At 64.0% G+C, this 57,671-nt stretch carries 44 protein-coding genes (1 of these 44 running past the window's edge); 12 read left to right on the top strand and 32 right to left on the bottom strand.

Translation table 11 applies throughout. The features are described 5' to 3' along the window. Positions 1-983: 983 nt before the first annotated feature. The 10 genes from ASG28_RS13170 to ASG28_RS13125 all read right to left on the bottom strand — a co-directional run bounded on the left by ASG28_RS13170 (position 984) and on the right by ASG28_RS13125 (position 17,809). Positions 984-2,009, bottom strand: coding sequence for an alpha/beta hydrolase (locus tag ASG28_RS13170; protein WP_158612890.1), 1,026 nt, complete (start codon positions 2,007-2,009; stop codon positions 984-986). A gap of 44 nt (positions 2,010-2,053) precedes the next feature. Further along, a complete protein-coding gene (locus tag ASG28_RS13165; protein ID WP_055975900.1) occupies positions 2,054-5,089 on the bottom strand; it encodes a glycoside hydrolase family 2 TIM barrel-domain containing protein in 3,036 nt (1,011 codons plus the stop codon). A 53-nt stretch (positions 5,090-5,142) separates the two neighbouring features. Continuing rightward, positions 5,143-7,260 carry an alpha-L-arabinofuranosidase C-terminal domain-containing protein gene (locus ASG28_RS13160; RefSeq protein WP_055975896.1) on the bottom strand — a complete coding sequence of 706 codons (2,118 nt, stop codon included), beginning with the start codon at positions 7,258-7,260 and terminating at the stop codon, positions 5,143-5,145. A 92-nt stretch (positions 7,261-7,352) separates the two neighbouring features. Then, the gene (locus ASG28_RS13155) at positions 7,353-9,710 is read right to left on the bottom strand and encodes a glycoside hydrolase family 3 N-terminal domain-containing protein (protein WP_235477791.1); all 2,358 of its coding nucleotides are present in this window, start codon (positions 9,708-9,710) and stop codon (positions 7,353-7,355) included. Between the two features lie 91 nt (positions 9,711-9,801). After that, entirely contained in the window at positions 9,802-10,041 is a 240-nt protein-coding gene (locus ASG28_RS17115) for a helix-turn-helix domain-containing protein (RefSeq protein ID WP_055975893.1), read from the bottom strand. Positions 10,042-10,115: 74 nt separating this feature from the next. Continuing rightward, complete coding sequence (locus ASG28_RS13145) at positions 10,116-10,934, bottom strand: SDR family NAD(P)-dependent oxidoreductase (RefSeq protein WP_082454656.1); 819 nt, start codon at positions 10,932-10,934, stop codon at positions 10,116-10,118. A gap of 96 nt (positions 10,935-11,030) precedes the next feature. Beyond that, positions 11,031-12,554, bottom strand: coding sequence for an MDR family MFS transporter (locus ASG28_RS13140; RefSeq protein WP_082454655.1), 1,524 nt, complete (start codon positions 12,552-12,554; stop codon positions 11,031-11,033). After that, on the bottom strand, positions 12,544-13,767 hold the full coding sequence (locus ASG28_RS13135) for a family 1 glycosylhydrolase (RefSeq protein ID WP_055977621.1): 1,224 nt from the start codon (positions 13,765-13,767) through the stop codon (positions 12,544-12,546). The genes ASG28_RS13140 and ASG28_RS13135 overlap by 11 nt, the downstream gene beginning before the upstream one ends. Before the next feature lie 17 nt (positions 13,768-13,784). Further along, positions 13,785-16,256, bottom strand: coding sequence for a glycoside hydrolase family 2 TIM barrel-domain containing protein (locus ASG28_RS13130; RefSeq protein ID WP_055975890.1), 2,472 nt, complete (start codon positions 16,254-16,256; stop codon positions 13,785-13,787). 152 nt (positions 16,257-16,408) lie between these two features. Beyond that, the gene (locus tag ASG28_RS13125) at positions 16,409-17,809 is read right to left on the bottom strand and encodes an MFS transporter (RefSeq protein WP_055975887.1); all 1,401 of its coding nucleotides are present in this window, start codon (positions 17,807-17,809) and stop codon (positions 16,409-16,411) included. A gap of 188 nt (positions 17,810-17,997) precedes the next feature. Between ASG28_RS13125 and ASG28_RS13120 the strand changes: the two genes are divergently transcribed. Continuing rightward, positions 17,998-18,957: a LacI family DNA-binding transcriptional regulator gene (locus tag ASG28_RS13120; protein ID WP_162235710.1), complete on the top strand. Its 960-nt coding sequence runs from the start codon at positions 17,998-18,000 to the stop codon at positions 18,955-18,957. A gap of 26 nt (positions 18,958-18,983) precedes the next feature. Here ASG28_RS13120 and ASG28_RS16175 read toward each other — a convergent pair whose 3' ends face one another. The 4 genes from ASG28_RS16175 to ASG28_RS16170 form a co-directional block, all read right to left on the bottom strand. Then, positions 18,984-20,990, bottom strand: a complete 2,007-nt coding sequence (locus ASG28_RS16175) for a TniQ family protein (protein ID WP_082454653.1) — start codon at positions 20,988-20,990, stop codon at positions 18,984-18,986. Beyond that, positions 20,983-21,951, bottom strand: a complete 969-nt coding sequence (locus tag ASG28_RS13115; protein ID WP_055975881.1) for an AAA family ATPase — start codon at positions 21,949-21,951, stop codon at positions 20,983-20,985. Before ASG28_RS13115 ends, ASG28_RS16175 begins: the two co-directional genes overlap by 8 nt. A 131-nt stretch (positions 21,952-22,082) precedes the next feature. Next, on the bottom strand, positions 22,083-24,128 hold the full coding sequence (locus ASG28_RS13110) for a Mu transposase C-terminal domain-containing protein (protein ID WP_082454651.1): 2,046 nt from the start codon (positions 24,126-24,128) through the stop codon (positions 22,083-22,085). After that, positions 24,121-24,954 carry a TnsA-like heteromeric transposase endonuclease subunit gene (locus ASG28_RS16170; protein WP_082454650.1) on the bottom strand — a complete coding sequence of 278 codons (834 nt, stop codon included), beginning with the start codon at positions 24,952-24,954 and terminating at the stop codon, positions 24,121-24,123. The genes ASG28_RS13110 and ASG28_RS16170 overlap by 8 nt, the downstream gene beginning before the upstream one ends. Positions 24,955-25,767: 813 nt before the next feature. Here ASG28_RS16170 and ASG28_RS13105 point away from each other — a divergent pair. Together ASG28_RS13105 and ASG28_RS13100 are read left to right on the top strand one after the other, a co-directional pair. Beyond that, a complete protein-coding gene (locus tag ASG28_RS13105) occupies positions 25,768-26,334 on the top strand; it encodes a helix-turn-helix domain-containing protein (protein ID WP_157485734.1) in 567 nt (188 codons plus the stop codon). Between the two features lie 385 nt (positions 26,335-26,719). Further along, on the top strand, positions 26,720-27,397 hold the full coding sequence (locus ASG28_RS13100) for a hypothetical protein (protein WP_055975872.1): 678 nt from the start codon (positions 26,720-26,722) through the stop codon (positions 27,395-27,397). Positions 27,398-27,580: 183 nt separating this feature from the next. Here the strand turns inward: ASG28_RS13100 and ASG28_RS13095 are convergent, their stop codons facing one another. The 4 genes from ASG28_RS13095 to ASG28_RS16520 all read right to left on the bottom strand — a co-directional run bounded on the left by ASG28_RS13095 (position 27,581) and on the right by ASG28_RS16520 (position 29,759). Then, positions 27,581-28,216, bottom strand: coding sequence for a hypothetical protein (locus ASG28_RS13095; RefSeq protein ID WP_055975868.1), 636 nt, complete (start codon positions 28,214-28,216; stop codon positions 27,581-27,583). After that, a complete protein-coding gene (locus ASG28_RS13090) occupies positions 28,213-28,800 on the bottom strand; it encodes a SigE family RNA polymerase sigma factor (protein WP_082454649.1) in 588 nt (195 codons plus the stop codon). The genes ASG28_RS13095 and ASG28_RS13090 overlap by 4 nt, the downstream gene beginning before the upstream one ends. A gap of 178 nt (positions 28,801-28,978) precedes the next feature. Continuing rightward, positions 28,979-29,341, bottom strand: coding sequence for a transcriptional regulator (locus tag ASG28_RS16165; RefSeq protein WP_082454648.1), 363 nt, complete (start codon positions 29,339-29,341; stop codon positions 28,979-28,981). Beyond that, entirely contained in the window at positions 29,301-29,759 is a 459-nt protein-coding gene (locus ASG28_RS16520; protein WP_157485733.1) for a hypothetical protein, read from the bottom strand. Before ASG28_RS16520 ends, ASG28_RS16165 begins: the two co-directional genes overlap by 41 nt. 141 nt (positions 29,760-29,900) lie before the next feature. Between ASG28_RS16520 and ASG28_RS13080 the strand changes: the two genes are divergently transcribed. Together ASG28_RS13080 and ASG28_RS13075 are read left to right on the top strand one after the other, a co-directional pair. After that, a complete protein-coding gene (locus ASG28_RS13080) occupies positions 29,901-30,086 on the top strand; it encodes a hypothetical protein (RefSeq protein ID WP_055975862.1) in 186 nt (61 codons plus the stop codon). Between the two features lie 300 nt (positions 30,087-30,386). Next, on the top strand, positions 30,387-32,705 hold the full coding sequence (locus ASG28_RS13075) for an AAA family ATPase (protein ID WP_082454647.1): 2,319 nt from the start codon (positions 30,387-30,389) through the stop codon (positions 32,703-32,705). Positions 32,706-32,920: 215 nt separating this feature from the next. Here ASG28_RS13075 and ASG28_RS13070 read toward each other — a convergent pair whose 3' ends face one another. After that, positions 32,921-34,333: a HEPN domain-containing protein gene (locus ASG28_RS13070; RefSeq protein WP_157485732.1), complete on the bottom strand. Its 1,413-nt coding sequence runs from the start codon at positions 34,331-34,333 to the stop codon at positions 32,921-32,923. Between the two features lie 152 nt (positions 34,334-34,485). Between ASG28_RS13070 and ASG28_RS13065 the strand changes: the two genes are divergently transcribed. After that, the gene (locus ASG28_RS13065; protein ID WP_055975853.1) at positions 34,486-34,749 is read left to right on the top strand and encodes a hypothetical protein; all 264 of its coding nucleotides are present in this window, start codon (positions 34,486-34,488) and stop codon (positions 34,747-34,749) included. Between the two features lie 667 nt (positions 34,750-35,416). On the opposite strand, the gene ASG28_RS16515 is transcribed toward ASG28_RS13065, so the two are convergent. Then, on the bottom strand, positions 35,417-36,220 hold the full coding sequence (locus tag ASG28_RS16515; RefSeq protein ID WP_157485731.1) for a hypothetical protein: 804 nt from the start codon (positions 36,218-36,220) through the stop codon (positions 35,417-35,419). A 1,115-nt stretch (positions 36,221-37,335) separates the two neighbouring features. Here ASG28_RS16515 and ASG28_RS16510 point away from each other — a divergent pair. From ASG28_RS16510 to ASG28_RS13055, 3 genes are all read left to right on the top strand, one after another. After that, positions 37,336-40,608: an N-6 DNA methylase gene (locus tag ASG28_RS16510; RefSeq protein WP_157485730.1), complete on the top strand. Its 3,273-nt coding sequence runs from the start codon at positions 37,336-37,338 to the stop codon at positions 40,606-40,608. A gap of 358 nt (positions 40,609-40,966) precedes the next feature. Beyond that, complete coding sequence (locus ASG28_RS16505; protein WP_157485729.1) at positions 40,967-41,683, top strand: primase 1D-like protein; 717 nt, start codon at positions 40,967-40,969, stop codon at positions 41,681-41,683. Between the two features lie 27 nt (positions 41,684-41,710). Next, positions 41,711-43,078 carry an SIR2 family protein gene (locus ASG28_RS13055; protein WP_082454646.1) on the top strand — a complete coding sequence of 456 codons (1,368 nt, stop codon included), beginning with the start codon at positions 41,711-41,713 and terminating at the stop codon, positions 43,076-43,078. On the opposite strand, the gene ASG28_RS16500 is transcribed toward ASG28_RS13055, so the two are convergent. Beyond that, positions 43,064-43,813: a hypothetical protein gene (locus tag ASG28_RS16500; RefSeq protein ID WP_157485728.1), complete on the bottom strand. Its 750-nt coding sequence runs from the start codon at positions 43,811-43,813 to the stop codon at positions 43,064-43,066. The genes ASG28_RS13055 and ASG28_RS16500 overlap by 15 nt on opposite strands. Positions 43,814-44,799: 986 nt before the next feature. Between ASG28_RS16500 and ASG28_RS13050 the strand changes: the two genes are divergently transcribed. Together ASG28_RS13050 and ASG28_RS13045 are read left to right on the top strand one after the other, a co-directional pair. Continuing rightward, positions 44,800-45,477 (top strand): hypothetical protein, encoded by a 678-nt coding sequence (locus ASG28_RS13050; RefSeq protein WP_157485727.1) that lies wholly within the window; start codon positions 44,800-44,802, stop codon positions 45,475-45,477. Positions 45,478-45,597: 120 nt separating this feature from the next. Beyond that, the gene (locus ASG28_RS13045) at positions 45,598-46,182 is read left to right on the top strand and encodes a GntR family transcriptional regulator (protein ID WP_055975842.1); all 585 of its coding nucleotides are present in this window, start codon (positions 45,598-45,600) and stop codon (positions 46,180-46,182) included. 213 nt (positions 46,183-46,395) lie between these two features. On the opposite strand, the gene ASG28_RS13040 is transcribed toward ASG28_RS13045, so the two are convergent. From ASG28_RS13040 to ASG28_RS16155, 3 genes are read right to left on the bottom strand one after another with little or no spacing between them, the layout of a single operon-like run. Further along, complete coding sequence (locus ASG28_RS13040; protein WP_157485726.1) at positions 46,396-46,854, bottom strand: hypothetical protein; 459 nt, start codon at positions 46,852-46,854, stop codon at positions 46,396-46,398. A gap of 7 nt (positions 46,855-46,861) precedes the next feature. Continuing rightward, on the bottom strand, positions 46,862-47,302 hold the full coding sequence (locus tag ASG28_RS16160) for a helix-turn-helix domain-containing protein (RefSeq protein ID WP_235477790.1): 441 nt from the start codon (positions 47,300-47,302) through the stop codon (positions 46,862-46,864). Positions 47,303-47,336: 34 nt separating this feature from the next. Next, on the bottom strand, positions 47,337-47,780 hold the full coding sequence (locus ASG28_RS16155; RefSeq protein ID WP_082454645.1) for a hypothetical protein: 444 nt from the start codon (positions 47,778-47,780) through the stop codon (positions 47,337-47,339). 364 nt (positions 47,781-48,144) lie between these two features. Here ASG28_RS16155 and ASG28_RS16960 point away from each other — a divergent pair, with 364 nt between their 5' ends. Continuing rightward, on the top strand, positions 48,145-48,318 hold the full coding sequence (locus ASG28_RS16960) for a hypothetical protein (RefSeq protein WP_235477789.1): 174 nt from the start codon (positions 48,145-48,147) through the stop codon (positions 48,316-48,318). A 542-nt stretch (positions 48,319-48,860) separates the two neighbouring features. Here the strand turns inward: ASG28_RS16960 and dnaB are convergent. From dnaB to rplI, 8 genes are all read right to left on the bottom strand, one after another. Then, the gene (gene dnaB / locus ASG28_RS13025; RefSeq protein WP_043595340.1) at positions 48,861-50,249 is read right to left on the bottom strand and encodes a replicative DNA helicase; all 1,389 of its coding nucleotides are present in this window, start codon (positions 50,247-50,249) and stop codon (positions 48,861-48,863) included. Between the two features lie 580 nt (positions 50,250-50,829). Further along, a complete protein-coding gene (gene rbsD, locus ASG28_RS13020) occupies positions 50,830-51,213 on the bottom strand; it encodes a D-ribose pyranase (RefSeq protein ID WP_055975833.1) in 384 nt (127 codons plus the stop codon). After that, positions 51,210-52,280: a ribokinase gene (locus ASG28_RS13015; protein ID WP_082454644.1), complete on the bottom strand. Its 1,071-nt coding sequence runs from the start codon at positions 52,278-52,280 to the stop codon at positions 51,210-51,212. The genes rbsD and ASG28_RS13015 overlap by 4 nt, the downstream gene beginning before the upstream one ends. Continuing rightward, positions 52,277-53,227: a substrate-binding domain-containing protein gene (locus tag ASG28_RS13010; RefSeq protein WP_055975825.1), complete on the bottom strand. Its 951-nt coding sequence runs from the start codon at positions 53,225-53,227 to the stop codon at positions 52,277-52,279. Before ASG28_RS13010 ends, ASG28_RS13015 begins: the two co-directional genes overlap by 4 nt. A 211-nt stretch (positions 53,228-53,438) precedes the next feature. Next, entirely contained in the window at positions 53,439-54,410 is a 972-nt protein-coding gene (locus tag ASG28_RS13005; RefSeq protein ID WP_055975823.1) for an ABC transporter permease, read from the bottom strand. Positions 54,411-54,441: 31 nt separating this feature from the next. Continuing rightward, positions 54,442-55,959: a sugar ABC transporter ATP-binding protein gene (locus tag ASG28_RS13000; RefSeq protein WP_055975820.1), complete on the bottom strand. Its 1,518-nt coding sequence runs from the start codon at positions 55,957-55,959 to the stop codon at positions 54,442-54,444. Positions 55,960-55,962: 3 nt separating this feature from the next. Further along, positions 55,963-57,018: a LacI family DNA-binding transcriptional regulator gene (locus ASG28_RS12995; RefSeq protein ID WP_055975814.1), complete on the bottom strand. Its 1,056-nt coding sequence runs from the start codon at positions 57,016-57,018 to the stop codon at positions 55,963-55,965. A gap of 480 nt (positions 57,019-57,498) precedes the next feature. Continuing rightward, on the bottom strand, positions 57,499-57,671 hold the end of the coding sequence (gene rplI / locus ASG28_RS12990) for a 50S ribosomal protein L9 (RefSeq protein ID WP_055975811.1). Its footprint extends 280 nt past the window's final position; the window shows 173 of its 453 coding nt (coding positions 281-453); its start codon lies off the right edge, out of view; its stop codon occupies positions 57,499-57,501.

Genomic DNA, 57,671 nt, shown 5'->3' with positions numbered 1-57,671 from the left:
TGAATCGCTACCTTGGATGGAGACTTCGTATTGGCAGCATACTTCTTACTACCTATCCAAATCACCGATGGGGACCGCTACTGGTTCGGTTGACTCCTTTGCATGCCAAGGTAGAGGATGGGGTTGGCATGTGAGCAGTCATCGTCGCGTTCATATGCCTCCAGCGCCACGCTGCTGAGGTGGTCTGTCTGAAGCTTGACGGCCCGGTACGCATGCCCAGCGGCGAGGGATTCAGTGATGAACCCTGAACGCAGGGAGGGAGCGACGAACTTGGTTGGGTCCATACCTGCTGCCCCGAGCCGCAGCTTGACAACGTCGTTCACAACCTCGTCGCTGATCCTATTGTCCTGTACGTGGCCGCCCCTTCGTAGAGAGCGTATGAGGGGAGATCTCTGGTCGAAGGTCTGCAATTCGAGTTGAGGCTCTCGGCATATGTGCTTGGAAAAACTGACTCCCAGAAGGGAACACTTCGACTTCAATGAGCTTCCGGTCTCGGATGTAGTGCAGGAGGCGCGTCCACCGCAGGAGGGCGCAGGCGGGACAGGTATCGGGTGATTTGCCGAACGGCAGCCGGTGCCTCCTAGCTGTGTGGAGTGACTACCCTCCGCCGGTGGTCAACGACCGACTGTTCATGGGGCACCGGAGGTCGAAGACTTTGCCCGCTCAACTGCAGGTCAGAGTGTCGCCTTTTGTCGAAAGCGACAATCTAGGCGGCATTTCGCCAAACTAAGTCGCAGACGACACAAGAGATGATTAGTGTGACTTCTCATGTGAACCTGCCACACGGCTCCCGTAAGTACGGTCTCTTCTCATGTGAGCTGCCACTCGCCTTCTCACCGAGTTGTGGCCACTCGAGGTGGGACCCATGACGCGAGCAGGCGGTTCGGTCGAAGCGTCTTGTCGCTCCGAGCATCGCCGTTGCTCGCGACCTCCTCGAAGTCCGTGCCGATGGCAGGCAGTGCCCCTGCCACATCACGATGCGTCTATAGACCGACAGGCCCTCCTGACCGGAGTTGAGCGTGGAGGAATGAACGCACCTGTCCCACGTGCTCGCGGTCCTCAGGTGCCAGCCCCATGAAGAAGCCATGTGGCGCCCCTTCCCAGACGTGCAGCTCAGTCGTCACGCCGGCGTTCACGAGCTTCCGATGGAAACGAACGGCGTCCGAGAGGAGCATGTCGCGGGTGCCGGAGGTGATGATCGTCGGAGGAAAGCTGGCGTCGTACTCACCGAAGAGCGGAGAGATGTACCGGTGCTCCGCCGGGTAGTCGCCCTGGTACAACGCGAGCATGCGGGCGAAGCCGTCTGGTGTCGTTCCTTCATCGTTGGTGTACCAGGTCTCGCCCTGGAACGTGAAGTCCGTGGGCGGCGAGACCAGCCCGAGCCCCGCGGGCAGGGCAAGCCCCTCCTCCCTCGCGCGCAGCATCAGGGCAGCGGCGAGATTCGCACCACCGGACTGCCCCATGACGACAACGTCCTCAGGTGCATGGCTCTCCAGGAGCGCACGATAGACAGCCAGGCAGTCGTCGAGCCCGGCCGGGAAAGGGTGGTGCGGCAGCTGCCGGTAGTCCATACCCCAGGTGCGGAGGCCCATGTTCGCTGCTACGAGCTGGGTCGACCGTCGAGCAGTCGCACCGCCGCCGAAGGTGAAACCTCCTCCGTGGATGTTCAGCAGGACTCGCGAGTCGTCTGACGCCAAGGACACTGGCGTGGCGACGATGAACGTCGCCTCGTCGATGGTGCGATCGACGAGGTCGACCTGCTCGTCGGATGGAACGGCTCCGACGGTGGACATGGCCATCGTCTCCAGCACCTCAGGGTCCGTGAGAGCAGCCGCAGCCTCGAGCACGGCCCAGCCTTCCGCGTCAGTCGGGCCAGGGGTCGGCAGCGCAGGACGCTCGTGGACCGATCTGAGGATCGCTTGTGCTTCAGGCGAGATGGTGGTCGGGATTCGGCGTTGTGCTGACACGATGCGCTCCTGGCTCAGTTGATTCGTCGGATTGGCGGCCACCGGGTGGTGGTCGTGTCGGGATGCTCCCGAGTGCCGGAGTGGCTTCAGGAACTCGCTGCCGCCCGCAGGTGGAGGCGCCATGACCAGCGGTACTCGAGCTCGGACAGTCGGAACTCCCGGGGGGTGTCCGGGCCCAACTGCGCCGTTCCCAGTCCCCGGTGCGCGATGTCGAGCTGCACGATCGTCTTTCGGCTCGCGGGCAGCTTCCACCAATGTGTGGCCGCTTCGAGTTCCTGGGTGGTGTGACGGGACACGGTGAGCTGCAGGGGTGAATCGTGTGTCGTGGTCACCTCTCCAGCGGGCCCGGTGAGACGCATTGTTCGGACGTCGCCCCGCCCGCCGTTCTCCTGCGGGAGCACGTAGGGCACCGCTGCGTCGTCGATCGTGGAGGTCCACCGGCCGAGCAACGCCGAGGACTGGCGATCGGGATAGTTCTCCCACGGTCCGAGGCCGACCCACTCGAGGTCGTCGAAGGTGCCGGCTAGTTCGAACTCGACGCCCACCCGTAGTCCGTCTGCCGTGCCCTCGGGCAGCTGGACGCTCTCGACGAAGTCGAATTCATCGGCAGCTACCTGGGTGATCCGCTGGGCATGGACCACCTCCTCGCTGAAAGCGGTGCGGTAGCGGGTGCGGATGAGGACCGCGCCACTCGGCACGTCCTCGACCGACACCGACTCCTCCGTCAGCTCGAAGAAGCCCGTCCGGACGAATCGCTGGTCCAGGAAGAAGGACGTGTCGTTGTCGACCAAGGCGCGCCAGAGGTTTAGCCGCGGGGCTGCCGCCAGCAGGGAGTGCACGAATCGACCGTCGGCTCCGACGGGACGGCCGACCGAGGACGGCGTGGCAGGGCTCGGCGTGTCTCGTGTGAGGGTCAGCTGGTGTTGTGCGAGGACGTTTCCGGCCTCGGCCCACACGGTGTCGTGTGCTGTCGAGACGTCGAGGGTGAGGGCGAGCGCGTCGTCGTCACCGAGTGCTGCGCGCACAGCCTGTGGCACCTCGATGGTCGCTGTTTCTCCGGCATCGGCCTCCGCGTGCACCGCGAAGCGTTCGGTCGGGCCGTCCGTCGTCTCGACGACGAGAGCGAATCGGAGGGAGGACAGGTCGGCGAAGGTCTGGCGGTTCAGGACCTGCAGGCTCCCGCCGAGCGCGTCCTGGATGTGGGAGACGATGCGCACGGGGCTGAAGAGTCCTCGGGCCTCGTAGAGCGCCGGTTTGGGTGTGCCGTCGGCGAAGACGATTCCGTTCAGCACGATGGGGCCGTCGTTCGGTTCGTCGCCGAAGTCGCCCCCGTATCGGTAATGGCGGTCTCCGTCGATGTCGAGCGCGTGGTCTTTGAACTCCCAGATGAAGCCGCCTTGCACGCCGGGGAGGGACTCGATGGAGCGCCAGTAGTCCGCGAGACCTCCGGTGGAGTTGCCCTGGGAGTATGCGTACTCGCACATGATGAGCGGTCGGTCTGCTTCTGGATGCGCGGAGAAAGCCTCGAGGGCCGAGATCGGCGGATACATGGGGCAGACGATGTCGGTGGCGGCACGTCCCCCGTGCCAGTCGGCTGCGATCGCTCCTTCGTAGTGCAGCGGCCGGGTGGGGTCGTAGCCGCGGACCCAGGCGGCCGCCGCATCGTGGTTGACCCCGTAGCCGGTCTCGTTTCCCAGGGACCAGGCGATCACTGAGGGGTGGTTCTTGTCGCGGATCACCATGCGGGACACGCGGTCGACGAACGCCTCGAGGTAGCGGTGGTCGTTGCTGAGCAGATCCATGAAGGCGTGACCTTCGATGTCGGCCTCGTCGAAGACGTAGAAGCCGAGCTCGTCACAGAGATCCAGGAACACCGGGTCGTTGGGATAGTGCGACGTGCGCACGGCGTTGAAGTTGAAGCGCTTGAGCAGCGACAGGTCAGCGAGGTAGTCCTCGCGACGGAGCACACGGCCGGTCTCCGGTTCGAAATCGTGGCGGTTGACTCCCTGGATCCAGATTCGGCGGCCGTTCACGAGCAGATCCCGTCCGACGATCTCGACTCGCCGGAAGCCCGTCCGGATCTCGGTGCTGTCCACGATGCGGCCGTCCAGGTCGAGGAGCTCGACGAGGATGGTCTCCAAGTGGGGCGTCTCGGCCGACCAGGGCTCGATGTCGAGTTCGGTCAGCTCGAAGATCGCAGCTCCGGGGCGTTCGGCGGGATGCATCGCCGCGTGCGACGCGGCAGCGGCAGCGGCCGCTGCGGGCGCCATGGGAGCCTTCGCTGCGTGCAGGCTCATCAAGTCCATGACCCCGTCAGGGATGAAGGCCTCCGGGCGTCGGCTGCGGTCAGGAGAGCTGACGGGGATTGTCTGAGCCGTCCGACGTGAACCGACGGGGCCTTCGTGGGCGCTTCCCGCCAGGGTCACTCGGACCGAGTGCGTCTTCTCGAAGCTCTCTTCCGCGCCGCTGACCGTGGCGACGATCCGGGCGGCGCTGAGCTGGGTGTCGAAGTCGTAGTCGGCGACGACCGTGACGTCCTGGAGTCGCACGCGTGCCGTCCGGTGGAGCTTCACCGCCCGGCTCAGACCCGACTGCCACCACTGGTCCTGATCTTCGAGGTAGGTGAACATGGACCACTTCGCGACGCGGAGCTCGATGTCGTTCGTGCCGTCGCGCACGTCGTCCGTGATGTCGAACTCTGCTTCGAGGTGCGAGTCGGTGCTCTCACCGGCGAGCTTTCCGTTCACGCGCACCTGGAGGTAGCCTTCCGCCGCGCCGACGTGGAGGACGATCCGGTCCTCCCCGACTTCGCCGAGATCGAACGACCGGCGGTAGACCCCTGTTGGGTTCGCACTCGGGACGTGCGGGGGAACCAGATCGAACGGCATCGTGATGTTGGTGTAGTGCGGGCGGTCGATCGCCTCGCGCATGGTCCACAGCTCGGGCACCGTCACCTCGTCCCAGGAACTGGACAGCTCTGCGTCCCAGGACGGGAGGAGCTGGAAGGACCAGCGCCCGTCGAGGTCGAGATCGGGCGCGCGTCGGATCGCAGTCATCGGGAGGCGGCGGTACGAGACCACACCGGCCTCGGGACCGATCAGGCCGGAGTCGGGATTCGTCATGGGTGTTTTCCTCACTGGTCGTGCGGGGTGTGCAGTTCGAGGTTCGTCAGGGTTCATACGGCGGGGGCGGGGGCGGGGGCCGCGGTGGCGATCGAGACGGCGAGCACGCTGGTGGGCTCGAGCACCACGTCGACTGAACCGTTGCGGACCTGCAGCTCGACTGTCCGCGGCTCCACCTCCATCCGTGGCTCACCGTCGAAGGAGAGCCTGTTGACGGCGTCGAGGCGGCCGCCGATCACGGTGCCGGCAGCTGCCCCGTCCTGCGCTCCGTCGACCTCGAGTGCGATCGTGACCGGGGTCGCTCCGATCGAGACCAGTTTCAGGTGCAGGACCCCGTCTCCGAGGGTGGCGGAGGCGAAGACACCGTCCGGCAATTCGCCGTCGAGCGGCACGACGTGCTCGCCGACGCGGGTGGCGAACAGCTGCTGCACGAAGTAGTTCGCGGTCTGCACGACGTGGCTCGGGCTGAAGTCGATGAGGCAGTGCGGCCACTGCCCGTTCTCGACGAGGTTGAGCAGCGGGGCGTAGCAGCTGAAGGCGACGACGTCGGCGTTGCGCTCGACGCCGGTGAGGAACGCAGCTTCGGCGAGTGCGCTGAGCCATGTGTTCGGCTCGGGCGCGAGCATGTCCTCCGGGACGGCGGGGTGCCTGTCGCCGAGGTCGTAGCCGAGGTAGGCGGCGTATTCGCCGAGGAAGAGACGGGCACCACCGCGCGGGTAGGAGTCGTAGCGGTCGGTCGCGTTGAACAGCCATGCCGGTGAGTTGTAGAAGTGCTCGTCGACCAGGACCTTCTCGTCCTCGCCGTAGATCTCCCATGCAGGGTCGGCCGTCTCGTCCGGCCGGATCACCCCGCCGTTGACGATGACGGTCAGCCCGGGGTGAGCTCTGTCGACGGCGTCCTTGATCCGCTGGAAGTGGGCCAGGTATTCCGGCCCGAAGTTCTCGTTCCCGATGCCGAGGTGGTCGAGCGGGAACGGCTCGGGGTGGCCGGCCGCAGCACGCAGAGCTGCCCAGTGGTTCGTCGTGGCGTCACCGGTCGCCCACTCGATCAGGTCGAGGGCGTCCTGGATCACTGCTGCGAACTCGGCGCTCTCGAGGGGCAGGTGCTCGTCCTGCCGCGTCTGGCAGCTGTCGCCGGCCCAGACGACCGGTATCGGTGCCAGGCCGAGGTCCTCGCACAGCAGGAAGTACTCGTAGAAGCCGATCTGGTTGCTCTGGCTGTAGTCGCCGTCCTCGCGTGCCTGACCCCAGAGGTTGTACTCGGCCCGGCGGGTGACGAGGGGGCCGACGGTCTTCTTCCAGTCGAAGTGGCTGCCGTCGCCGCAGCCCTCGACGATGCAGCCGCCGGGGAATCGCAGGAAGCTCGGTTTGAGCGCACCGAGCGCCTCGACGAGGTCGCGGCGGAGCAGGCCCTGGCTCCAGCGCGGGTCGCCTGCACCCCAGTGGTCCTCGTGGACGAGTCGGACCTCGTCCACGTCGACGGTGCCTGAGCCGGTGAGGACGAGCTGCAGCGAGCCGAGCGTGGTGGTGGCGGGGGTGAGCCGGACCTGGCACTGATGCCATCCTGGGGCGTCCTGGTGAAGGGCTCCGGAGGCCACGACGGTCCCGGCGGTGTCGACGAGGCGGGCCTCGAGTGTTCCGTCGAAGGCGTCGGTGCGGAGGAGCAGGCTCAGCAGCATCGGCCTCTCGGTGTCGAAGGCCATGCCGGGGCGTCCGCCGGGGTAGCCGTGGTTCTCGAGCGTCGCCTGGCCGCCGTCGAGCTGCAGCCGTGCGAACGAGGCCCCCGGCGTGGCGGCTCCGAGCCGGGAGGACTCGAGGCGTCCGCCCTCGAGGCGCCAGTGGCGAAGCTGGTCCCGGTGCCGTCCGGCGGGGGTGGTGGCCTCGAGGGGCAGGTCCTCCGGGGCCATGGCCGCGAAGCGCTCGCGTGCTCCGTCGGGAATGAGCTCCAGTGGAGCGTAGGGCAGTGTGCCGTTGGTGAGGTAGACGCCCTCGAAGCTGTAGTTGTTCACGAGGTTGGCGGACAGGCCGCCGTCGCAGCCGAAGTTGATGTCCTCGAGGAACAGGCCGTAGAGGGTCGGACTGATCGGGGTCGTGGGCTGACCGGTGCGCAGGCGCAGGCGGGCGCTCCCGTGGCTCGGGTCGGTCTCGCTGGGCGTGGTGGTGTCGGTCATGGGGGTCGATCTCCTGTTCGGGTGAGGCTGTCGAGTCGTCGTGGTCAGTGCCGGGGAGGTCGCGACGCTTCCTTCCCGCCCCTGACGCGATGTCAGAGGGAGGTGGAAGAACTGAGGATCTCGACCTCGGAAGTCGCGCGGATGTCGTCCGAGGCGAAGCCGACGCTCAGGGTCACCCGCCCGGCCTCGATCACTCGCTTGTCGTCGAGTCCGGTGAAAGCGAGTCGCGCGACCGGTGCCGAGAGCTCGATCGTCTTCTCCTGTCCGACGTCGAGTCCGACTCGTTCGAAGGCGACGAGCTGGCGCACGGGGCGCACGACTGAGGCCTCCTCGTCGCGGGCATAGAGCTGGACGACGGTGTCGCCAGCGCGGGCCCCGGTGTTGCGGACCGTGATCGACAGCGCCAGCTGGCCGTCGGGCGTCACGGTCGGCTCGGACCCTCCTGGGGTCAGGTCGAACTCGGTGTAGGACAGCCCGTGGCCGAAGGCGAACAGGGGGCTCTGCGAGGCGAGGTCGTTGTAGCCGTGGCGGATGCCGGTCGGGTGGTCGTAACCGCTGCCGAAGTGGTGCCCGTGGTAGGTCGGGATCTGCCCGATCGATCGCGGGAAGGTGCTGGGGAGCTTGCCGCTCGGGTTCACTTCGCCGAACAGCGCCCGAGCGATGGCCTCCCCGCCTTCCTCGCCGAGAAGGGGTGCGATGAGCACTGCGCTCGACTGCTCCACGACGTCGGAGAGCAGCAGGGGCCTTCCGGTGACGATGACGCTCACGATGGGAACACCGGTGCCGGCCAGGAGAGCGACGAGCTGCTCCTGGTTCCCGGGCAGGCGGGGTTCACTGGTGGACTGTCCCTCGCCCGCCGTGTTGTTGCCTACCCACCCGGTGCGCTCGCCCAGCGCTGCGATCACGAGATCTGCACCGCGGACGGCACTGGCGACCGCCGCCTCCTCGAGGACAGCAGCGTCGGGCATCAGGTCGCCGAGTTCGACGAACGTGACGTCGGGACGCCGGGCCTGGAGGGCTCCGAGCAGGGTGGATGCGTCCGGGTGGAGTCTCTTCGCAGCCTCCTCGAACGTCGGCTCGATCCCCGGCAGCCGTGCCTGGAAGATGTCGGTGAAGATCGCCTCCTCGGCCGTGATCCCCGGAATCTCCCCGGCCCGGAGGGCCATGGATCCGCGCATCATCTCGATGTTCGAAACGGACGTGTATGCCCCGAAGTGGATGCGGAGCTCATCCGTGGCCGGTCCGATGACCACGATCTTCGTGCGGTCGTCCGAACCCTCGTCAGCAGAGAGGGGCAGCACGCCGTCATTGCTGAGGAGCACGAGGGACTGATCGGCGATGGAGCGCCGAGTCTGGGCGGCGTCTTCGAGGTCGACGTGGGGCTCGTTGCTCGCCCTGCGGAACTCCGGGATGAGCCCGGCTCGCGCCTTCGCCAGCAGAGTGCGCTCGACTGCGAGGTCGACGACTCGCTCGTCCAGGCGTCCGGACTGGACCTCCTCGACGAGCATGGCGTACTCCTCGCCGCCCGGAAGGTCCGCGTCGAGGCCGGCTTCTAGCGCGCGACGTGCTGCATCGCCGGGTTCCGGAGCGGTGTGGTAGACGGTTCGCAGCATCGCGATCGACGAGTAGTCACTGACGACAGGTCCTGTGAACCCGAGCTCGCCGCGAAGGAGGTCCGTCAACATCCACCTGTTGGCAGCTGCTGGCACGCCGTCGACTTCGTTGTACGAGTTCATCATCAGTGCGAGGTCTGCTTCGGCGATGGCTCGACGGAAGGGTTCCGCGTACTCGTCGACGAGTGCTCGACGGCCGAGTTGAGTGATTGCCTGGTTGAGACCGCCCTCAGACGCGCCGTAGCCGAGGAAGTGCTTCCCTGTGGCGAGGATGGGCCGCTCACCGGTGCTGCCTTGGATGCCTTGGACGAACGCCACGGAGCACTGCGCCACGAGTTCAGGGTCCTCGCCGTAGGTCTCGTGCACCCGGCCCCAGCGCGGATCGCGCGCCAGGTCCATGACCGGGGAGAAGACGGCGTGGCCGCCGATTTGCTCGGTGAGTGCGGAGCTGACCGAGGCCGCCCGCCGGATGAGCCCGGGGTTCCAGGACGCTGCCTGTGCCCAGGCTGTCGGGAACTGTGGTCCGGAATCGTGCACGACCCCGTTGATGGCCTCGAAATGCACCATTGCGCCGATCCCGAACGGAGAGCTTTCGCGCACGTGCTCCTGGACGGCGTCGAGCTGTGACCGCAGCTCGTTGGCTTCATCTGCGAGGAACCACGCCATGGAGATGTGTCCGACTCCGTGTGGACGGATGATCGACACGCGCGCGGGATCGATCCCTTGGATCTCGGGCGTGGAGACGAAGAGCTCAGTCGCGAACAGGCCGCGAAGCTGAGCCACCTTCTGCTCCAGGGTCATCTTTCCCACGAGGCGGGCGACGTCGAACGTACTCACGAGTTGTCCTTCTAGATAGTCATAGCGATTGAGACGGCGAAGGCGCTCGTCGGCTCGAGCCGGATATGTGCATGCACCACGAGGTCGTGGCCTAACCGCGAACTCGCGTTAGCTGATCGACGGGGAGATCAAGCTCCTCGAAGAGGCGCAGGACGACGAACACGTTGGGTCCGGCACCCTCGCCCCGTTCTATGCGACGCAAGGTGGCCGGTGCGATGCGGGCGAGCTGAGCCAGGTCCTCTTGGCGCATGCCTTGCTCGCAACGCCTGGCCCTGATCAGAAATCCGAGCTGTGCGACACGGCGTTGCTCGGTCGTGAGGCGGGGTGGCATCGATCAGTCCCGGCTCAGCGGGAACGGGTCTTGTCGACGGGCGCGTGGCGCCCGGTCCTGGGTGACGCGTGTCGTCACTGGACCGACCAGCCCCCGTCGGAGGCCAGGACCACGCCGTTCACGTTCAGGGAGTCGTCACTCAGCAGCCATGTGATGGAGGCGGCGATCGTCTCGGCGTCGACGATCGGGGGAATCATCGCGAAGAAGGGACCGAGTCGTTCCGCTCCGAACTGGGAAGCCATCGAGCCCTCGATGGCTGTCGCGGTAGGTCCGGGAGCGACAGCGTTCGTGCGGATGCCCGAGGGCCCGTAGAGGAAGGCTGAGCTCTTGGTGATGCCGACGACCGCGTGCTTGGACGCGGTGTAGGCGGTCCCGGCCGCGTTGCCGCGGAGGGCGGCCTCGGAGGCGATGTTTACGATCGATCCGCGGCCGCGTGCCAGCATCGAGGGCAGTACCGCGCGGCTCAGGGCGAAGGTGCCGTCGACGTTCACGGAGAGGACCCGGCGCCAGAGGGCATCGTCCGTCTCGTGGAGCGGGGTCATCCCGTCCATGATCCCGGCGACGTTGGCGAGGCCGTCGATGTCCGGGCCGGCTGCGTCGACGATGGACGCGACCCCGTCCGCGGAGGTGATGTCGGCGGTCACGGCGATGACCGAGCCATCCGTGACTGTGCTCGCCAGCGCGTCGATGCCTGCGGGGACGACATCGACGGCGATCACCCGACCGCCCTCGTCGATGACACGACGAGCGGTGGCCCGGCCGATGCCTGAGCCTGCTCCGGTGACGATGATCGTCCTCCCGGCGAAGCGCCTCGCATCGCTGCCTGCAGTGTCGGGCGCGGTCTGTGCGTCAGTGGCCCGTTCGCGGGTGGTGTTCTCGGACTTCGTCGTCATGTCGTTCTCCTTGTGGGGCGGGGCGTGAGGGTCTCCGCGGTGGGCGGCTGCAGTGAGCTCGCAGCCCGCCGCGGGAGTTGGGGTGGTGGGTGCCTGTCAGTGCGCGGGCATGTCGCTTCGGTCGATGCCGGTCGGACGCCGGACGAGGAGCGACAGCAGCACCGGGATGATCGAAATGCAGGCGCCCCAGATGAAGGCCGTGTGCACACCGGCTACCTGTGCGGCGGTGGCATCGGACCCACCAGCTGTCGCGGCGACGGTCCCGGTGGTCATCAGCGTGATGAACAGGGCCGTTCCGGCGGCACCGCCGACCTGTTGCAGGGTGTTCACGATGGCGGACCCGTGGGAGTAGAGGTTCTTGGGCAGTGAGCCCAGGGCCGAGGTGAGGAGGGGGGTGAGCATGAATCCGAGGCCGACGTTGAGCGCGACGTGGATTCCGATCACCAGGGCGACGTCGGTCCTCTCGTCGACGGTGGTCAGACCCCAGAGTGAGGCGCTGAGCAGGACGGCGCCGGGGGTGACGAGCGGCCTGGGGCCGAATCGGTCGAAGAGGCGCCCGACGATCGGTGCGGCGACTCCCATCGCCACTCCTCCGGGGAGAAGTGTCAGTCCTGTCTGCAGCGTGTCGAGGCCGAGGACGTCCTGGAGGTAGATCGGCAGGAGGATCAGCGACCCGAACAGGGTCGCCATGCTGACGATGACCAGGAGCGTGGAGATCGTGAACGCTCGTGTCCGGAAAGGGCGTAGGTCCATCAGGGCTCGGTCTTGCTTCTGCAGTGAGAACGACCGGAGGACGAAAGCGACGAGGGCGAGCACGCCGACAGCCACAGGTACCACCGGCGGGAGGTGGACCTCTCCGCCGGCGGCCTCGCCCAGGCTGCTGAGCCCGAAGATGAGGCCACCGAAACCGACCGCCGCGAGCAGGATCGAGAGAACGTCGAAGCGGGTCTTCCGGGTCTCGGCGATGTCCGTGATGAGGAGGGAACCGAGGACCAGCGCGACGAGGGCGATGGGGAGCACCACGATGAACAGCCATCGCCAGGACAGCGAGTTCAGGATCAGGCCGGAGATGGTGGGTCCGACCGCCGGCGCGACAGCGATGACGATCGAGATCAGGCCCATCATGCGTCCCCGGCGCGAGGCCGGGACGAAGGTCAGCACGGTGGTCATCAGCAGCGGGATCATCAGCGCCGTGCCGCTGGCCTGCACGACGCGGCCGGCCAGCAGGACCGGGAAGCCAGGCGCGACCGCGGCGATCAGCGTGCCGAGGGTGAACAGCGTCATCGCAGCGATGAAGACCGACTTGGTGCCGAAGCGTTGGAGGACCTGCCCGGTGGTGGGGATGATGATGGCCATTGTCAGGAGGTAGGCGGTGGTCAGCCACTGGGCGGTGGAGGCGGTGATCCCGAGGTCGCGGATGAGGCTCGGGAGTGCGACACCCATGATCGTCTCGTTGAGGATCACCACGAACGCGGAGGCCAGGAGCAGCCCGATGATCAGCTTCGCCCGCTTCGGGAGGCGCTCATCCCTCTCGGGGTCGGTGGTGCCGCGGGAGATCTCGGCGGTGGGCTCGAGACCGCTTGCGTCTGCGGGGGTCCCGTGTCGGGTCTCAGCCGTCATGGGGCGCCTTCTCGGCGGCTGCACGCTGACCGAGCCAGGCCAGGCTCGGCTTGGGGGTGCGCACGAAGGTGGTCCGGTCGACGGCTATGAGGCCGAAGGTGGGTCCCCAGTGGCCCCACTCGTAGTTGTCGAGGATGCTCCAGTGCAGGTAGCCGCGGACGTCGATGCCGTCGGCGACGGCCGAGGCCAGTCCTGCGAGTGCGCCGTCGATGTAGTCGATGCGGCGGGAGTCGTCCGCGGTCGCGATGCCGTTCTCCGTGATCAGGATCGGTACCCGTGCGACGTCGGCGGCATGGCGGACGGCCATGCCCAGCGCGTCGGGGCGGTAGGCCGCGCCCGTGAGGGTGTTGTCCGGGTGCGGCGGGTGGGCGACGAGGCCCTTGCTGTCGACAGCTTGCGAGGAGTATGCCTGCACGCCGAGGAAGTCGTCGTCACGGGACGCCTCGAGGTAGAGGTCCTCCCAGACGTAGCGGACCTTCTCGAGGGTCTCCTCGCCGCCGGGGGCTGCGGTCAGGGCCAGGCAGGCGATGCTCCAGCCGACCTTCGCTCCGGTGCGCTCGCGCAGCCGGTCGCGCACCGCGTGGTGCAGCTCGGCGAGACGGCGTCCGATCTCCGGGTCCGGGTCGGGGAGCATCGCCGCCCGCCCCGTGTTCTCCTGGTCCTCGACGGTGGGGCTGACCCAGTCGCCGGTGTCCGCGTCGGCATCCGCGAAGACGTTCTGCGCGTTGAGCATCATCGAGAGCATGTTCGGCTCGTTGAAGGTGATGATCCACTCGACTCCGGTGAGGATCGGGATCACGGTGTCGACGAAGCTGCCCCACCGCTCGTGGGCCGTGTCACCGGTCCAGCCGCCCTCCTCCGCGAACCACAGCGGGACCGTGAAGTGGTTCAGGGTGATGACCGGGGTGAGGCCCAGCTCGAGGGCGGTGTCGATCATCCGACGGTAGTGCGCGAGCTCGGCCCGTGACACCTGGCCGGCGCGCGGCTCGATCCGCGCCCACTCGATGCCGAAGCGGTAGGTGTCCAGGCCCGCGGCGGCGAGCAGCTGCATGTCCTCGCGGTAACGGTGGTAGCTGTCGACGGCATCACCGCTGGGCTCGAGACCGGGGATGATGCCCTCGTTGCGCCACCAGTCGCTGGCGAGGTTGTTGCCCTCGATCTGGTGGGGGGCTGAGGCGGCTCCCCAGAGGAATCCGGGACGGAATGTCGGCATGTGCTGCTCCTGGGTGCTCATCGGCCGATGGCCGGGTCGAGGACGGTCTCGTGGGCTGGCTCGGCGCCCGCCGCGGCCACGTCGAGGGAGAGGGTGGCGGCCTCGACACCGTCGGCGGTCACCTGCACGCTGACGGGTCCGACTCCGGTAGGCCGGACGATGGCGAGCAGGCGCCCCTGGAAGGTGGTGTGCGTGTCCGCGTCGTACTTCTCGGTGGGGTCTGGGCGAGCGCTTCCGAGGCCCTGGAGGACCGCGGCGCCGCTGACCTCGACCCGGACGGCGCGGTCGGCACCGGTGATGAGGGTGCCGTCGGCGTCGCGGAACTCGATCGTGACGAAGCTGAGGTCGGACGTGTCGTCGACGAGGTGGTCACGGTCGGCCAGCACCTGCAGGCGAGCACTTCCGGCGGCGGTCCGCAGACTCGCCCGGCTCACTTCTTCTCCGGCGGTGAGGGCTACGGCGGTCAGCTGGCCGGGCGCGTAGGGCACCTCGAAGGTCGTGCGGTAGCTGTGGTCGCGGCCCGTGGGGGCGCGTCCGATGCTGTCGCCGTTGAGGAGCAGTTCGATCTCGTCGGCGTCGCTGTAGACCTCGACGGTCGTGGGAGAGCCGGTCCGGACGTCCCAGGTCCAGCCAGCGACGGCTTCGGACCACGCCCAGGGGCTGGGGAACGCCTGCGCGTCGTGGTGCTGCGGCGGGCGCACCGCGATGTAGGGCTCGTGACGGAGCCCGAAGACCGTCTCCCGGTAGTAGGACATGGGACGGCGGAAGCCGGTGATGTCGAGGTCCCCGCACCAGGCAGCCAGCCACGGGTAGGGAGCTGCGAAGGCGGGCATCTCGCCCTCGGCGAGGTACTGGATGCGGCCGATCCCGACCTCGCCGAGGTAGTCCCAGCCGGTCCAGGTGAAGTCGCCGATGACGTGCGAGTTCTCCTCGACGAGGCGCCAGTTGACGTCGATGTTCCGGGGGAAGGTCTCGGTGCCGACGATGATGCGGTTGGGGAAGGCGTCGCGGTCGGCGACGTACCGGGTCTCGCCGTAGTTGATGCCGGCGACGTCGACGGCGGCGAAGGACTCGGCGGTCTTCTCCGTCACCATGTCGGAGGCGTTGATCGCGCCCATGAAATCACCCGCAGCGTTCACACCGGCAGGAGCTTCCCCTTCGCGCTGGGCGGCCATCATGCGGGCGACGTCGGTGATCGCGGCGACGAATCCGTTGATGCTGTTCGTGATGAAGCGTGTCTCGTCGAGCGACCGGATCTTCTCCGCGATCTTCCTGCCCCAGTCGGACCCGAGAGGGTTCCCCGTCTCGGGGATCTCGTTGCCGATGGAGTAGAAGATCACCGAGGGGTGGTTGAAGTCCTTGGCGACGAGCGCTTCGACGTCGCGTTCCCACCACTCCGGGAAGGACAGGGAGTAGTCGAAGGCGGACTTGCCGATGGTCCACATGTCGAAGGTCTCGTCCATCACGAGCATCCCGTGACGGTCGCAGGCGTCGAGCATCGCCTGGCTGAGCGGGTTGTGGGAGCTGCGGATCGCGTTGAACCCGGCGTCCTTCAGCAGCTGCACGCGTCGCTCCTCGGCGCGGCCGATGGTGGCGGCTCCGAGGATTCCGTTGTCGTGGTGGAGGCACGCCCCACGGAGCTTGACGGTCGTCCCGTTGATGCGCAGACCGTCGACGGGATCGAGCTGGAGCGTACGGATGCCGAACGTCGTCTCGCGCTCCTCGACCGAGGTCCCCGTGTCGGCGAGGGTGGTGGCGGCCGTGTAGAGGGAGGGACTGTCGACGTCCCAGAGCTGCGGAGTCGTGACGTAGAGCCGCTGGCGAGCGACGGAGGCGGCTCCCGCACGGAGGGTGAGGGGGGCGGTGTCGGTGGCGACGACGTGTCCCTCGGGGTCGCGCAGGACGGTGGAGATCGTGCGCTGGGCAGTCCCGGTGCTCTCGTTCTGGACCGTCGTGACGATCTCGACGACGGCGCGGCGCGAGTCGATGTCCGGCGTCGTGATCTGCACGCCGGTGGGGGTGATGTGGACGAACTCCGTGACGTGCAGCAGCGTGTCCCTGTGGATGCCGACGCCGGTGTACCAGCGGGAGTCCTCGTGGGCGCGGGCCTCGACGCGGATCGTGTTGGGGGCGCCGTAGTGCAGGAAGGCATCGAGCGGGACGAAGAAGGTGGAGTACCCGAACGGACGCTGCGCGGCGAAGACCTCGTTGACGTAGACCATCGCGTCCCGGTGGACGCCCTGCAGCTCGAGGGTCACACGCTTGTCCCGGTAGTCCTCGGGGATGTCGATGGTCTTCGTGTACTCCACCGTCGCGCTGGGGAAGTAGCCGGTGTGCGAGGTGCGTCCGGGGTCGGCAGAGCGGTCTCGGTGGATGAGCGCGTCGTGCGGCAGCGTGACTGGCGTGGTCTCGGCGGCGCCCTGGAGGCTCTCGAAGATGCTCGTCTTGTCTCGGACGCTCCAGCCGTCATTGAATGCGGTGGTCGTCATGGTTCTGCTCCTTGCTGCGGGGCCGTCGCGCCGGTGCTCAGCGGTCGCTGCAACTCTCGGTGGTGGACGTGCTCAAATTGAACGGGTCGTTCGTCAGGTGGTCGGGACGCCGTGGAGGTGGGGTGGCAGGCGTGACCGCCTGCCACCCGCGATCAATCCATGACCTGGATGCTGTGGGTAGCGAGGTCGGCCCGGCGGCCAGCCGTGATGGGGATGATGAAGAGGGCTCCGAGCACGGCGATGGCGGCGCCGGCGAAGTAGACGACCGTGTAGTTGCCGGCGCCGAGGGCGAGAACGGCGCCGGCGATGAAGGGCCCGATCGCCTGCGGCAGCGTGCTGCCGATGCCGATGATCGCCAGGAAGCGGCCGTTCTCATCGGTGTCACGCGGAAGGACGTCCAGCGCGAGCGCCTGGTCGACCGCGCCGTAGCACCCGATCGCGAGAGAGAGGATGAGGCCACCGATGACGTACTGGGGAATCGACGTCGCAGTGCCGGTCACGATCATGCTCGCACCGAGGACGATGGCGCTGAAGACCAGGAAGGGCTTGCGGGTCTTGAGCTTGTCGGAGAGGAAGCCGGCCCCGACTGCGCCGAGGATGCCGGTGACGACGCCAGGGATCCCGATGGCGGCCAGGAGGGCGCCGACCTGGGCGGGGGTCAGCTCGAGACGGCTGGTCAGGAGGTAGACGCCGTAGAGACCGGACATCGAGATGGCGAGGAAGACGAAGGCCTTGCTGATCCAGACCCAGGCGAGGTTCGGGTAGCGGCGCGGGTTGAAGTAGAAGCCCTGGAAGACCTTCGCGAGTCTCAGCGGCGGACGTTCGCCGGTGAACTGGGGGTCGCGCATCACCAGGGTGAAGAGCAGACCGCCGACGAACGCGATGCCGGCCGGCAGCAGGAACAGGCCGATCGGGTTCGCGACGAAGCCTCCGGCGACGGTGATGCCGAGGATCGGAGCGATCTGGGTGATCGCGCCGAGGATTCCCATCACACGTCCGCGCTGCAAGGCCGGCAGGGAGTCACCCAGGTGCGTGTTCAGCATCGACGAGACGACTCCGTAGCCGGTGTACGCGATGCACCAGCCGATGACGAGTCCGGCGATGCCGTCGGTGAGGGCGATCGCCGACGACCCGACGAGGCCCAGGAGGCTGCCGAAGAGGAGCCACGGACGACGACGGCCGAACCGGGAACGGGTCCGATCGCTCAGGACGCCCACGAGCGGGGTCCCGAGGACGACGAAGAGACCGGGAAGGCCCACGGCGAGAGCGAGGACCGAGTTCTGGTTGTCAGGAGCCACCTGTGCGACCCGTACCGCGAGCGAGAACGCGATAGGGACGATGAACGCGACGTAGAGGGTCAGCTGCGCGAGGTAGATCGCCACGAGGTACCTCGTGCGGAGCTTCTTCGTCGGCGCCTCAGGGGCGTCGGACATCGCGTCCGCGATGCGTTCTGCCCCGACCTGGGTGGCCGCAGGCTGGTTCAGCGGGATCTCGGTGAAACGAGGATCGGGAGCGGGGGCCGACGACGCGTCGTCAGAGAGTTTTCCGGACATAGATCAGAACTCCATTGTCGTGAACGCCGAACAGGAGGCTCGGCCAGATCTACACGCCGATGGGGGGCTCGGCGGGTGTTGTTACGCGACAATACAGATGAAGAAGCCAGTTGTCACGTAGCAAATCGCGTTGGCGGCACTCGTCGCCAGTACGCTTGGGACAGACAGAGGCCAGAGAAGGGGAGTTCGTGGTCACCACCAGTCGCGATGTGGCTCTCCACGCTGGCGTGTCTCGTTCGACGGTCAGCGAGATCCTCAATGGACGCGGCGGCAAGTTCGCAGTGGCTACGCGCGAGAAGGTTGAACAGGCCGCGCGGGAGCTGAAGTACCAGCCATCGGCTGCCGCTCGCAGCCTCGTGCGGGGAACGAGTGACCTCGTGGTCGCACTGATCCCCAACACGACCTTCGGCGTGAACCTGCAGGACATCCTCGAGAAGGCGACTGAGGAACTCGCCGAGCATGGGCTGACGCTGCTGCTGAGGTTCTCGACCCCCTCGCCTGAGATGTTCGACCGGCTCATCTCGACGGCCAACCCCAGAGGGGTTCTGTCCTTCATGCCCTTCTCGGTCAAGGAGCAGGAGATCATGCGCTCGCGCGGCGTGCAGTTCATCGCCTCGTCCCCACTCGACAGCCACAGTGGAACTAATTACGACATTGGACGGCTTCAAGTCCGATACCTCACAGAACGAGGGCACCGTCAAGTCGCTTTCGCCCGCCTCCTCGACGCCCGTCAGGACGTCTTCGGCGACGAACGTGAATCGGGCGTCCGCGACGAGTGCCAAGCTCAAGGCCTGCCCTCGCCGACCATCCTGAAGCTAGGCGTCAACAGGGATGAGGCCCTGGCCGCGCTGGACTCTCTAGCCCCGGCACCGGTCGCGATCGCCTGCTACAACGACGACATCGCGACAGCGCTGCTCTCAGCTGCCACCATCCGCGGGCGCCAGGTCCCGGAAGAGATCGCGCTGATCGGTATGGACAACACGCCCATCTCCCAAGTCGTCGTGCCCCGTCTCACCACCATCGACTACCCCGCCTCAGAGGCCGCCCACCTCACCGTGGCCGGATTCCTCTCCGCCATCACCGGTGATGCGGTCGAGGCATCCGATCTCCACCTCGCCCTCCGAGTCGTCGAGGGCGAGACGTCCTAGCGTCGCACCAAGGCCCCGCTAGTCGCTCAAATCCTGCTTCGCGACGCGCAGGGGTGTCTGACGACGTGGCTCGCGCGAATGTCCCGACGCAGTCCCGCCCAATCGGCCGTAGATGAATGCTGACTGCGGTAGTGCGGTGGACGAGCAGCGGCGACAAGCGGGACCGTCTCCGCTGAGATGCCAGCCGACCGTCCAAGTCCCACGACTGTCCGTACGCCGCGCTCGAGAAGCTCGTGAAAGGACTTCAGATTGAGCTCGTCGATTCGGCCGCCTGGTTGCAGTCGGGTGGGCAGTAGGTCTAAGGCGGGCATTTCATGGATCGGAGCTTCTAGATCGGCCTCCTCGAGGATGAGCCCGAGGTAGTGATCTATGGCTTCCTTGAGCTGTGCGCTGAGACCTAGAAGGAAGTCGGTCATGTGGGGGCGACGATAGGTCAGACCGTCGATGCGGCGCATTCTCTGTGGCATGAGGTCGAGGTAGGACCCTGTGAGGCGCTCGTAGGCATAAGCCCGGGCCTGACTGTACCGGGGAGCGACATCCACACGAGCTCCCACGCTTTTTCGCAGGGCGACCAAGTGTTCTAACGGGAAGAAGTTCGGGTCTTCCGCTCTGACCAGACTCTTACGGATGTTGTAACTCAACCGCGGGCGTGTCTTGCCAGCTGCATCGAAGAGATAAGCGATCGCCTCGATGAAGTCCCCGCTGCTTCCCGAATTGTCCGCAAGGATTAGTGAACTGATGTCGGCCGCTGTGTCTTGTTTCTCGGCGGCAGCAAAACCGCCTTCCTCTGGACGCCCCGCTTTGTAGGCGCCGCCGTACTGCTTCACCGTTGCGTCGAGGGTGCGCCGCACTTCGTTGATTCGGCGGGGGCCGCCAGGGTTGAGGGCATATAACCACTCACCCCAGAGGGTGTCGGGAAGGTCGACTCCCGCTACGGCGGTCTCGCTGCTGGCAGGGGTCGCGCTGGCGAACCAGATGCGTTGCCGTGATGTCAGATCGGCGTCAATGGCATGAGCGATTCTCCTGCGTGTGTGCTCAGATCCACCGAAAGTGTTGATGACCTCGGTCGGTCCGTTCTTCCACCACGCAGTCGCGGACCCCTTGCCTGTCTTGCTGAACACGAGTTCCCGAAGGAGGCGAAACTCGGCCTTTTCAGTCCCAGTGAGAAGTGGTTTTGCGGCGCAGATGAGAGCTCCGAAGAAGAGAGCGTCGCTTGGGACGACGGCACCAACCCTTCTGCTGTCCGGTTCAAGGCCAGCCAGTTCTCCTGAGCTCAGGTTGGCAGCTTGCTCGAGAGCAGCCCGATCGGTCACCGCGAGAACTGCAAGGCACATGGCCCTGAGATCAGAGATGTCGAGGCGTTGATCGGGCACGTTGCCCTGCTCGAAGAAGGCGCTCACGAAAATTTGAGCCTGGACGACCGGATGGTCAACCGGGAGGGGTTCTGCGTGTCCTTCTGTCAGGTCGGCGTCGCAACGCTCGCGTCGTTTGTTTTCGCCCGCTTCGAGTTCCCGGAAGCAAAATGATGATGCCGGTGAGACCAGTCCCGGAGGAGCCATCACGGATATTGGCCCCTGGCAGGACCAGCACCAGTCCTGCAGAACCGAGTGATGCCTCGTGCAGACAAAGGTCCATCCCAACTGCCACGTCAATTGAAATGCCCCACCTGACTCGCTGAGACACTGTGGGCAGTAGCGAGAGTGGGTGCCTTTTACCCAGTTTCGAAGCCTCTTCAGGCGGTTGTCTTCGTCGAATTCCAGGGACGGCATGTGGTCGAACCTGTCGAATGCCGTCGCACGAAGAACATCAGCGGGGATGGCTGTCGCCTCGCTGAGCTTCTTGAGAATGCCCGCGGTGAATTTGAACCCATGCGTGCTGGCTACAAGACGCGTTTCGTCTTGAGTGAAAGCGAAGCACTGGTAGAGCTGCAAGGCGCTGACTTTGAGTCGTGAGCTATACCGTCTGATCCAGCTTTGGAAGGACTCCCCCTCTTCCGGCCAGACAACTATTGCCAGGTGGAGCACCCTAGGCATTTGCGGGTTCGGGGAGGGACGTCCAGGTTCCGTCGCCGAGGGTGGCGAGGAGCTTTGGGGACTGGGTAGCCGAGAGGGCGTTCAGGGGGATCTTGAGAAGGAGCTCTGGGGTAAGTCGCTCTTCCCCTGTGGCGATGGCTCGAGCACAGGCCTGGTTTATGAGTTGTGCCAGGCTCCGCCAGCTTCCGGAGGTGAGGGCCCACACGACGTCTGCACACCGGTAGAAGAGGTCGCCATCCTGCTGGCGGGTGAGGCGGAGGTTGCCTTCGATAGCGGCGAGGGTGCGCATCCATTCGGGGTTGCGGTCGCCGATGGCGAATGGGCGGACGGCATGCGGCTGCACGAGGCTGAGGAACTGTTCGCCTGCAGCATCGGGTTGACCGTTCTTGCGGAAGATTTCGCTTCCCAGTACGTCGTTGCCGGCGAAGAAGAAGGTGCAGGGGGATTGGTTGAGAAGGTCTTTCAGGTAGTTGCTCATTCGGTGCCCTGCGGCCACCGAGCGGCCCATGAAGTGCAGTTCATCGATGGCGACGATCTTGACGTTGCAGGCAAACAGGGCGTCGATGACGGCATTCGTCATGGCGCGTTCGTTGGTTTTGAAGGGGGGTAGCTCGAGGAAGTCCCTGAGCCGCTCTGCCAGACCTCGCTCGTTCGTTGCTGAGCGCATAGAGATGTGCACGACGTCGATGGGGCGGCTCCCGCGCGCTGGGGCTTGAACACGCTGCCGCAGCTCGGCTTGCTCCTTGTGAAAGCTGTGCAGGTAGTGACGCATGACAGCGCTTTTTCCTTGACCGGCTCGACCGTCCAACAGGAGCGCCGGCTTCGCCTCGTCGATCGCCTGGTGGTTGGACGTCACGAGAAAATCCATGGCTTCGAGAAGCAGGTCCGCTTGCGGGGTGTGGACGAACGGCGGGTTGGCGTGAAACAAGGCGCGCTCCTTGTTCCACTTCTCGGCCTGCACGCGAGTGAGTTTGCCGAATTGCTCGGCGGTGAGCCGCTTCGGTTCGACTCGACGAATATTCGCGTGTCGAACCCAGTCAGTGTGGGTACGGGGGTCGGGAGGAAGGCTCAACCGGGCGCTTGCTAAATACGTCATCGCGTCTTAGAGCCCGTCTGGTAGCCAGAGACGTGGTCAAATCCCGGAGGAAGCGGCTGCTCCTCCTTGCCGACGCCACTGTGCTGGAGTGTCTCGACGGCGTTCTTGCCCTTTGCGATCGTGAAGTCTGCGGCGGCCTCGACGTGCCGCTTTGTTGTCGCCTTCTTGGTCTTCTTGGGCTTCGGAGACGGGTAAACGTTGTCGGTGGCGTACCGGTTGAACTTGAGGAGGTCCGTCTGGCCTTCCGTCCTGGTTTGCAGGTCGCTGAGCACGGAGCGGCGCTGCTCATCGACTATTTTGCGAGCGATGTCGGAGAACGGTGCGGGGAGGTCCACGCCCTCGGTCCAGGGCACGGGATGGAAGTTGTGGTCGTCGTCTTGGAGCCAGACGGTTTTGATGTCGTTGGTGTCCCAGTGGATGGGCCATTTACCTCCCGGGTAGGCGCTTTTCCGGCCTGCGAAGTCGCGTAAGACTGGGGCGTTGTACTTCCGGTTATTGAGACGAATGGGTCCGTGCCGGATGTCCCTCAGCTGCGAAGGAAGGATCTGGAAGCGAAGGTTGACGTCGGCGGGAGCGCGGACGAAGCCGCTGGTGGCTATGCCCACGTCATACATCTGAAAAGGCGATCGGCCGCCAAATTCGTTGTTTGGCGGGTAGAGGTCTTTCTGCGGTGTCAAGTGGTAATTGGTCGCTACCCATTGACGCAGATATCCGAGGACTTCGGTCGGGGTGAAAAAGGCTTGGGAGGCAGGGTCTCCGAGGGTGGATTCTGTCCCACCGCCCACATATCCGCGGAGGGGCGCAAGAGCTCCGCGGGTCATGGTTCCGAAGAAGCGCTCCACTTGCGCCTTTGAGAAACCGCTGGCGGGTCGGGTCGGTTCGAGGCTGAAACCGATCAGAGCGGCGAGACGTTTCAGCTCTTTCCCGGTGAAGACTTTGCCGTTGTCGACAACGATCGTCTCGGGCGTGACCACGGGCCCAAATCGCGGCTGCTGCTCATCGTGAGCTGTGTAGAGCACGGCACCTGGCACACCGTGATAGGGCCAGACAGGATTGCCCGGCCAAGCGGGGTCGAGCGGCTTCGGCTGAAGGATCTCGGCTATGAGGCTCGCGACGTGCGCCGATGTGGTGGTTCGGGCGATGACCATTGCCAGGATGCATCGGGTGTACTGGTCGATCGCGACAGTCAGCTCAGGGCGGAACGGTTGGCCACCATCGGGATCGACGCAGAAGACATCGAGAACGGTGGTGTCCAGCTGGACTACCTGGCCTGGGTAGATCAGATGTCGGTGGTTGTTCCGCTTTGACGGGCGGGCGTTGATGCTTGCCCTCGTCTTGGAGATGCCGGCTTGCATCCCGGAACCACTCTGGCACTCGTTCACGAGGCGATACATGGTCGGCATCGACGGCCTGGGAACGTCGGGAAGATTCGCGAAGGCGGCCGCGATCAACACGCTTGTCACGGGTCGCGTCTCCGTTTTTGCCTCGGCCACAATTGCTCTGACTTCGGCGATGAGACGGGGATCAACACTCGGGAATGACACTCGAGGCCGAAATCGGGATTGGCGAGTGAGAGCTGTTTCTCCGCCCTTGCGGAACTCGTCACACCAGGCGCGTACCGAGCGTTGTGAGATACCGAGTTCAGTGGCCTTTGCGGCTTGCCGTTTGCCGAGCTGCGGTACAAGAGACGGGTTGTATTCGTCGCGCGGTTCGTGGGCCAGGGCAACAGCGGCTGTTCCCGACCGGTAGCCGGTTTCGAGTTCACGGATGTGCCCGGCCCGATCGGCTGCAGCTGATTGGACGTCTGCGGGCATCATGTCGAACGTCGTGAAGCTCTGGGCGTATCTCAAGCGACGAGCTGCTGCTGTCCGGTGTTCCTGCGGCTGAGCAGCTACGAGCTCACCGAGATCCATCTCCACGGGCATCTTGCTGCGTCGAGTGATGACCGCCTTGCCTTGGCTGAGCGACTCAATCTTCCAGTTCTGGCCGCGGTGCACGACCGTGCTTCCGATCGCAATGATCAGCGCAAGCGCGTCAGGCATCGGAAAGCCTGACCATGGAGGCCCCGGACAAGGCAGTGTCGAGATCTGTCACCAGAATCTGCAGCCATAGGAGGGCTCTGACACAGGACAGTGATATTTCGGGAGCAAGGTCGGGAGCCATCGCGTTTACGAGAGCATCGATGGTCACAGGCCTTTCCGCTGCAGCGGCGACTACGTCAAGCGGGAGACCCGCGCGCCAGCGGGGATTGCGCATGTGCGACAAGAAGGCCAGATTTGTCGATCTTGGCTGCGGTAACTCCGATACGACTCGATGGCGAAGGCCAGCCTGGGTTATTGCTCTGTGCACCCAGGCGTGGAGTTCCTCGACCTTTGGATCGGTCAATAGGTGTTCGGGTTTGCAGTTCAGGACGTCGACGGCCGCGTCGATTCCTAAGAGCGCATAGTCCGGCGTGTGGGTTCTGACTTTGCCACCCACGAGTGCCGTCAGCCGAAAGGGCTGCGAAATGACGTGAAGTATCCGAGGGTCAAAGTCCGCCATCATGACGGTTTCACGCTCGAGGAGCGACTCGTAGAGAACGATGTCTTGCATCGTGGATGACCAGAAGGCGCCCGTGGTGGGCCGGCGGCCTCTGTAGTTGGCCGGCTCTCTAGCCGGGTAGACGTCCAGGAGATCGCTCGCCTGTAAGTCGGTCAGTGGCTTGCTTATCGAGGTGTCCCTCTTGGGACGAAACTGAACCCACGCTCCGGTTCGTAGCTCCTCGACCGGTAAAGCCGGCCACGACAGCGAGCGCTTGTTGCGGGGTGGAATACCGACCGGGGCCTTGAAACCCAGACCTGCAGGAGACGGCGGTGACTCCTCAGCCATCGTTCTTCAGGCCTGAGCTGGCGAAGCGATGAGCCATGCCAAGTTCACCAACAACGTGCGCCACTTCGAAGCTCGGACGATGAGGCGGGGCACCTGGAAAGCCGCGATCAGGACTGAACGCTCTCATGACGTCGTAAATGGGCTGGGTAGTCGCGACTGTTAGAGGAATCACGCAAAGAACCTAACGCGATAAGTCGCTACTGCCAACAGCTATTTTGGAGCATTTACTCCGTCTGAGCTTTCGCTGACCGTATCCACTTCGAAACCGTTGACTGACTCGTTCCGATCGTGCTGCCGATCTTCTCGACGGTCACCCCAAGCTCACTCGCTTCGACCACGAGGTTGAAACGGCGATCGGTCAGGGACCTGATCTTCACTTCCGCATCCACCAGTTCCGCCAGAAGTTCCGCTGCTCGAGCTTCGTCTTGAACGATTTTGCGAGGGCGGCCTATGCGCCGGGGAGGCAGGGGTGTCGTCATATTCCAGTCCGGTCATCGTGTTTATTGACGCCGGACCTCCTATTGCACTCCCCGGAGGCGCGTGCAATGATCCGACACGATAGACGTTCGGATTTGTGGCTTCTTTTCGATCTTCTCGAGCACTGCGCCCGACCTGCCAGTCGTGCGCTCAACGGTCAATGAAGACCGCTATTTGTTGTGCCGGAAGTCCATGGTAGCCATCAACATCATCAGCGCCTAGCTCCCCGGCGATCGGCCGAGACGAGCATCTCATTCTTACTCGAAGACGAGCAGATACGCCTAGGCCGCCGCCTGGGGAACCGGCCTCAGCAGACGACGGAAAGAGTGGAAGGCCATGAACGAAGAGGGTCTTCATGCAGACGGTTTTGACTTTGCCCCGCGGAGATCTGGAGCGGCGCCTTCCGATGCTCCCTCGATATCCGCCAAGCAGGAGCAATTCATCCTTCAGTCAGGCGCGATGACCGCTGCCGAGCTCGATGAGGTCAAGACCTCCCTGGCACGGCGCGAACTTCATGACCTCGAGATGCGAACGGAACGAGAAGGCCTCGATGCGGCGCTCACGACCGAGCAAGCGGCCGCCATGCTCGGGATCGCTCGAGGAGATCTAAGCGACTGGCGCCGTCGACACATTGCCTTCGCCTTCAAGCTGGGCGGAGAGCCTCGGTACCCCACATGGCAGTTCACGAAAGTAGCGAAGCCCGCTGTCCTGCCGGGACTGCCCTCCGTGATCCGGGCCTTCCCCGACGACATGCACCCGTCGTCCATCCTGAACTTCATGAACACCCCCCAGGAAGATCTCCTCGATGAGGATGAAGCATCCCTGACTCCGATTCAGTGGCTCGAGGAGGGTCATGATGCGCAAGACATCGTGGACATTCTCGCGAGCTTCCTCCAGTCCTAGCCGCCACGCACCTTCCGTCCAGCAGCACGCCGGCGCTTATCGGCCGACACTGGAGCTGACTCGCACAACAAGCGCGCGCCAAGAGACGATGCAGCAGCGCCCGAGCAGGCTGCACCCACAGTCCAATTGATACGCGAGGGCGGCAGACTCCCTCAATCGCTCGGAGGTGCAGCCAATTCGCAGGAACGCCTGACGCTGTCGAACGAATAAAGGTCGACAAGGCCAAATCCCGATCGTGGTGCTCGTTTATGAGCAGAATCGCGCCGGCCAAACCTGCACTGGCGACTGGCCCCCAGCCGCACAGCCAGCCACCAGAACCCGTAGCGAGTCCGGGCGCAAGACCTAGCCATTCTTATTTCTGCTGTGCCGTGCCACGATCGGGCCCATGACGGACCCAGGCGCACCGATCGCGCAGAACGCGGTGTCTAACACCGACGAGGACTTCCCTGTCGGCGCCGCCTCCGATGCCGCCGTGCGTCGACTCGCTCAGGCCATCGCGCGGCTCGGCAACGATGCGGACTACTTCATGGACGCCCTGACCGAGAAGCTGTTGTCCATCGAGCCCCTACTGAAACCCGAACCCGGTGACGACAGCGACCGGGCCTTCCTAATTGCTTCGGGTTCCTTCTCGGCCACCGAGTACGACGCCGCCCGGCGATCCGTTGCACGCGGAAGCCTGCAACTGAGGGTCGTCGAGTCGTGGTTCTCAAGCCTCGCCGGCACCCTCTCACTCAAAGCCATTGCCGGGTTCCTGCGCTGGAGTGAGGACGAGGTCACGACAGCAGTCGCCGACGGCCGGCTCTACGCGGTCGAGATCTCGGGCCGGCTCCGGTTTCCCGAATGGCAGCTCAGCCTGTCGTCGCCCGGCAAGCTCTTGCCGGGACTGGCAGAGGTAATCGCTGCCGCTAGCCCGGAGCAGAGCTGGATCGTCCTGGCCGGCCTCATGGGCACACCCCAAGAAGACCTCTACGGCGAGGGGCATAAGACCCCCGTTGCTTGGTTGCGAGATGGAGGCGACGTCATGCGGGTGACGAAAGTCGTCATGTCGCCCTGGCTCACCTAGGTAGCTAGCTCGCGAACCGAAAGGAGGTGCAGACGTGTCCCAGGGTCACCGAATACCTAGTTCCCTGACCGAGTACGTCCTGGTGTGGTGCAAGGACCTGCTGCAGGAGTGGACCTGCACTGTTCTAGTTGTGCGGCCGGGTGGAGCGAGAGCTGCGATGAAGCTGTCGCTCCACCCTGGCTGTCAGCCTCCCGAGACCTCAGCGTCTCTGGTCACGTCGAGCCCTTCCACGAACCGAGCAGTCATCTCGTCCGTCCAGTGCAGCTTCGACGGGATCTGCACGCTCAAGTACGTGTCGGAGCTCTCCGGAACGAGCACTCCCCGGGTCCCGTCGGGCGTGCCGTCCGCTCCCAAGAGGTCGTACGACGTGGCGGGACCGCTGTCGAGCGTCAGCGGTCGAGCGTCCACGTCGTCAGGCACGGACGCGCCGCCGACCAGGGACACGAGAATACGGCCCTCGACGGAGACGGATTCCGTGTCGGTTGAGGTGCTGCCGTCGTCCGTAAGCACAAGGGCTCCTTCATTGGAGACGTAGAGCGACCAGCCGTCCGGGATCTCTTCGACGACGAAGCCGGCCGGCTGCGCCCCGGTGTAGTCAACGAGTTCGGTCGCGGTCGCTGCGGTGGTCCCCAAGGTCAGGGGCAGACCTACGGCCAGGGCCGTGGCGCCCGCGGCTGCGACGCCTGTCACACCGAACGCGGATCGGCGCCGCTTGTGGGCTCGGTGGGCGCGGGTCAGGTCACCGTGCACTTCCAGATCGCTCGGTGTGCGCCCGTGGGCAGAGGTGGCGTTGTTCATGAGGGCGGTGAGGTTGGTCATGCGTTGCTCCTAGGTGCAGTGACGATGCTGATGGAGACGGTCGGCACGTGCTCGACCGGTGCTGCGGGGGCGACGGCACCCTCTTCAGGTTCTGCGAGGAGAGGGCCCAGCCGTTCCCTGAGCTTGGTGAGAGCTCGTGACGTTTGGCTCTTCACCGTGCCCTGCGTGCATCGCATTGCACGGGATGTCTCAGCGACGTCCATCTCGTGGAAATAGCGCAGCACGACGACGGCCCGCATGCGATCGGGCAGTTCTGCCAGAGCTTTGTAGAGCAGCACAGTGGTGTCATCGGGGTCCGCGTCGTGTGAGATGACTACGTCGGGGACGGCGTCAAAGCTGCTCTCACGTCGACGCCACGCCTTCTTGGTCTCGTCGAGGAAGACGTTCGTCACGACTTTCCTCGCGTAGGCGAGGCGGTTCTCCGCTGCCCTTGCCTTCGACCACGCCAGGTAGAGGCGAGTGAGCGCCGTCTGGACGACGTCCTCTGCCGAGTGCGCGTCGCCTGCTGTCAGGAGGACCGCGGTCCGCAGGAGCACGGGTCGATGCTGGTGGACCCAGTCGCGGAACTCCGTGTCCCTATTCATTCTTTCGTTTCTCGATCATGCTCATCAGACGACGCTCGTCTCGTGATGGTTGCATCGCTGGTCCACTACGAGCCCATCGTCGACGCCGGTTCATGAGTACTCAGATGGGGCCCGGGGTTTAGTCCGTAACCGCCGCAGTGGCATCGGGGCGTTCGACAAATTGTCGGCTATCGGGCAGTCAACGGTCGATTGCCGTTGCGCTCAGGTCCGTGGCTAACGCGAGGTCTTGGAGGGCGGCGAGGTGCCCGTCGATTGCGTCCCGGCCCGCGGGTGTGAGTGCGATGCGGGTGGTTCGACGCGCGTCGCGCCTAGTCGTGGAGGCTTCTTTTGTCGTGTTGATGTATCCGAGTTCCGTAAGCGCGCGGACGGTCTTGGACAGGTTTGCATCGCTTAGCCCGAGAGTCGTGGCAAGGACCGAGAAATCGATGTGGTCAACGGGGCGGAGAAGAGCGCACAGGCGGAGCCTCGTCGGAGCATGGATCGATTCGTCGAACCGAGCTCTAGACGCCACGCCGCAGCTCCTGGCCGTAGAAGTGGTCATAGACGTATCCGCCCGGGAACATGACGAGGAAGCTCACCGCGCCGGCCGTCAACGCCCATGCAGTCGAGTCCGCATTCACGGCGAGGCCGGAAACGAAGACCATCGTGAGCACCACGATGCCCATCACGACGAGGACGATCAACGATCTGGGGCCAGGAACCCTGTTGGTGGAGATTCCCGTCGCGAGCACGAAGGCCCGCTCGAGGCCGACGAGCCCGAGACAAGCGAAAGCAATGACAACGAAGACCCACACGCCTCCAGCAAGGGGAGCCAGGGGTATCGCCGCCGTGAACAGCGCCAACCCCGGGTAATACCAGCGTGGTGAACGCGTCCTTCGCGCCAGTTCGAGCCTGTCACCCTCGAGACCACGCAGGGCATCGCGGGCAGAGGCAGTACTCTGAGCATGATTGCTTTCCATGTGGACAAGTTATTCACTTAACCAAGCGGAAAGCAAGGGTCTGCTCGCACCCCTGCTTGACGCTCAGTCACTTGTCTCCCTGACCGATCGGCTATCGGGACGCCGGGTGTGGCCTGGACCGGCGATCGATACAGTCGAAGCATGAAGAATCGCTCGCTGGTCGTCGCGGCATTCGGCGCCTTGTTCGCCTCCCTGCTGCTACGACTGATCTGGCCCAGTCAGGAGTTCCTCGCCGGGTTGTCCCTGGCGCTTCAGCTCAGCGGCATCGTCATTCTCGGGATCTACATCGTTGGATACGTCCGAGATCGAGCACGGGCACGCGTCTGACACCTCTTCAGCCCGCCAGACGATCCCCAATCGGGACACCCTCTCGAGCTGCTGCCTCGCAAGCCACTGAATTCCGCACCCTTTGGCTTTAGGACGCCAGCGGGCAGGAAGTTGGGCCTCGCGGGCGAGGCCCAAGATTATCTCGCTGGCAGTCACGAGCTTTTTCGACCGAATGCATTCCTTTGTTGGGAAATCAAGTTCGGTGGCCACGTTCACCCCGGGGACTGAACCCAACAGAGCAGCAATAGCCCCTAGATTTCTTACTGTCGGTTCGCGCGTATCCGACGGAATCGTGGGGAAATGTTCAAGCGCCTTCGACACATTGGTAACTTCCGCATCTACAACAACTGGTCTGATGCTGGGACCCCCGCCTCATTCGAGCGCGTCAATCTCGTGTTTGGCTCAAACGGTTCTGGCAAGTCGACTCTCGCGGAGATGTTCCAGGCCGGCGTCGAGGGTGTCCTTCCGGTAGATGCGGACGTACGTCTCGACTGGGAGAATGCAAGCGGCAACACCGAGGTAATCACGGACTCGACGCACGATGCTTGGGCACGAGTGCACGTGTTCAACAAGGCGTACGTGATGAGAAGCCTTCGGTTCGAGGCCGCAGAAGGACCGTCGCCTGACGCACTCCTCACTCTTGGTGAGCAAAACGTCCAGGCAGAAATCGAGTTGGAAACCAAGCGCGCCCACTCGGTAGAACTCCGCACAGAGAGGGAAGAGCTCCGCCGCCAACTAGCGACGTCCGAGAAGGCCCTCAACGAGCACCTCCGCAGCGCGGCGCAGTCGGTGGTCACGCAGCTCGGACGAGCTGCCACTCGCTACCGCGCTTCGAACGTCTACAACATCACTCAAGTCCGCGCTCTCCTGCAGAGCGATCGCGACTCTCTAAAGAACGCCTCGACCGACCCTAGCTCTGACCTCGATGTCGTGACCTCCTCACCACTCGCAGGAAGCGTTCGCGTGAACCGCCCTGACCTATCCGATAAGCGAGACCTTGACATCGCTCGCAATCTCCTCAAGGAAACGGTCACCGTCACGGCCATCGAAGCTCTTAGGGGCGACGGACGCCGCAGCGACTGGGTCCAAGCCGGCATCAGCCTGCATGCCAACCTGGACCATTGCTTGTTTTGCGGCGGACCTCTCACAGCTGATAGGCGCCACGAACTCGACGCCCACTTCGACGCAGCACTCGAGAACCTTCAGCGCCGGATTGACTCCCTCGTTCGAAAGCTTAACGAATCGAGCCTCAACGCCGAAAAGCACCTCGACTCGCTGCCTCGCAACCAAGACCTTTACGCCGAGATCCTCCCGTCGTTCGAAGCAGCAAAAGCGAAATACGCTCTTGAACTCTTCGATTACCAGGCTGCTGTGGCCAACTTGATGGCCCTTCTCGGCGAAAAGCGCTCGAATCCTTTCAAGACCCAAACCGTCGCCGACGATATTCAGTTGACTCTTCCAGACACCGCCAGTCTCGAAGCAGCCCTGACGCAGCACGATGAACGGAGCGTGTCGCACGCATCGAGTGTCGCCGCAGCAGCACGCCGCCTCGAGCTGCGTTTCGTCAGCGATATCGCCGAAAAGGTCGACGCGTGCACCTCCGACATTGACAAGGTTCGCCTAGATCTCGTTTCGAAAGACGAGGAGCAGAGATTAACGGACCAGAGGATCCTCGCTCTTGCAGACCTGGAGTCGGACCCCACTCCTCTTGCTGCGGACCTCACCGAGTCATTGGCTCGCCTGCTGGGACGAGACGAGTTGTCATTCACGACTCATCCGGACCGACGGAGCTACCGCATCGACCGGGCCGGGTCCCCTGCGACGGCGCTGAGTGAAGGTGAAAGAACTTGCATTGCGTTGCTTCATTTCTTGGCACGACTCAGATCCAGTGGGATTGCCGCCTCCAACCCCATCGTGGTTGTCGACGATCCCGTATCGAGCCTCGACCACAACGTCATGTATGGCATTTCGTCCCACCTCTGGTCAGAGGTGGCCGTCAAAATGAGCGTCGCCCAGGTCTTCGTCCTGACGCACAGCTTTGAGATGTTCCGGCAGTGGCTCATTCAGCTAGAGGGAGCGAAGAGGCGCGTTGGCAAGAGCACCGTGCACGAACTTCGGGTCCGAAACCAACATGTCGGAGGAAAGACCAGACGGGTCCCCACATTTGAAAAGTGGCCCCAGCACGACGCTGACGCGGCCCGCCTTCGATCGCAGTACCACTATCTATTTGCCCAAGTCGGCAAAGCCGTCGCCGTATCTTCATCTGGCGCAAGCCTCATGCAGCAGCTCGACGTCTTAGCCCTAGCGCCGAACAGCGCCCGGCGAATGCTCGAGGCCTTTCTCAGCTTTAAATTTCCAACGCAAGTTGGAAACTTCGACGCGTCAATGCGGGAGGCGCTTCAGGCAATCTCCGAAGGACCGATACGCACCCGGATAGTTCGATACGTCCACTCGTACTCCCACAACGAGGACGCCGACATCGGCAAGCCCCTCGAACCCGGTGAAGCGACCGCTGTCCTCCAATCCATATTCTGTCTCATGAAGACACTCGACTCGCAACACTTCATGGCGATGTGCCGAGCTCTAGGCCTCGACCCTCAGGTGCTAGCGGGTACCTGAGTTCTGTATCTCTAGCGGAAGCCGCGAGTTGTATTTTCTGGTGCCCCTGTCCCTGGGTACGCGAAACGTCTCGTCGGCCGGCCGCTCCCCAGCAGCACCTCAAGATCGGCGCGTCTAGCAGCCCTTTTAGACCGCAGCCACGGCAAGCATCTCCGAGGTTGGTTGCAAGATGAACCCTGGCTGCCCGCAGGCCGATCCTCTATCGGACGCGTTCATCAGGCGTCGGCCTGCTCGCCCGTTCCAGGTTGTTCGTCGGGCTCCAGCCGGACTCCTCGGCCCCGGAAGATGCGTCGAACTCGCGGAGTCTCCATCCGGGGTGCGCCGAGCCATTGACGAACGGCGAGGGAAAGAAGAACACGGGTGGAGTCGTCGACCCTTCCGAGCCAGTCGGCCGCGTCGCTGTCGCTGATGCCGTCAACGTGTGAGCCTTCGTGGGCAAGTTTGTTGCGCACCTCCCTCACTTTCTTGACCCACAATTCGGTGTCAATGTCCGCAGCAACCATGAGGTCCGGGCCTACGTGAGCCACGAGAGCGTGGAGCTTCATGTCGAATGTTGGCTCGTTTTTGATGCCAGTTGACACCAGTGCTGCAAAGTCCTGCTGTTCCTGAGAGGCGTCCGTCTTCTTCCGTTCCTTTTCGAGCTGACTGTGTTCCTTTTTGCGTGGGTTGAAGAAGGAATCGTCGAATCTCTTTTCGGGAAGGCCAAGGCACGCATAGAGCTTTTCAGTCGAGGCCACAGCGGCGAGTACGTGGCCTTCCATGTAGGCCTGACGGGTGTAGTGCCTGCCAGCGAGAATCTGAGGGATGGGATACAGATCGCTGATGCCCGCCCACCAGCGAGGGAACAAGATCGTAGGGGACAGCTCGGCAGGAGACAGCACGAGTTGAGAGTGATGCGTCCGCTGCTTCGTGCGCTTTCGGTCCTGGTGGTAGGAGTACGGCATCTTGATCGAGCCGGGCTCAAACGACAGTCTTTGCTCCGTGTAGCTCGCGGCTCGCTGGTAGCAGTACGTAATCAATGCTCGGAGGTCAAACGCGAGGCTCTGGTGGGTTAGAAGTGTCTGCCCTTCGTCGAATGTGAAGACCACTCGTGCATCCGTACCTAGGAAGCGGCGATAGCTTTCGCGGCCGTCATGCTGCCGCTCGACGTAAGCGGCATTCTCGATCGTTACTCGCACGTCTGCCCCGGTGTCGTAGACGGAGGGAATGATCGCGGGCTCAAAGGAGGGTGGGGTCTCTTGATCGAATGGCACGACGTCTGGGTGCCTGACCCAGGCTGCGAGGTCCCAAAAAGACACGGTGGACTGCCGAAATAGCTTGTCCCCGGGTGAGGCAATGTGTGCTCCTCGTATGAGGTACGCGAATTGCTGCTCGTGAGAGAGGTGGTCCTCGCCTCTCTGCTTTTCGTTGAAGAGGAAGTTATGAGCGGGGTCCGTATGCCAAAGGGTTAGCGCCTCGCCTTTGGTCGTCTCACCGAGAATGACCTCGGCTCCATGAAAACTTTCGCCCAAGCGCACGTCGTCGACTGGTGCCGTGAGCTTGAGCCAAGGAGTCCCCTTCTTAGACGTAAGGCGGCCGGCGTAGCTGTCGGTCGGGCTCCCCGGATTCCAAAATCTCCCTTTAGCCATGAAGGCAGGCTAAAGCCGGTTGCAGGCCTGCGGGCTGAGCAGTAGGAAGACATGTCAGGGGTCGTCCCTACGCTCCCGCCGCGGGAGTTCGAGGGTCTGGCGAGACGGCGGCGAAGATTCTGCGTCGGCCGATCCCGACGCACCCGCTCGCAGTGCCTCCGATCCCTGGCACGTTCGGTGTCTGGCAGGTCCGCCGGGACCGTGCCGCCCCCCTCGGCTACGTGCTCTCTCGTCACGAGCTGGGCGGGATCAGCTATCACTGCTACGCCCACGGCCGAGACGATGCCGGCGGCCGGCCCTGGCTACGCCGAGAGGACAGCCTGAACAGCGCCGTCGCGTGGATGATCCAGCACGAGGCCGAGCTGTCGGCCCTGACGGGCCGGCTGCACCCCGAGCCGGAAGAGTGGCCGTCGTAAACGTCATAGCCGCGGGTAGCGTCGAGGCACGAGCTGGTTCGTCAGGCGCCGCCCCAAGGGCGACACGAGCGGCGAGGCCGTGGCCGTCGAGGTGAACGCCCCGACGTCGGCCGATGCGATCGACCAGGTGCGCGCCACGCTCTCTGAGGATGGCATCGTGATCTCAGTCGCTCCCTACTGAGCCCGAGAGAGCCGTCAGGGGCCGCGCGTAGCCTGGCCCCCGTCAGCTTTCCCCCAAGCTCCCCGAGAGCTGCCGGGCGGTCCTGAACCCGCTAGGCAGCAGCAGCCCCGCATTCCGGCTCCCCCCAGCCGGGCGGGGGCTTCTTCGTGCCCGTCAATCCTTCACGAGTCCCCCCTCGGAGACTTCGCTTCGGACATGGCACCCAGTGCGCTCAACTGCAAATCAGATTGTCGCTTTCGATCGAAAGCGACAACCTAGACAGCATTTCGACAAAGTGATTCGCGGACGACAAACAACCTGTCGTCAGCGGTGCATATTGTCGCTAATCACTCGTTGCTGAACGGTGCTTGTCGCTCAGGGCCTGAGCGCAATGCAAACCTCTTTGTCACCCCGTGACGATGTATGCATTCGTCGCCTCCAAGCACTTGGTCGAGAGAGGCAAGCCGTGGTTTTGACGACTGCCTTCCGACGAAATACAAATCCCACCTAAGGCTTCGCCCGAAGATGCTGAGACAGATGATCGACGACCAGCATTGCGTTTCTTTTCGCTCCCTCGCGCGCTACCTCCGCCATCAGCACTACAGCCGACCACTCGACATCCATTGCAATTGGACCGGCCTCTGTCGGGGAAGAATTCGTATCTTGTGATGTGACAAGCCGAGCCGCCGTCTCACTCAGAGAAATAACCTCGAACAAATCCGCGTGTGCGTTGACAAGTGTTTCCAAGGCTTTTTCTAGGAGAGGAAGATTCAGTTCCGAGCCGGCATTCGCCCAAGTATCGAAGTCCCGGTCCATCGATGCGTGTCCCGCCCACTTGTTGCGCATGTGCCGCACGTACTTGAGGGGAACGTTTGTATCCGCGTTGATTGCAACCCTGATACTTTCAACCAATTGATATGCGGCTCGAGCATCACTTCCCTTCTCCGTTGCCAGAGCCTCCTTGACTGTAGCCACGGTGTGATGCAAAGATCGTGTCCGGTTTGAAGAATCGTTGACCGTACCTATGGCAATAACTGCCAAGCGCATGAGATCTAATCGCACGGGGCCCATTGCATGCATAGTCTTAACCTCGATCTCACCCTCTCGCTGGTTTAACTGCGCATGAAGTGTTTTTGCGAAGTAATAGGCGCGGACAGCGTCCAAGAGAAGCGTTTTGCTCGATGCCTCCAGTCTTTTCCCCAGCGGCATCGACGAAGCATGTGAGTCCAAAACTTGGTGGACTAACGGCTCACCCATTGGATCCGGAACAACGTCGTCTGAGTATTCGGACTCGAAGCTTTGAATGCGCATGCCGAGAAGATACCTGGCCATTCCTACACGGGTGCGAAGATAGATGCCGCGGGAGTATCGGCACTACGCGCAATAGCAGATTCGCAACGTCCCGGCAGGTCAGCCGTAGACGAATGAAAACATGAATGCCACTATGAGAAGGCGAGTCGCATCCTCAGCGCGCGCTTCCGAGCCGGCCACGCGGACATGGGCAGGACTACCGCTGCCGCCTGCACTGGCATAGCCAAAACTGAATTTGTGTCATCATCTGAGCATGACTGATACGAAGATGACAAAGTCCGCTGGCGAGCACTGGGTTTGTTCAATGTTGGCACGGCTTGGTTGGGGTGCTGCCCTAACTCGAGATGGCCTTGAGCGAACAGACATTCTTGCCGTCCATACGGGCGACATCACGCGTCCAGCCATCGAGGTGCAGGTGAAGGCTGTGCGGTCTGCCCGGAACCCCAACTATCCCCTTGGACTAAAGTCCCAGCGGCCTGCACTCTCCGATCGCGAGTGGTTCGTTTTCGTTAGCCTTCCCGAGCAATCGGACTTCGCTGCCGCCCCACGGTCGTTCATTGTCCCGAGGGACCACGTCGCAGCGGCGGCGCACATTTCTCATGAGGACTGGCGCACCGACCCCACAATCACTCCTGGAACTCGTAACGCCTCAGTCGATCGCTCACGGGTTGGTTTATGGGTGTGGGAAGGTTACGAAGATCGGTGGGATCTACTCAATAAGCCGACAACAGGCGTCCCTGTAATGCTCCCTGCGCATTTCGAGGAGCTCGCCTACGACCCCCGAGTAGGGCTCCCAGAACAGCACCCATGGCTGCTGTCCAAGCCCAATTGGGCCAGTCAGGTGCAACGAGGCGACGACCAGGCGTAATCGAGTTTGGACCGGCGGCTTTGCCTTGCTTCTCCCAAATATTTGGACCAATGGCGAGCAAACAGGTGCAGCAGATCAACCCCCCGGATTTTCGAGTGGGTCCCTACAACTCGTGGACGACATAGAGCCCCTTTGCCCACCATGTCGCCATCCGACCGCCGTCGAAAACGTTCCCTCTGAGCGCGTTGCGAGGAGTGCCTCCGCGTGCCCAGCTTGGGTGCTTTCGCAACGCGGCTATCGTTCCAGAGTGCGCCTAATCGAGACTCAAGACGAATGGGCCGGCCGCCTCGCAAGAGCTGCTGGCGCGGAACATGCGAACGAAGCGGAATTGCGACACCGGCTTTACGCCGTCCTTGCTCCATATTGTCTTGAGGTTGTGGGTTTAGCCGAGTCGCAGCTGCGGCACGAGGGGACAAGCTCCAGTGGACGTTTCGACATGTTGCTCGGGTCAACACTGATCGAATTCAAATCTCCGGGTGAACTCAACACCCTCACCAAGCGTAGACAGCATGCCTCCCAGGCCCTCCGATACCTCGAAGACGAGGCGATTGGAGCGAGCGTCGTTCTCCTGACGGACGGACGAACTTGGGGCATCTTGCGAGACCCTTCGACCAACGGCGGTATACCCACCCTCGACGTTGATCTGTTTCCGGCGACAGACGATGAGTTATTCCAATGGCGGCCGAACTCGGACGCAACCGCCCGCCGTGTCCTGGACCTTCTGGACACCGTGGTCTTTACTCAGGTAACGCCAGCTTCGCTCATGAATCATCTAGGCCCGTCAACGGCCCATGGACGTGCTCTCCTGGCAGCACTTGCGACCGCGGTGGGAGAGCGAACTGCTGACGGCCGCACCGATATTTTGTTTCGGCAGTGGCTCTTGCTTGCAGGAGTTTCGTATGGCATCGGTAGCGACGCTGCATCTTGGCCGAAAAGCCGCGGCGACATGCTCGGCCCCCTCGCGGCCTTCATCCCAGATGTGGGCTACGCGCAGACCATCTTCACCTTGCATACATACGTGGCCCTGTGCTCGAAATTGATAGCCGGGGAAGCTCTGGCACTTACCAGGGGGCGCCCGGAGCAGCGCCCCTCGCAGTGGCCAACCTTGCAGCGACAAGCCTTCCTCAACATTTTCGACCGCCTTGAATCAGGCTCTTTGGCCGAGGAAATGGGCGCGCCCCGCATGATGGGCGGCGACCTCTTTGGGTGGTACGCGGACGCTGCTCACGACGGCGCCGAGATTAGTTCGGCCTTGCGTGGCCTAGTGGCTGCGTTTTCCGAGCTTGCTTGGGCCCGATTGGCATTGGCAACGCTGGTGAGTTCAGACCTGTTGCGTGGGTTCTACACGGGCGTGGTTCCCCGTGGCTTGCGGAAGGGCTTGGGAGAGTTCTTCACACCGGAATGGATCGCAGATCGCGTCGTAGATAAAGCTCTAACCTTATCCAACAAGGATGCGAGCGACGTCCGTTTCCTTGATCCCACTTGCGGATCGGGCACTTTTCTTGTCGCCGCCATGCGTCGAGCAATCACGTCTGGCTCCCTCAAAGGGCTAGAACCGCAAGACTTGGCTCGTGTAGCGATCTCATCTGTAACCGGCTTCGATGTCAATCCGGTCAGTCCCCTAATGGCCCGCGTGAATCTACTTCTCACCCTGGGCGACTTGGCTGATCAGCTGCCCGAATTACAGTTCAACGTTTTTCAAGCGGACAGTATCCTCATCCCTGAGGAACCCTCGGGTCAGGTGCGTCTAGACCAATCAAATGCTGAACTCACTGTGCCTCTTGTCATCGGCGACATTTCGCTGCCACGATCTCTGGCCACGCTTCCAGCGGTCTCGGGTCTTGCTCGCATCGCCGACCACTCGATTCAGCGCGGCCGTTCGGAACATCTATTTTCCGAACGATTGCGAGCAGAATTTCCGTCGATGGGTGTTGAACCTGGCGACGTGGCCGGTGCACTTGAAGCTGCCGTGTCGATCTATCGGGTACTCAGCCGCCTCCACCAGGAAGGACGAGACGGCGTTTGGGCACATGTTATTGAACAATCTTTCGCTCCCCGAGTCATGATGCCGGTCGACGTCGTCGTTGGAAATCCACCCTGGATCTCTTGGAAAAACCTCCCGCTGCAGTGGCGAGATCGGTCCAAAAGCACCTGGTCGCAATGGGGCCTTTGGCAGTCAAAGACTCGTGGAGGCGGCATCCCTATGAGTGATATTTCGAGCTTGCTCCTCGCCCGGTGTGTGGCTTCGTACTGTCCCGACGGGCTCGTTGCGCTCCTCTTGCCCGAAGGCGTGCTGGTCAACGAGCCTGGGGGACGCGCCATCAGGCGCTGTTCTCTTGGGCGAGTCGGCGGTCAAGCCATTCAGTTCTCGCCAGTCCACATTGACGACTTCTCGACATTGAACCCCTTCCCTGACGCCGCGACGAGACCGATCGCGCTCTACGTGGAAACAGGAAAGGCACCAGTTTTCCCGGTGGGCGGAACGAAATGGAACCGCGCGACGTCGAGGGTCACGCTTCCGACAGACATGAGCTTTCAGGCGGCACGCCGACGGTTGGTGAGTGAGGAAACGGCTTTCACACCGGTTGATGCTCATGACCCAGCATCGCGCTGGCGACCTGCACTGCCTGCGGGCCAGTTTGAGGCAGCAGGCGCGACACGGGGCCCTCGTTACACCTGGGGTCAGGGTTTCCACAGCCGGGGCGCTGACGGCATATTTTTCTGCGAAGTTATCAGCGAGATGCCATTCGCGGGAGGTTTGGTTCGTATTCGCACTCGTCCTGACTTAGGACGGAATACAAAACACATTGACTCGGTAGAAGCTCTGGTGGAAGCCAACTACCTCTGGCCATTAGTCAGAGGAGCCAACGTGCAGCCGTTCCGTGTGGACGCCTCTAACCTTTACGCGTTGATCCCCCACGACCCGTCGAATCCATCCAAGGTCCTAAGTGTGTCTCAGGCCTTAAGTGAAGCACCGCGAATGTATGACTATTTCGAGCCCCACCTGGAGTTCCTGGAAAAGCGCAGCGCTTACGACATGAAGCTCGATAAAGAGTTTCCTTGGGGAATTCAGGGAATCGCGTGGCGCCATATGAGCCGGAGCCGAATTCTGGTCCTCAGTCGCTATATGGAACCGAATTCCATGCCGCCGGCATCTGTTTATCAGCCAGAGGACGATTCGCGGCTTGGCCTAAAGACGACCTGTTACCCGAATAATAAGGTGAACTTCCTCGCTTGTGATTCCCTGGAGGAGGCCGACTACATCGCGGCTTTCATGAACTCTGGTCCAGCACGGCAGTCAATCGCCCGTCGCGTCAGCTCAACGACAATTGCACCCAACACGCTGAATTCCCTAGCCTTACCAAAGTATGACGTTTCAGTTCGTTCGCACCGTGATCTTCGCGATTTGGGTGAGGAGTGCAGGTTGGCCCCGCACGCATGGCTGACATTGACCTCCGAACTCGATGCCAAGGTCATCTCTCTAATCGAGACTGATCGCCAAGCTCCGCAGCCCTCATGACTAAGTCAAACTCCCGAGCTTGAAGCTCTCTAACGAAGTGAGCGAGTTGAGCGTGGAGCTCGACGCTGGCGACTTACTTCCACTGTCGAAACCGCTTCTCAACTCGGCTTGGGTCGTCAGAGACTGAGGCCGTTCACTGGTTCGCGCCAAAGGCTAAACGCCAGGGATTCGTCGTATGGGGACCGTAGCGGGATTGCTGGAGGGACCGTCGAGGGCCTGCGAGGTCCTTACTGTCCCCGTAACCAGGATCGACCCTGAGGACGTCAACCCTGAAGACTCCCTGGGCGGAATCCCGATGTCAGAGGTCTTCCTTACGCTTGGCGAACCACAACATCCCGCAGCCCCTCCCGGAGACACCATGTCCCAGATCAGCAAGCCCATGCTCGATCTTGTCGATCGAATCGCGCTCGCGCTTCCACGCGGCACACGCATGCAATTTGCCACCGTGGAACGCGCACCTCGACTTCAGAATCGAGTCGACGCCGGAAGTGACAACCAACTACTAATCGAGTCGGCCAGAAAGCAGCGGCTGGAACATGGGTCGCCGTTTTGGCAAGCACTATTCCACGCCGGCGGAGCGCAGGACGACGGAGTACCCGACGAGATTATCCAGGCTGCCCTGTACCACCAGAGCCCGTCGGCCGATGATGAGCTGACTCTCACCGCAGGGATTGACTCGCCGTCCACTCTCTTGCGACTTGCCGCGTCGGTGGATGAGGATGACGTCCTGATGCTCACGTCGAGGGTCCTGAAGCCTGACGGCCTCGAGGCCCACATCCCACTTTTGGATTTCTCTATCAAGTCGCGACTCCAGGGGGCAAGGATCTCAGCCCTTCGAGCAGCTAGGGCACTCAACGTCCCTGGTGAGCTGACCTCAACGGGACGTTCCTACCACTACTTCGGCCTGGCACTCGTGAGCGAACGCGAATGGCGTCAGTACATGGCGAGGGCTCTTCTCCTCGCACCAATTACGGATGAGCGGTGGATAGCCCACCAGCTACTCGCCGGCTATGCGAGCTTGAGAATCTCAGAAAGCGACAAGGGTGAATCGCCGGTCCCTCTCGGCACCATTTGACGGTCACCAGATAGAAACGAGGACGTCATGGCGTCACTACTCACTGACTTCTCCACTGCGATCTTGGCTCGCCGAGCTGCAGTGTTCATTGGCGCGGGCCTGTCAAAGCCGGCGGGGCTCCCGGGATGGAACGAGCTCATAGAAGATGCCGCAGTCCTCGCCTCCGTTCCCTCAGAACTAAGCGACGCTCCGCTAGCCGCCGAATACATCTCAGGCGAGATCGGCGAGACAGTCCTGAATCGAGAATTGCTGAAGAAGCTCGTCAAGCCGGCAACTCCCACCGAGCTTCATCGTTTGCTGGCCGAGTTGCCACTGTTCGACTATTGGACCACGAACTACGACAATCTGCTTGAGCGAGCCATGACGGATACCGATCAGCTTTATTCACGCATCGTTGCCGACGCCGCCCTCGAGACACAAGTGCAGGTCGGGAGCTCGAAGCAGCTCTTCAAGATGCACGGTTCGTTGAACAGCGCGGGCAATGACTGGGAGAGCCCTCCGGTCCTCACGCGATCTCACTTCGAAACGTACGAAGCAGACCATCCTCGTTTCTGGGCCCAACTCCGCGCCCAATTCCTCACAAGGTCTTTCCTCTTTCTGGGTCTGAGCTTCGAGGACCCAAACTTGAACGTTCTCCTGCGCCTGGCACGATCTCTGGACCGGGCGACACCGCGCGCTATGCACTGGGCCATCATGAAACAGGAAGGCGATCCGACGAAGCTGAAGCTCCAGGCACTCCGCATAGCCGATCTCCGAAGGGCAGGAATCGAGGTGCATCTCATCGACGACTACGACGCTCAAGACGCCATCCTGGCGGACATACAAACGCGAACCCGCAACCCAAACGTATTCGTGGCAGGAAGCCACTTGGATGCCGATGCTCTCTCCGTCGCCGAACAGATCGCCACACAGCTAGCAGACGATCAGCAAGTGGCACTCCTGTCGTTCGGTGGTGAAGCCGCGTTCGCGTTCTCCCACGCATTCAAAGAGGCGCTCGAGCCGGCTGAATATAGGCCAGAGCGGGTGCGGCACTACTACCGCCAAGGCAGTGAGATCACCCTGGAAGAGCGCATCGGTACGGCCATTTTCACCGACATGGAACTGACGGAGATGCGCGACTACGTCATCCCGAAGTCGCGCGCCATGGTCGTTCTGGGCGGAGGCGCCCGGACCCTGGAAGAGGCAGAACTAGCGCGGTCTCAAAACGTCGCTGTCATACCAGTGGCATCAACCGGCGGTGCGGCTCACGAGCTCTGGACTGCTCACCGAGACAATCCCGGAGCCTTGAACCTGCCCGTAGAGAGCACCAGTCGACGTTGGCGCCGCCTCGTGGTGCCAGGTACGCAATCAGTTCAGGCTGCTCTGCAGATACTTCGGGCATCAATGTTCGAATGAATGCCGACGGGGAACCGACCATTCGAAGTGGCGGGATTGCTGCTGTTCGAACAGTTCGGCGGCCCTCGGCCGATAACTGGGGTTGATTCGCCTTCCGAGAACGGCAAGTGAGACGACTTGGGCTCCAGCTATCTCGAGAGCGGCCGCGGCGCTCTGTGCTCTGGCGCCTGAGGTGTAGACGTCGTCCAGCAGCAGGATTCGGTCTCCACGCACGGCCCCGCTGGCCTCGTAGGCATCCGCCGAGGCTGCTCGGAATCCGAGGGGTACAGGCGTCCGTTGCACGACCGGATTGACTTCCAGACCCATGTCTAGCGTTTCAACGACTATCTGGAGCGGATGTGGTGGCGGCCGGCGCGTGGAGGGCACCACGACGAGGTAGTCAGGGGCGAGGTCGTTGAGCCACTCGGTGTTAGCGCCGATGAACCGACCCAGGATGTGCGCAACTGCCGCGACGGCCTCCCGGTCTTCGAGACGTTCGTCCTCGCTCTTGTAGAAGGTCAACCAGTCTCGAAGGCGGCTTGGCTTCTTATACAGAGTGATGGGTTCGACTGCGACGCGAAAGCCAGAGAGCTGTTCTGTGTTCAGGCGGCAGTTCTCGCAGAGGTCCTCGAGTGGCTCGTACTTAATGCTTCGGCATCCGGGACACGCGTCCTTGACATCGAAGGGCGGTAGCACGAGCTCATCGTTCTCGTCTCCTTCTACGAAGGTAATTACTCCGGAAGGCGCCTCGTGCACATAAAGACACTAGCGACTCGCGATTCAAACGCGACTCCGACAGCAATATGGGTGCCTAGGGCGTCGGAACCCGGGAGCCTTTGTCCCGTGCAGCAAGTGGGCTGACGAATGGCAAGCCAGGACTGCTTTTGGGACACCTAAAAGCCCATGTCTAGGACCGGGTTCCGCCCCGAGGGCTCGTCTCCACGTCGATAGTTCTCGATCGAAATCGTGCTTGCGTGATCTGTCTGCAGCATGACGGCCGTGGGGGCATGTCCTCCGCGGAGAGCTTCCCTGACGAAGCCTGCGCGCAAGGAGTGGGCGCCGATGTTTGTCGGGTCCATCCCCGCGGCCGCGAGGCGACGCTTGACGACATCGTTTACGACGTCCCCGCTCATCTTGTGCGCCTGTATGTGACCGCCTCTGAGAATGGGGCGCAGGACCGCACCTGGCGCAGTTAGTCAAAGCCTTCAGCGACGACATGCAGCCTTCGACCATTCTCGGCTTCATGCAGACCCCCCAGAAAGATGCCCGGCTGAACGGATTCCAGCTGACCCCCGTGGAGTGGCTTGTTCGAGGTGGGGACGTCCAGCGGCTCGTCGATATTCTCGACAGCTTCCTCATGTCATGAAGGGGCGGTGCTGTTCGCGTGCATTTCTGCCTCGGACGGGCGCTGAGACGCGGCTATACCCCTGCTGCGAACGGCGGACTTCTAGCTCAGGCCGCCGTCATGGACGCCAGGATCACTGGAGAGTGTCGTGACTATCGGCTTGGCTCTTGCGCTTGTAGATGCAGCCGATTCTCAGGAACGTCTCGTGGCGGTGGAGTGCGCGACTTCCGCGCGGCTCGCTCGTGATCTAGTTGCTCGTTTATGAGCGGACTCGGGCCACCCGAAGCGACCCCGGCATCCCGCTCCGAGCCAAGGAGCTCTCAAGAGGAACGTGTCTTGAGGGAGGGCGACGGGTCTAGCCATTCGTATCTTCGCTGCGCCGTGGCAGCATCGGCCCATGAAGGACTCAACCCCGTCAAACGTGCAACCCGCGGAATCAGATCCCAAGAAGGCCTTCAGCGTCGGGGCCGCCTCCGATGACGCCGTACGTCGACTCGCCCAGGCCATTGAACGTCTCGGCAACGATGCGGACTACTTCTTGGATGCATTGACCGAAAAGCTGTTGTCCATCGAGCCCCTGATGAAGCCTGAACCCGATGACGACAGCGACCGGGCCTTCCTAATCGCTTCCGGTTCCTTCTCGGCCGCTGAGTTCGACGCCGCCCGGCGATCCGTCGCACGGGGAAGCCTGCAACTTAGGGTCGTCGAGTCGTGGTTTTCGAGCCTCGCCGGCACTCTCTCGCTCAGAGCCATTGCCGGATTTCTGCACTGGAGCGAGGACGATGTCACCACCGCAGTCGCCGATGGCCGGCTCTACGCGGTCGAGATCTCGGGCCGGCTCCGATTTCCCGTTTGGCAGCTCAGTCTTTCGTCGCCCGGCAAGCTTCTGCCGGGACTGGCAGAGGTAATCGCTGCCGACAACCCGAAGCGAAGCTGGATCGTCTTGGCCGGCCTCATGGGCACACCCCAAGAAGATCTTTACGGCGAGGGGCACAAGACCCCCGTTGCTTGGTTGCGAGATGGAGGCGACGTCAAGCGCGTGACGGACGTCGTGATGTCGACCTGGCTCAGCTAGATAGTTTGCTCGGGACCGCACCCGACTGAGCTGCGGCGCACGACGCGTCACCTCAAGCCGCGGATCGCCCGTTAAGATAAGTACTGGAATACCAGACTATGAATGTGGCAAACTGGTGGCATGCCTATTCCCACCTCCGTCCCCGAGGAGGGCCCTCGCCGCCTCCTCCGCGACGTCGTCTTCGAAAAGATGCTCGCCGCCATCGTCGACGGCACCCTTGAGCCGGGCGAGCGCCTTAATGACGACCAGCTTGTCAAGTGGCTCGGAGTGTCGCGCACTCCCGTTCGCGAAGCAATCGCGCAGCTTTACACCTACGGTCTGGTCGAGATCGAAGCGAACCGATACACCCGAGTCGCTGCTCGCGACGACGCCGTCTATGCGGAAGCCGCGCAGTTCCTCGCCGGCCTTCACACGCTTGCCAAGGAGTGGGGCATGACCAACCTCGACGCCTCCACCCGTAAGACACTGTCGAAGTCTCTCGCCGCGGCCAAGAAGCAGTTGAAAGCCCATGATTTACAGGGTCCGGGGACCCTATTGGACGTGCAGGGCGAGCTAGCCAAGGCCAGCGGGAATGCGCTGTTCGTAGGGACAGAAGAACCCCTTCGCATTCGAGTCAATTTCCTCCGACCCCGCGAAGTCGACTCCTATGACTGGGATGCCTTGGAGGCCCTTGCCGACGAGCTCTTGGAAGCCCTGAAGAGCTAGCCTTGCCTTCCGGCGTAGTTCCGCGGGCCCCGAACGATGACGTCCTGAACCATCGTCCTCGGCTCCAGTCGGTATCGAGGACTTAAGCAAGGGTGCGCCCGCAATGATCGGCGTGCTAAGAATAATATGCAGTATCCGCCAGAGACATTGCGGCATGAGTTCACAAAGGCGAGCTCGCATCGATTACCGCAGGTCGGCCATCGCGATGCAGCCTTAGTTGGTCTCGGACGATTCCTCGGTCAACTCGATTGCGATGTCCCCGCGAGAGACCATTGGAAGGTGCAAGGGCTGCTGGAACACTCGGCCCGTGATCGACGCCACAGCCTCACGAAGGTAAGGAAAGACGGTCATAACGGCGACCTCATTGGCAAAAAGCTGCAGGCTCCGCGGGGTCAGAACATGATCGTCCAGAAGGGCGTATTCACCAGCGACACTCACATTGGCTTCACCGAGAGCCATCGCAATCGTCGCGTTCAGTCGAATGCCAAAACTGGTCTCGTCTGCCCGCTGTTGCACGACGATGTTCAGTTGCCCGTCCTCAGCGGTTTCGAGGTCAGGGGCGGAATCTGCCCGACGCGCCGACATCTCGTAGTACTCGATTGACTGCAAGGAAGAGTGAGCAATCACTGCCTGGATCGCTGCAGTATCAGCGGCGGTCAGTGCGTTGGGCACGACGGTCTCAGTCCAGAATCGCGAAATAAACGGTGGATGCGCTTGTCCACGAGGCAGAACTCGACACCCGCACCGGCGCCGGCGTAACCACCGCGGCCGTCGGGAACTGCACCACGGACTTCCACCGCGTCGCGGACGCGGCCCCTGCCGACTGGCCGGAATCAGGAACAACCCGGTGCTCTACGAGTGCTCCAACGGCGTTGGCGTAGCGACGAAGCGTGGACTGCTTAGGGTCGGAGTCATAACGCTCAAGCTTGTAGACAGCCTGTTGCGTGATTCCCAAAAGCTCAGCTACGGCCGCTTGAGTCAGGCCAGCCCGCTCACGCATGGACACCAGCTCTGCCTTCAGCTGACGGTCCTCTCGGGCCAGGAGCTTGGCTCGGGCCTTGACGAGATCAAGGTCGACGGCAGGCTGGACAGAGCAAGACAAGGACATGTTCGTGAGCATATCCCGACAACCTGGAGGTTGTGCAAGCCCGCTGCTACACCCAGGACGAGGGGCGTCCTTGAATGTAGCGGGCCGCGGCAAATTCGATCTCGGGTTGCTGCGGCGTGCCATCGACCTTCATGTGCCGGTGCAGCGCCACAAGCATCAGTGCCAGCTCAGATGGTTCGCCGTGGTAAAAGCGCAACTTTTTCGACAATGCAGTGCGACGGAGTTCGTAAATTTCAGGATTGGCTACGATCGGCTTGATCGCTGTCGTCTCGTCTCCCGAGTCTTTCAGCTCGCCCCTAGCCGCCGCCTCGAGGAGATCCTCGTTTTCACCTTCCTGGTGTGCACGAGCAAAGGGCGCGAGGCCCTGCAGCCATGTCTCAAAATCGACGGCGGCCTGACGGGTGGGATCTCGGTAGTCTCGCCAAACGTAAGGGCCGTCCTCAGGCCTACAGCACCGAGAATCAGATCCTTCACGTCGCTTCTTCCCCATGACGGCATCGTAACTACTTGCACCGACATGAACCCCCGCCACGATTGGGGGACAGTCGTGGAGACGAAAATTGCAATTGGACGGTCGTTCATCGGGACACCTTCTCGAGCGCCCGACCGAGACGTGCATGTTGACCAAGGCCTCTCGGGCACAACTCGTGCCCGTCCAGGCCTTCGGGAGGGGCTGCCTGCCATGCCGGGGACGTCTGTCCGTCACCAAGCTCGACCGTCTCGCCTGTTCACGTCGTGGTCTCACCGCCATAGCCGACGAGCCCACAAAGAAGGCGTGGCCCTGAACCTCGGAGGATTCAGCGGTCTAAGACCCCACCGATCCCGTCGGTCGACTTCTGTCTAACGTGCTCGCCATGGTCGGAGAGTTCAAGGCCGACCTCATCCGGGCTCGCACACGTGAGGGCATGGTGAGCGCCAAGGTGGCCGGCAAGCTCCGCGGCCGCAAGCCCAAGCTCACTGCCTCTGAAGAGAAGCACCTAGTGCAGCTTCACCGCAGTGACGATGTCACTCAAGCCAGCGACCGCTAGATGGCAGCAACCCCCGCATTCCGGCTCCAAGCCGGGCGTATCTTCTTTCTGTCTGCCAAGCCTTTACGTGTCCCATGTCAGCAGGCTTCGGTGCCGACATGACAACCAGTCCGCGCAACTGCAAGTCAGATTGTCGCTTTCAATCGAAAGCGACAATATGAACAGCATTTCGACAAACTAATTCGCGGACGACACAACCGAGGAGTTCGTCCGCTTCCGCGTCACCTGAAGAACATCATGCGGAATGCCATGACGGTAGGAGCGGCTTTGCCAGGTGCCGAAGTGCCGCCGACTCCCCCATGTCTGATGAATCCGGTATGGGCTGCGCTGAGAGCCACGTTACTGGTGCGTCAGTCTTGGGCAGCAGCCCCTATTGACGTTTCCTTTGGGCGCCGTTGACCTCACATATGCGTCTTACCGGCGCCGATCTCCGCCCCCTGTGAGGCCGAGGGGTGGGAACCTGACCCCTCTCACGAAGAGCCCCAGCCCTTACGTGTGGCAAACAAAGTTGAGAAGTGGCAGATTTGCGTGAGAATTCACAATTAGCTGGGCATGTCGACGAAGCGGGAGAACATGCCGTGGAAGGCGACCGTGATGGTGTCGGTGGGGCCGTTGCGGTGCTTGGCGACGATGAAGTCGGCCTCGCCCTGGCGGGGGTTGTCTTTCTCGTAGGCGGACTCGCGGTGCAGCAGGATGACCATGTCGGCGTCTTGCTCGAGCGAACCGGACTCTCGCAGGTCGCTGATCGCCGGCTTCTTGTCGGCACGCTGCTCGGGGCCACGGTTCAGCTGCGACAGCGCGATCACCGGCACCTGCAGCTCTTTCGCCATCAGCTTCAGCGCACGCGAGAACTCCGACACCTCTTGCTGACGGCTCTCGACCCGCTTGCCCGACGTCATCAGCTGCAGGTAGTCGATCACCACGAGCTTCAGGTTGTGCTGCTGCTTGAGCCGGCGGCACTTCGCCCGGATCTCGACCAACGTCATGTTGGGGGAGTCGTCGATGAACAACGGCGCATCGTTGATCCGCCCACGCACCTGCGCGATGTTCGTCCAGTCCCGCGCATCGACCGTTCCCTTACGCATGTTCTGCAGCGGCACACTCGACTCGGCCGACATCAGACGCATCGCGATCTCGCTGCGCCCCATCTCGAGCGAGAAGAACACCGACGCCTGCCCGTGCTTGATCGACGCCGCCCGCGCCAGGTCGAGCGCCAACGTCGACTTACCGAGCGCCGGTCGCGCCGCCACGATGATCAGCTGACCCGGGTGGAACCCGTTCGTCAGGGCGTCGAGCTGCGCGAACCCCGTCGGCACACCCGTCATCTGACCGTCACGGCCCTTGGCCGCCTCGATCTCGTCGATCGCGACCGTCACCGCCTCGTTCAGCGGCACATAGTCTTCGGTCTGCACCCCACCGGCCACGTTGTAGACCTCGGCTTGCGCGTTGTTGACCAGGTCGACGACCTCGCCCTCGCTCGCGTAACCCATCTGCACGATGCGCGTGCCGGCCTCGACCAGACGGCGCAGCACCGCCTTCTCGGCGACGATCGACGCGTAGTACCCCGCGTTCGCCGCAGTGGGCACGACGCCGGTGAGGGTGTGGAGGTACTCCGCGCCTCCTGCCCTCGACAGGTCGGCGGACTTCATCAGCTCGTCGCTGACCGTGATGACGTCGGTGGGCTCGCCGTGCGAGTACAGCCCCAGGATCGCGTCGTAGATGACCTCGTGCTTGGGCACGTAGAAGTCCATGCCGCGGACCGTCTCGATGACGTCGGCCACGGCGTCCTTGCTGAGCAGCATGCCGCCCAGCGCGCTCTGCTCGGCGAGCAGGTCGTGCGGCGGGACGCGGTCCATGTTGACGGGGCCACCACGGTCGCGATCGCGGGCGTTCGACGCATCGGGAGCGAGACCGAGATGGGCGATCGACATGGGTCCTCCAGCGAGAATCGGGTGGGTGCGGGGCAGCACCGAAGACGCTCAAGGCAGTTGTACGACAGACCCCCGACATCCCCCTGCCGAACCGCCGTGATCCACCCCTGACGAGCGCGGGTACACCTTATGGACACCGAGTTCTCCACAGCAAATGCACCTGTGGATAACTCTGGGGAGAACCGGTGAGCAACGCCGGACAACCCTGGGGAGAACTGTGGATCGTGCTGTGGACAACGCGATACTTCAGTTCGATTACCTGCCCTTGACCAGGGTTTTCGTGATTCCACACCTGTGTGGAGAAAATTGTCTAAACCGGGGGTTGAGACATCCGATTTGACATCCGCCTGTGCACAAGGGATTTGACTTCGGGGCACGAGAACCGATAGCGACGCAGCCAGTGTTCAGCTTCTCGTAACCCCCGAAGGGGGGCCTGCGAAGAGGCTGGTCAGGGCGGTATCGGGGTCCGGCACCGCGCCTCCTGTCGGCCCCCGGACGACGAAGAACCCCGTTCCGTGCGATGAACCACGAAGGTTCGGGGTTCATCGCACGGAACGGGGTTCGTGGGGGAGCAGGTGCCTTAGAAGGGGACGCCGCAGCGGAGGACGACGTTGGCGTACGGGGTCGCCTCGCCCGTCCGGACAAGGAGGCGCGCGCGGCCTGAGAGCCGCTTGAGCTCGTCGTGCGAGACGTACCGAACGTCGTCGAAGCGAGACGTGATCCAGTCGCCGGCCGGGCGGCCCTGGCTCTCGTCCGCGGCCGTGCAGGCCTCGAACACCACGTCGGTGGTCAGGGCGTCCAGCACGTCGGCGAAGGCGGGCAGGCCGTGGACGACGGCGAGGTCGACCACGGGGACTCCCGGGGGCAGGGGGAGTCCGCAGTCGGCGACGACGACGAGGTCTCCGTGGCCGAGACCGCTCACCGCGTGGTTCAGCTGGGCGTTGAGCAGGCCGCCGCGCTTCACGAGGTCACTCCGTCCGCTGAGTCGGCATCCGCCGACCCCTCCGTCGGCGCGGCATCGGCCGCCGCGGGCAGCTCGTCCTCGAGCGTCGGGTACGACGCCTGCGTGCCGACACCCGTCACCGAGAACGCCCCGACGCGCACGGCGTCCTGAGCGGCCTCGAGCAGCGACGCACCCGCGGCCAGTCCGGCGGCGAGGGCGCCGACGAAGGCGTCCCCTGCTCCGGACGAGTCCACGGCCGCCACCTTCGGCGATGCGACAAGCACGGTGCCCGAGGCGTCGGAGACGATCGCGCCGGCGGCACCGCGGGTCATGACGACCGAGGTGACTCCCTGGGCGCGCAGGGAGGCGACGACCGACTCGTCGTCGACCCGCGCCTCCTCGTCCGAAACCGCGCCCGCAGCCGAAGCCCCGGAAGCGCCCCACGCGGCCAGCAGCAGCCGACCCTCGTGCTCGTTGACGACCAGCGGATCCGCGGCCTTCACCACGTCCGCCGGCACGTCGATCACCGGGGCGAGGTTGAACAGCACGCGCCCTCCGGCGTGCTGTACAGCGGCGGCGATGCCGTCCACAGGGATCTCTCCCTGCAGGACGACCACCGCTGCCTCAGCCAGCGCACCCGAGTGCCCGTCGACGAACGACGCCGAGACGGCACCGTTCGCGCCGGGGACGACGACGATGGTGTTCTCGCTGTCGCCTCCGACGCTGACGATCGCCAGGCCGGTGGGTCCGGGGACGGTGTCGACGCCACTGACGTCGACACCGCTCGAGTGGAGGTAGGGCAGGGCGTCGTCGGCACGTCCGTCGTCGCCGACCGCACCGATCATCACTGTGCGGGCGCCGCGGCGGGCGGCGGCGACAGCCTGGTTCGCGCCCTTGCCGCCGGGGGAGAGGGTCATCGACGAGCCGATGAGCGTCTCGCCGGGCAGGGGCAGCCGGTCGACGGTCACGACCTGGTCGACGTTGATCGACCCGACCACGACGACCGTGCCGGCCGCATCAGCCGAGCCTGCGGCCGGAACCGCACCCGCGCCTCCTACGCCCGAGGCGTCAGTACTGGAACCACTCATTCGGTGAAGTCACCCACGTTCTCCTTCGTGACGGTGATGACCTCGACGGCCTGGTCCGAGGGGCCCTCGTCGCCGCTGCCACCGTTGACGGCCTTGACGGCCTGGTCGACCGCGAGGGCGCCGAGCTCGGCGGGCTGCTGCGCGATCGTGCTCGAGAGCGTACCGGCCTCGATGGCCTTGAGGCCGTCCTCGGTGCCGTCGAACGCGGCGACCTTGACGTCGGTGCCGGCGCGCGAGCCGAGCGCCTGGATCGCTCCGAGGCCCATCTCGTCGTTCTCGGCGAACACGCCCACGGCGTTCGGGTGCGCCTGCAGCAGGTTGGTGGTCACGTCGAGCGCGGTGGCGCGGTCGAAGTTCGCGGTCTGCTGCGCGACGACGGTGATGTTCGGGTACGCGGCGATGCCCTTGGTGAAGCCCTCACCGCGGTCGCGGCTGGCCGAGGTGCCCGCGACGCCCTGCAGCACGATGACCTCGCCCTGCTCGCCGATCGCCTCGGCGAGGGCCTTGGCGGCCTGCTCGCCACCGGCGACGTTGTCGCTCGCGACGAACGAGGCCACGTCGGCACCGTTGACCGCGCGGTCGACGGCGACGATCGGCACGTCGGCCTCGTTGAGCGCCTTGGCGGCGGGTCCGGCGGCGTCGCTGTCCACGGCGTTGAGGATGACGGCGTCGGCGGTCGAAGCCGCGGTCGCCAGCTGGTTCGCCTGCGTGGCGGAGTCGTTCTGGGCGTCGACGATCTCGAGGTCGACGTTCTGCTTCTTCGCCTCGGCGGTCGCGCCGTCACGAAGCTCGACGAAGAACGGGTTGTTCAGGGTGCTGAGCGACAGGACCACCGTGGGGCGGTCCGCCTCTCCGGCGGGAGTGCGGTTGCAGCCGGCGGTGCCGGTCGCGACCAGGGCGGCGATCGCCGTGACGGTGGCGGCCTTGCGGAACGAGGTCAACTTCATCGTGTGTCCTTCGGGTTGGGTTGGTGGATCAGGGACTGTGTGAGATAGGGACAGGCAAGGAGGCGCGGGTCGGCTGGTTGAGGCCCGTCGCCTGGGCTGCGCCGCGGCCCCAAGGCCGGGCCCCGCAGCTGCCGCCGCTCCGCTGAGATGCGACGCCGCCCGTCCGGGCCGCACCGCGCCTCCTCGGCTCGAAAGCCGACGGTGCGCTCGTCTAGCTGCTGCGCGTCTTGCGCCGCAACACGTCGACGCCCACGGCGAGGGCGATGACGAGGCCGATGACGACCTGCTGCCAGAACGACGTGACGTTCAGCAGGTTCAGGCCGTTGCGGATGACGACGAGCACGAGGGCGCCGATGATGGTGCCCGAGATGCGTCCGACGCCGCCGGCCAGGCTCGCGCCGCCGATGACGACCGCGGCGATGGCGTCGAGCTCGTAGCCCGAGGCCGCCTGCGGCTGGGCCGAGTCGAGGCGGCCGGCGAGCAGCAGTCCCGCGAGGGCCGCGAACAGCCCGGCCAGGCCGAAGACGGTGACGACGATGCGATTGACCGGCAGGCCCGAGAGGCGCGCGGCCTCGGCGTTGCCGCCGACGGCGTACATCGACCGGCCGATGACGGTGCGGTTGAGGATGAACGACGCGACGATCGCGGCCAGCACGAGCACGATGATCGGCACGGGCACCGGGCCGATGTTGCCCCCGAGGAACGACACGGCCGGGGGAGTCGCGATCGGGCGACCGTCCGAGACGACGAGGGTCAGGCCGCGCGCCACGCTGAGCATGGCGAGCGTCGCGATGAACGACGGCAGCTTGCCGTACGCGCTGGCGAACCCGTTGACGAGGCCGGCCACGAGGCCCGTGCCGAGCCCGAGGGCGAGTGCCAGGCCACCGGGCAGCCCCGCCGTGGCGAAGAACCAGCCGGAGACCATCGCCGACAGCGCGGCGACCGAACCGACCGAGAGGTCGATGCCGCCCGCGACGATGACGAAGGTCATGCCGAACGCGAGCACGGCGACGGTCGACACCTGAATGCCGATGTTCAGCAGGTTGCGGCCGGTCAGGAAGTCCGGCGTCGCGATGAAGAGGGCCAGGCACAGCACGACGAGCCCGACGAGGGCTCCGTTCGCGGCCAGGAAGGTCTTGATGTCGAAGGAGCGTCGCTGCGCCTTCACGGTGGTGGTGGTCATGGGTGTCGTCCTCGGGTCCGTGCTTCTCGGGTCAGTTCGTCGGGGGGACGTCGCGTGCCGCGAGCGTCATCAGCGTGTCCTGGGTGGCGTCGGCCGCGGCGACCTCGCCGGCGACGACTCCGTCGCGCATCACGAGGATGCGGTCGCTCATGCCCATCACCTCGGGCAGTTCGCTGCTGACCATCACGACCGCGCCTCCTGCGTCGGTGATCCGGTTCACCAGCTCGTAGATCTCGACCTTCGCGCCGACGTCGACGCCGCGGGTCGGCTCGTCGAGCAGCAGCACCGTCGAGCCGGCGATGATCCAGCGGCCGAACACGGCCTTCTGCTGGTTGCCGCCGGACAGCGAGCCGATCTCCTGGTCGATGTCGCGCATGCGGATCCGCAGGGTCGAGGCGACCTCGTCGGCCTTCGCGCGCTGGCCGGCGAAGTCGACCAGGCCGGCCTTCGCGCTGCTGGCGAGCGTCGCGTAGCCGAGGTTGTCGTTGACGGAGGCGCCGAGCACGAGCCCCTGCGCCTTGCGGTCCTCCGGCACGTGGCCGACGCCCGCGGCGATGGCCCCGGCGACGTCACCCTTCTTGAGGCGCTTGCCGCGGACGGTCACGCTGCCGGAGTCGTACTTGTCCACCCCGGCGATCGCGCGGACGACCTCGGTGCGACCGGCGCCGACGAGCCCGGCGATGCCGAGCACCTCGCCCGCCCGCACCTCGAACGACACGTCGCGGAAGGTCTTCGACGTCAGGCCCCGCACCTCGAGGACGACGGGGGAGTCGCTCTCGCTGCCGGGGGTGCGCGGGTACTGGTGCGCGATGTCGCGGCCGACCATCAGGCGGACGAGCTCGTCCTCGTCGGTCGACGCGGGCACCTCGGCGACGAACGCACCGTCGCGCAGGACGGCCACGGTGTCGCCGATCTCGGCGATCTCGTCGAGGTGGTGGCTGATGAACAGCATGCCGACGCCGCGGGCACGCAGCTGTTCGACGACGCGGAACAGGATCTCGGTCTCGTGCCGGGTCAGCGCGGCGGTCGGCTCGTCGAGGATCAGGATGCGCGCGTCGATGCTCAGCGCCTTGGCGATCTCGACCAGCTGCTGGCGGGCGATGCCGAGCTCGCCGACCTTCTGGTCGACGTCGACGTCGAGCCCGATCAGGTCGAGGGCGGCGCGGGCCCGCTTCTTCAGCTCGCGGCGGTCGACCAGGCCGAACCGGGTCGGGAACCGCCCCATCATCACGTTCTCGGCGACGCTGAGCGACGCGACGAGGTTCAGCTCTTGGTGGATCGTCGCGATGCCGAGCTTCTCGGCGGCGTGCGTGTTCGGCAGGTGGACGGCCTCGCCGTCGACCAGCACACGGCCGGCGTCGGGCTGGTACACACCCGACATCATCTTGATCAGGGTGGACTTGCCGGCGCCGTTCTCGCCGAGCAGCACCTGCACACGGCCGGGCCGGACGTGCACGGTGACGTCGTCGATGACCCGCACGGGGCCGAACGACTTGCTGACGTTCTCGAGCGTGAGCAGGGGGCGATCGTCGTCGATCGAGTGGGGCATGGGTCAGTTCCTGCCGAGGGGTCGGGGTGGGGTGGGGTGTGTCGGGTGCGTCGGGGACGAGGAGGCGCGGGTCGTCGACTCGCGCACGATCAGTTCGCTGGGCAGCACGACCGAGTCGGGCGTGCGCCCGTCGATGACCTCGTGCAGCAGCTGGACGGCGATGCGGCCCATCTCCTCGACGCTGTGCGCGATGACGGTCAGGGCCGGGTCGAGCAGCGAGAACCACTCGATGTCGTCGAACGCGATGACCGAGACGTCGGTGCCCATGCGCATGCCGAGCCGGTTGAGCATGGCGATGGCTCCGACGGCCATGAGGCTGTCGGCGGCGAGCAGGGCGGTCGGCGGCTCGTCGAGCTCGAACAGGGCGTGCACGGCGGCCGACCCGCTGGCGGACTGGAAGTCGCCGACGTAGACCAGGTCGGGGTCGGTGCTGAGGCCCAGCTCGGCGGCCGCGGCCGTCCACGCCTCGAGTCGCTCGCGCCCGGTGGACACGCTCTGCGGGCCCGCGACGTAGCCGACGCGCTCGTGGCCGAGGTCGACCAGGTGCTGCACGGCGGCCCGGATGCCGGGGACGCTGTCGGTCGTCACGCTCGGCACGTCGACGCCGGGGATCGTGCGGTCGACGAACACCGTCGGCACCTCGCGGGCGAGCAGCGAGTCGATGCTGGCCGAGTCGGTGCCCTGCGGGGCGACGATGACGCCGTCGACGCGGCGTGAGATGAGGGTGTCGAGGTAGCGGTCCTGCTGCTCGCGGTTCTCGTTGGCGTTGCCGAGGAGGGTGACGTAGCCCAGCTCGAGCAGCGACTGCTCGATCGTGTGGGCGAGGTCGGCGAAGAACGGGTTGCGGACGTCCGAGACGAGCAGGCCGACCGTGTCGGAGCGGGTCGAGCGCAACGCCCGGGCCTGCGCGTTGGGGCGGAAGTCGAGTTCGCGCACGGCCTGCTCGACCTGGGCCCTCGACTCGGCGGAGGTGGCCGGGTTGCCCGACAAGACGCGCGATGCCGTCGCGGCCGAGACGCCGGCGCGCTGCGCCACGTCCCTGATCGTCACGGTGTTCATCGGGCTCTACCTCGTCGTAGTGGTGCGGGTCACAGGGTGTTTCCGCTGCGTGGAATCGATTCCATGGAACCGATTCCACGACAGTAGACGAGCCGCCCCCTCCTGTCAACGCGAGACCACCTGTGCCCATGAACCCGATCTCGAACCGAACACCCGGTTGCAACCGGGTGCATCGTTCGAAACCGGGTTCATCCCGACACAGGGCCGACCCCCGCGAGCGGACGAGGAGGCGCGGTGCCCGCCCCAGCCGCCCGCGCCTCCGCGTCCCAGCCCTGCCAGCCCAGCCCATGAACCCCGTTCCGGACGATGAACCCCGTTCCGACGGGGTTGATCGTCCGGAACGTGGTTCATCGCGACCCGACTCCAGGCCGGCGCACCGCACGTACCCGGCACGCAGAAGAGCGGCGGCCCCCCGAAGGGGACCGCCGCTCTCGCGTACAGCAGGCGCCGAGGCGCCGGGGTGCCGGAGCACCCGGGGTGCTACTTGGCCGAGACGACCGTCAGCGTGATCGTCGCGATGACGTCCTCGCGCAGGCGGAGGGTGGCTTCGTGCTCACCCGTCACCTTGATGGTCGAGGGGATCTCGACCTTGCGCTTGTCGATCGTCGCGACGCCCTGGGCGTTGACCGCGTCGGCGACATCGCCCGGACGGA

Origin of the sequence: Frigoribacterium sp. Leaf415 (assembly GCF_001424645.1) — a bacterium.
Lineage (GTDB): Bacteria > Actinomycetota > Actinomycetes > Actinomycetales > Microbacteriaceae > Frigoribacterium.
Note: the sequence above shows the minus strand (reverse complement) of the source record. Positions and strands in the feature narration are given on the sequence as shown.

Excerpts from the sequence above, each read along its gene's own strand:
- ASG28_RS13165 (WP_055975900.1), bottom strand. The coding sequence starts at position 5,089 with ATGACGAATCCCGACTCCGGCCTGATCGGTCCCGAGGCCGGTGTGGTC.
- ASG28_RS13160 (WP_055975896.1), bottom strand. The coding sequence starts at position 7,260 with ATGACCGACACCACCACGCCCAGCGAGACCGACCCGAGCCACGGGAGC.
- ASG28_RS17115 (WP_055975893.1), bottom strand. The coding sequence starts at position 10,041 with ATGCCACCCCGCCTCACGACCGAGCAACGCCGTGTCGCACAGCTCGGA.
- ASG28_RS13145 (WP_082454656.1), bottom strand. The coding sequence starts at position 10,934 with ATGACGACGAAGTCCGAGAACACCACCCGCGAACGGGCCACTGACGCA.
- ASG28_RS13140 (WP_082454655.1), bottom strand. The coding sequence starts at position 12,554 with ATGACGGCTGAGACCCGACACGGGACCCCCGCAGACGCAAGCGGTCTC.
- ASG28_RS13135 (WP_055977621.1), bottom strand. The coding sequence starts at position 13,767 with ATGCCGACATTCCGTCCCGGATTCCTCTGGGGAGCCGCCTCAGCCCCC.
- ASG28_RS13130 (WP_055975890.1), bottom strand. The coding sequence starts at position 16,256 with ATGACGACCACCGCATTCAATGACGGCTGGAGCGTCCGAGACAAGACG.
- ASG28_RS13125 (WP_055975887.1), bottom strand. The coding sequence starts at position 17,809 with ATGTCCGGAAAACTCTCTGACGACGCGTCGTCGGCCCCCGCTCCCGAT.
- ASG28_RS16175 (WP_082454653.1), bottom strand. The coding sequence starts at position 20,990 with ATGCCTAGGGTGCTCCACCTGGCAATAGTTGTCTGGCCGGAAGAGGGG.
- ASG28_RS13110 (WP_082454651.1), bottom strand. The coding sequence starts at position 24,128 with ATGCCTGACGCGCTTGCGCTGATCATTGCGATCGGAAGCACGGTCGTG.
- ASG28_RS16170 (WP_082454650.1), bottom strand. The coding sequence starts at position 24,954 with ATGGCTGAGGAGTCACCGCCGTCTCCTGCAGGTCTGGGTTTCAAGGCC.
- ASG28_RS13105 (WP_157485734.1), top strand. The coding sequence starts at position 25,768 with ATGAACGAAGAGGGTCTTCATGCAGACGGTTTTGACTTTGCCCCGCGG.
- ASG28_RS13100 (WP_055975872.1), top strand. The coding sequence starts at position 26,720 with ATGACGGACCCAGGCGCACCGATCGCGCAGAACGCGGTGTCTAACACC.
- ASG28_RS13095 (WP_055975868.1), bottom strand. The coding sequence starts at position 28,216 with ATGACCAACCTCACCGCCCTCATGAACAACGCCACCTCTGCCCACGGG.
- ASG28_RS13090 (WP_082454649.1), bottom strand. The coding sequence starts at position 28,800 with ATGAATAGGGACACGGAGTTCCGCGACTGGGTCCACCAGCATCGACCC.
- ASG28_RS16165 (WP_082454648.1), bottom strand. The coding sequence starts at position 29,341 with ATGACCACTTCTACGGCCAGGAGCTGCGGCGTGGCGTCTAGAGCTCGG.
- ASG28_RS16520 (WP_157485733.1), bottom strand. The coding sequence starts at position 29,759 with ATGGAAAGCAATCATGCTCAGAGTACTGCCTCTGCCCGCGATGCCCTG.
- ASG28_RS13080 (WP_055975862.1), top strand. The coding sequence starts at position 29,901 with ATGAAGAATCGCTCGCTGGTCGTCGCGGCATTCGGCGCCTTGTTCGCC.
- ASG28_RS13075 (WP_082454647.1), top strand. The coding sequence starts at position 30,387 with ATGTTCAAGCGCCTTCGACACATTGGTAACTTCCGCATCTACAACAAC.
- ASG28_RS13070 (WP_157485732.1), bottom strand. The coding sequence starts at position 34,333 with ATGGCTAAAGGGAGATTTTGGAATCCGGGGAGCCCGACCGACAGCTAC.
- ASG28_RS16515 (WP_157485731.1), bottom strand. The coding sequence starts at position 36,220 with ATGCGCATTCAAAGCTTCGAGTCCGAATACTCAGACGACGTTGTTCCG.
- ASG28_RS16505 (WP_157485729.1), top strand. The coding sequence starts at position 40,967 with ATGTCCCAGATCAGCAAGCCCATGCTCGATCTTGTCGATCGAATCGCG.
- ASG28_RS13055 (WP_082454646.1), top strand. The coding sequence starts at position 41,711 with ATGGCGTCACTACTCACTGACTTCTCCACTGCGATCTTGGCTCGCCGA.
- ASG28_RS13050 (WP_157485727.1), top strand. The coding sequence starts at position 44,800 with ATGAAGGACTCAACCCCGTCAAACGTGCAACCCGCGGAATCAGATCCC.
- ASG28_RS13045 (WP_055975842.1), top strand. The coding sequence starts at position 45,598 with ATGCCTATTCCCACCTCCGTCCCCGAGGAGGGCCCTCGCCGCCTCCTC.
- ASG28_RS16160 (WP_235477790.1), bottom strand. The coding sequence starts at position 47,302 with ATGCTCACGAACATGTCCTTGTCTTGCTCTGTCCAGCCTGCCGTCGAC.
- ASG28_RS16155 (WP_082454645.1), bottom strand. The coding sequence starts at position 47,780 with ATGGGGAAGAAGCGACGTGAAGGATCTGATTCTCGGTGCTGTAGGCCT.
- ASG28_RS16960 (WP_235477789.1), top strand. The coding sequence starts at position 48,145 with ATGGTCGGAGAGTTCAAGGCCGACCTCATCCGGGCTCGCACACGTGAG.
- dnaB (WP_043595340.1), bottom strand. The coding sequence starts at position 50,249 with ATGTCGATCGCCCATCTCGGTCTCGCTCCCGATGCGTCGAACGCCCGC.
- ASG28_RS13015 (WP_082454644.1), bottom strand. The coding sequence starts at position 52,280 with ATGAGTGGTTCCAGTACTGACGCCTCGGGCGTAGGAGGCGCGGGTGCG.
- ASG28_RS13010 (WP_055975825.1), bottom strand. The coding sequence starts at position 53,227 with ATGAAGTTGACCTCGTTCCGCAAGGCCGCCACCGTCACGGCGATCGCC.
- ASG28_RS13005 (WP_055975823.1), bottom strand. The coding sequence starts at position 54,410 with ATGACCACCACCACCGTGAAGGCGCAGCGACGCTCCTTCGACATCAAG.
- ASG28_RS13000 (WP_055975820.1), bottom strand. The coding sequence starts at position 55,959 with ATGCCCCACTCGATCGACGACGATCGCCCCCTGCTCACGCTCGAGAAC.
- ASG28_RS12995 (WP_055975814.1), bottom strand. The coding sequence starts at position 57,018 with ATGAACACCGTGACGATCAGGGACGTGGCGCAGCGCGCCGGCGTCTCG.